41 protein-coding genes are annotated in these 57671 nt (G+C 64.2%); 20 read left to right on the top strand and 21 right to left on the bottom strand.

The annotated features are described in order from the left end of the window. Positions 1 to 326 precede the first annotated feature (326 nt). The gene (locus VWY60_RS01655) at positions 327 to 1118 is read left to right on the top strand and encodes a helix-turn-helix transcriptional regulator (protein WP_416539703.1); all 792 of its coding nucleotides are present in this window, start codon (positions 327 to 329) and stop codon (positions 1116 to 1118) included. A gap of 133 nt (positions 1119 to 1251) precedes the next feature. Beyond that, positions 1252 to 2454 carry a helix-turn-helix domain-containing protein gene (locus VWY60_RS01650; protein ID WP_416539702.1) on the top strand — a complete coding sequence of 401 codons (1203 nt, stop codon included), beginning with the start codon at positions 1252 to 1254 and terminating at the stop codon, positions 2452 to 2454. Between the two features lie 47 nt (positions 2455 to 2501). Here the strand turns inward: VWY60_RS01650 and VWY60_RS01645 are convergent, their stop codons facing one another. From VWY60_RS01645 to VWY60_RS01630, 4 genes are all read right to left on the bottom strand, one after another. After that, entirely contained in the window at positions 2502 to 5618 is a 3117-nt protein-coding gene (locus VWY60_RS01645; protein WP_416539701.1) for an efflux RND transporter permease subunit, read from the bottom strand. Then, on the bottom strand, positions 5615 to 6874 hold the full coding sequence (locus VWY60_RS01640) for an efflux RND transporter periplasmic adaptor subunit (protein WP_416539700.1): 1260 nt from the start codon (positions 6872 to 6874) through the stop codon (positions 5615 to 5617). Before VWY60_RS01640 ends, VWY60_RS01645 begins: the two co-directional genes overlap by 4 nt. Positions 6875 to 6877: 3 nt before the next feature. Further along, a complete protein-coding gene (locus VWY60_RS01635) occupies positions 6878 to 7630 on the bottom strand; it encodes a MipA/OmpV family protein (RefSeq protein WP_340547769.1) in 753 nt (250 codons plus the stop codon). A gap of 101 nt (positions 7631 to 7731) precedes the next feature. Further along, positions 7732 to 8298: a hypothetical protein gene (locus VWY60_RS01630; protein WP_340547770.1), complete on the bottom strand. Its 567-nt coding sequence runs from the start codon at positions 8296 to 8298 to the stop codon at positions 7732 to 7734. Between the two features lie 293 nt (positions 8299 to 8591). Here VWY60_RS01630 and VWY60_RS01625 point away from each other — a divergent pair, with 293 nt between their 5' ends. Together VWY60_RS01625 and VWY60_RS01620 are read left to right on the top strand one after the other, a co-directional pair. Further along, complete coding sequence (locus VWY60_RS01625; RefSeq protein ID WP_416537861.1) at positions 8592 to 8942, top strand: ArsR/SmtB family transcription factor; 351 nt, start codon at positions 8592 to 8594, stop codon at positions 8940 to 8942. Continuing rightward, positions 8939 to 9352 (top strand): SRPBCC family protein, encoded by a 414-nt coding sequence (locus VWY60_RS01620; RefSeq protein WP_416539699.1) that lies wholly within the window; start codon positions 8939 to 8941, stop codon positions 9350 to 9352. The genes VWY60_RS01625 and VWY60_RS01620 overlap by 4 nt, the downstream gene beginning before the upstream one ends. Before the next feature lie 43 nt (positions 9353 to 9395). Here the strand turns inward: VWY60_RS01620 and VWY60_RS01615 are convergent, their stop codons facing one another. The 4 genes from VWY60_RS01615 to VWY60_RS01600 form a co-directional block, all read right to left on the bottom strand. Then, positions 9396 to 10331, bottom strand: coding sequence for a hypothetical protein (locus tag VWY60_RS01615; RefSeq protein WP_416539698.1), 936 nt, complete (start codon positions 10329 to 10331; stop codon positions 9396 to 9398). 298 nt (positions 10332 to 10629) lie between these two features. After that, positions 10630 to 12645, bottom strand: a complete 2016-nt coding sequence (locus tag VWY60_RS01610) for an ATP-binding protein (RefSeq protein WP_416539697.1) — start codon at positions 12643 to 12645, stop codon at positions 10630 to 10632. 182 nt (positions 12646 to 12827) lie between these two features. Then, the gene (locus VWY60_RS01605; RefSeq protein WP_416539696.1) at positions 12828 to 13910 is read right to left on the bottom strand and encodes a ParB/RepB/Spo0J family partition protein; all 1083 of its coding nucleotides are present in this window, start codon (positions 13908 to 13910) and stop codon (positions 12828 to 12830) included. Between the two features lies 1 nt (position 13911). Next, a complete protein-coding gene (locus VWY60_RS01600; RefSeq protein WP_340547776.1) occupies positions 13912 to 15282 on the bottom strand; it encodes an AAA family ATPase in 1371 nt (456 codons plus the stop codon). Positions 15283 to 16075: 793 nt separating this feature from the next. Here VWY60_RS01600 and VWY60_RS01595 point away from each other — a divergent pair. Genes VWY60_RS01595 through VWY60_RS01585 form a run of 3 tightly spaced genes read left to right on the top strand, consistent with a single transcriptional unit; the run spans position 16076 to position 18511 of the window. Then, positions 16076 to 17353, top strand: coding sequence for a replication initiation protein (locus VWY60_RS01595; protein ID WP_416537900.1), 1278 nt, complete (start codon positions 16076 to 16078; stop codon positions 17351 to 17353). 57 nt (positions 17354 to 17410) lie between these two features. Then, positions 17411 to 17608, top strand: coding sequence for a hypothetical protein (locus tag VWY60_RS01590; protein ID WP_416535313.1), 198 nt, complete (start codon positions 17411 to 17413; stop codon positions 17606 to 17608). Positions 17609 to 17668: 60 nt separating this feature from the next. After that, positions 17669 to 18511, top strand: a complete 843-nt coding sequence (locus VWY60_RS01585) for a DUF1206 domain-containing protein (protein WP_416539695.1) — start codon at positions 17669 to 17671, stop codon at positions 18509 to 18511. 78 nt (positions 18512 to 18589) lie between these two features. Here the strand turns inward: VWY60_RS01585 and VWY60_RS01580 are convergent, their stop codons facing one another. Beyond that, entirely contained in the window at positions 18590 to 20047 is a 1458-nt protein-coding gene (locus VWY60_RS01580) for a multicopper oxidase family protein (protein ID WP_416539694.1), read from the bottom strand. A 97-nt stretch (positions 20048 to 20144) separates the two neighbouring features. Next, positions 20145 to 21080 (bottom strand): hydrogen peroxide-inducible genes activator, encoded by a 936-nt coding sequence (locus VWY60_RS01575; RefSeq protein WP_416539693.1) that lies wholly within the window; start codon positions 21078 to 21080, stop codon positions 20145 to 20147. 261 nt (positions 21081 to 21341) lie between these two features. Between VWY60_RS01575 and katG the strand changes: the two genes are divergently transcribed. Next, positions 21342 to 23510: a catalase/peroxidase HPI gene (gene katG, locus VWY60_RS01570; protein ID WP_416539692.1), complete on the top strand. Its 2169-nt coding sequence runs from the start codon at positions 21342 to 21344 to the stop codon at positions 23508 to 23510. A 73-nt stretch (positions 23511 to 23583) separates the two neighbouring features. Here the strand turns inward: katG and VWY60_RS01565 are convergent, their stop codons facing one another. Continuing rightward, positions 23584 to 24033 carry an RrF2 family transcriptional regulator gene (locus VWY60_RS01565; RefSeq protein WP_416539691.1) on the bottom strand — a complete coding sequence of 150 codons (450 nt, stop codon included), beginning with the start codon at positions 24031 to 24033 and terminating at the stop codon, positions 23584 to 23586. Between the two features lie 150 nt (positions 24034 to 24183). Between VWY60_RS01565 and hmpA the strand changes: the two genes are divergently transcribed. Continuing rightward, positions 24184 to 25374 carry an NO-inducible flavohemoprotein gene (gene hmpA, locus VWY60_RS01560; protein ID WP_416539690.1) on the top strand — a complete coding sequence of 397 codons (1191 nt, stop codon included), beginning with the start codon at positions 24184 to 24186 and terminating at the stop codon, positions 25372 to 25374. 108 nt (positions 25375 to 25482) lie between these two features. On the opposite strand, the gene VWY60_RS01555 is transcribed toward hmpA, so the two are convergent. Then, positions 25483 to 26328 carry a universal stress protein gene (locus VWY60_RS01555; protein WP_416539689.1) on the bottom strand — a complete coding sequence of 282 codons (846 nt, stop codon included), beginning with the start codon at positions 26326 to 26328 and terminating at the stop codon, positions 25483 to 25485. Positions 26329 to 26755: 427 nt separating this feature from the next. Between VWY60_RS01555 and VWY60_RS01550 the strand changes: the two genes are divergently transcribed. The 7 genes from VWY60_RS01550 (at position 26756) to VWY60_RS01520 (ending at position 35059) form a co-directional block, all read left to right on the top strand. Continuing rightward, the gene (locus tag VWY60_RS01550) at positions 26756 to 28000 is read left to right on the top strand and encodes an ATP-grasp domain-containing protein (RefSeq protein WP_416539688.1); all 1245 of its coding nucleotides are present in this window, start codon (positions 26756 to 26758) and stop codon (positions 27998 to 28000) included. Between the two features lie 47 nt (positions 28001 to 28047). Next, a complete protein-coding gene (locus tag VWY60_RS01545; RefSeq protein WP_416535319.1) occupies positions 28048 to 29469 on the top strand; it encodes an FAD/NAD(P)-binding protein in 1422 nt (473 codons plus the stop codon). After that, entirely contained in the window at positions 29469 to 30542 is a 1074-nt protein-coding gene (locus VWY60_RS01540; protein ID WP_416539687.1) for an AbrB family transcriptional regulator, read from the top strand. Before VWY60_RS01545 ends, VWY60_RS01540 begins: the two co-directional genes overlap by 1 nt. An 11-nt stretch (positions 30543 to 30553) precedes the next feature. Then, a complete protein-coding gene (locus VWY60_RS01535) occupies positions 30554 to 31741 on the top strand; it encodes an ATP-grasp domain-containing protein (protein ID WP_416539686.1) in 1188 nt (395 codons plus the stop codon). A gap of 82 nt (positions 31742 to 31823) precedes the next feature. After that, positions 31824 to 32852 (top strand): 4-hydroxy-2-oxovalerate aldolase, encoded by a 1029-nt coding sequence (gene dmpG, locus VWY60_RS01530; RefSeq protein WP_340547789.1) that lies wholly within the window; start codon positions 31824 to 31826, stop codon positions 32850 to 32852. Then, complete coding sequence (locus VWY60_RS01525) at positions 32849 to 33760, top strand: acetaldehyde dehydrogenase (acetylating) (protein WP_340547790.1); 912 nt, start codon at positions 32849 to 32851, stop codon at positions 33758 to 33760. Before dmpG ends, VWY60_RS01525 begins: the two co-directional genes overlap by 4 nt. Before the next feature lie 57 nt (positions 33761 to 33817). Then, the gene (locus VWY60_RS01520; protein WP_416539685.1) at positions 33818 to 35059 is read left to right on the top strand and encodes an aminotransferase class I/II-fold pyridoxal phosphate-dependent enzyme; all 1242 of its coding nucleotides are present in this window, start codon (positions 33818 to 33820) and stop codon (positions 35057 to 35059) included. 49 nt (positions 35060 to 35108) lie between these two features. Here the strand turns inward: VWY60_RS01520 and VWY60_RS01515 are convergent, their stop codons facing one another. The 3 genes from VWY60_RS01515 to VWY60_RS01505 all read right to left on the bottom strand — a co-directional run bounded on the left by VWY60_RS01515 (position 35109) and on the right by VWY60_RS01505 (position 38648). Further along, complete coding sequence (locus tag VWY60_RS01515; protein ID WP_416539684.1) at positions 35109 to 36326, bottom strand: MFS transporter; 1218 nt, start codon at positions 36324 to 36326, stop codon at positions 35109 to 35111. 78 nt (positions 36327 to 36404) lie between these two features. Then, positions 36405 to 37076: a response regulator transcription factor gene (locus VWY60_RS01510; protein WP_416539683.1), complete on the bottom strand. Its 672-nt coding sequence runs from the start codon at positions 37074 to 37076 to the stop codon at positions 36405 to 36407. 24 nt (positions 37077 to 37100) lie between these two features. Next, entirely contained in the window at positions 37101 to 38648 is a 1548-nt protein-coding gene (locus VWY60_RS01505; protein WP_416539682.1) for an ATP-binding protein, read from the bottom strand. 377 nt (positions 38649 to 39025) lie between these two features. On the opposite strand from VWY60_RS01505, the gene VWY60_RS01500 reads away from it, so the two are divergent. From VWY60_RS01500 to VWY60_RS01490, 3 genes are all read left to right on the top strand, one after another. Beyond that, entirely contained in the window at positions 39026 to 39880 is an 855-nt protein-coding gene (locus VWY60_RS01500; RefSeq protein WP_416535325.1) for a delta-class carbonic anhydrase, read from the top strand. A gap of 96 nt (positions 39881 to 39976) precedes the next feature. After that, positions 39977 to 42595 carry a cation-translocating P-type ATPase gene (locus tag VWY60_RS01495; RefSeq protein ID WP_416539681.1) on the top strand — a complete coding sequence of 873 codons (2619 nt, stop codon included), beginning with the start codon at positions 39977 to 39979 and terminating at the stop codon, positions 42593 to 42595. Between the two features lie 44 nt (positions 42596 to 42639). Then, positions 42640 to 43353, top strand: a complete 714-nt coding sequence (locus tag VWY60_RS01490; RefSeq protein WP_416539721.1) for a VIT1/CCC1 transporter family protein — start codon at positions 42640 to 42642, stop codon at positions 43351 to 43353. 54 nt (positions 43354 to 43407) lie between these two features. Here VWY60_RS01490 and VWY60_RS01485 read toward each other — a convergent pair whose 3' ends face one another. The 4 genes from VWY60_RS01485 to VWY60_RS01470 form a co-directional block, all read right to left on the bottom strand. Next, positions 43408 to 44214: a formate/nitrite transporter family protein gene (locus VWY60_RS01485; RefSeq protein WP_416539680.1), complete on the bottom strand. Its 807-nt coding sequence runs from the start codon at positions 44212 to 44214 to the stop codon at positions 43408 to 43410. Between the two features lie 120 nt (positions 44215 to 44334). Then, positions 44335 to 45459: an ABC transporter permease gene (locus tag VWY60_RS01480; protein ID WP_340547799.1), complete on the bottom strand. Its 1125-nt coding sequence runs from the start codon at positions 45457 to 45459 to the stop codon at positions 44335 to 44337. Further along, positions 45460 to 48150 carry a ribosome-associated ATPase/putative transporter RbbA gene (rbbA, locus tag VWY60_RS01475; protein ID WP_416539679.1) on the bottom strand — a complete coding sequence of 897 codons (2691 nt, stop codon included), beginning with the start codon at positions 48148 to 48150 and terminating at the stop codon, positions 45460 to 45462. After that, the gene (locus tag VWY60_RS01470; RefSeq protein ID WP_416539678.1) at positions 48147 to 49142 is read right to left on the bottom strand and encodes an HlyD family secretion protein; all 996 of its coding nucleotides are present in this window, start codon (positions 49140 to 49142) and stop codon (positions 48147 to 48149) included. Before VWY60_RS01470 ends, rbbA begins: the two co-directional genes overlap by 4 nt. Before the next feature lie 172 nt (positions 49143 to 49314). On the opposite strand from VWY60_RS01470, the gene VWY60_RS01465 reads away from it, so the two are divergent. After that, a complete protein-coding gene (locus tag VWY60_RS01465; RefSeq protein ID WP_416539677.1) occupies positions 49315 to 49719 on the top strand; it encodes a c-type cytochrome in 405 nt (134 codons plus the stop codon). A 138-nt stretch (positions 49720 to 49857) separates the two neighbouring features. Here the strand turns inward: VWY60_RS01465 and VWY60_RS01460 are convergent, their stop codons facing one another. Beyond that, positions 49858 to 50982, bottom strand: a complete 1125-nt coding sequence (locus VWY60_RS01460) for a Gfo/Idh/MocA family protein (protein WP_416539676.1) — start codon at positions 50980 to 50982, stop codon at positions 49858 to 49860. Between the two features lie 336 nt (positions 50983 to 51318). Next, positions 51319 to 57504 (bottom strand): DUF4347 domain-containing protein, encoded by a 6186-nt coding sequence (locus VWY60_RS01455; RefSeq protein ID WP_416539675.1) that lies wholly within the window; start codon positions 57502 to 57504, stop codon positions 51319 to 51321. Between the last annotated feature and the right edge of the window lie 167 nt (positions 57505 to 57671).

The following is a 57671-nucleotide window of genomic DNA, read 5'->3' as shown; positions in this document are numbered from 1 at the left end:
GCAAGCGATGCCACGGCCCCGGCAGCAGCGAGGATCGATCAATTCGGCCTCACCCTGCGCCTCCCCCGGCCAATACGACATGCGGTAATGCGACGTTCGGCCAGGCCCATCAGGCTATGCTGTCTTCGCCGCCCCGCATCGGCCTCACACCGGATCCGCGGCGGTCAAAAACACTCAGATGCCCCGCACTCACAACAGGCCACCAGCGCCGGACCACAGCCATGCCCAACATATCCGAGGAGAGACATGGCCGTATCCCCGGCGCCTCGGCCACGCTAGCAATGCGGCACCGCAGGTGTTATCCCTTAACATTAGGGGGTATCGTCGTGGATTGGACTGATATCGACAGTCTGGAACGCTGCACCAGCATCGCCGAGCTTTGGGCGCAGAGCTTGCAGGTCTTTGCTGCGATGGGATTTGACTACGCCATCTACCTGACCGTGGACGGCGACCGCAGTCATCCACATATCCAGACCAACCTGCCCGATATCTACCAGCAACTGCCCAGCCATCGGGATCCGTTTCTGGATCACTGCTGCAACAGCTACGAGCCGCAGTTCACCGGGGCGGAATTTCTGGCCGATCACCCCTATCTGGCCGCTGCGGAAACCGCCTTCATCCGCGACGCCTCGGTCAAGAGCGGGTTTCGCGCTGGCATTGCCATCCCGGTTCGGCTGCAAGGTTCCGACCGGTTCGGCGGTTTCAACATCGGCACCAGTCTGACCCGGGCCGATTTTCTCGCCCATGTCGCGGGCAAGACCGACAGCCTGCGCTTTCTCTGCATGATCATCCATCGCCGCATGGAGGAGCTGCGACAGCCCGCGGCGGCGGCCCCGGAACAGCCCCCCGCCGAGGCCCCGGCAGAGGCCGCGTTCAACCGGTCCCTGATCGCACCGCAATCGGAGGCGCTGACCCGGCTCAGCCCGCGCGAACGCGAGGTGCTCTATCTGTTCAGCCAGGGGCTGACCACCAAGGAATGCGCGGCAATCTGCAAGATTTCGCCCCATACGGTCTCGGAATACGCCAATTCGATCTACCGCAAACTGAACGTCCGCAACCGGGTCGAGGCGATCGGCGTGCTCGCCAGGATCCGGCCCTCCGCGAGGCCCGGCCCCTAGGGTCAAAAGCCGCCCCTGCCCCCTGTCCGGCGTTCTTCCCTGCTGGAAAGGACAGCCAGACCGCCCGCAGATCTGTCCATCAGCGCAGCCCACTGCTAAAGGCCAGATAGAGAATTTCAGGATCGGGCGCGTGATGGTGGACGATAAATACCTGCTGGCATTGTCGGCCTTTCACCTCGGCATGGCGCTGTTCTGCACCAATCAGCTGCTGCTGCACCAACGCCATCAGCGCGTCTATGTGCCGCTGGCGCTGTTCTTCATCACTCAATCCGTTACCGAAATGCTCGGCATCCTTGATCTGGTGGTCACCGATGACGCCTATGATTATCTTGTCGCGCGCTTCAACAGCCTGCATGTGCCCGCCGTGTTTGCCCAGCCGCTGCTGCTCTGGCTCTACGTGCGCGGTCTCACCTCCGAGGATGACGGCCCCCCGGTCACACAAAGGTTCTGGCACGCGGTGCCCATCCTGCTGGCGATCAGCATGGTGGTGTTGTTCTGGACCATCCCGAAATCCCTGTTCGCCCAGAATGATTTGGAGTTCGCGGACCTCAGCCAGTATATTCAGGCGATCCTGATCTACTTCCAGCTGGTCGAAGTGCTGTTTTACTGCCAGGTCGCCATCTACCTGGGGCTGATCATGCGGATGTTGTCGCGATATCGCACGCGCCTGAAGGATCTGTTTGCCACCACCGAGGACCGCGAGCTGACCTGGGTCTGGTGGATCACCACCACGGTCTCCGCCTATCTCCTGCTCAGTGTCGCCGAGATTCTGGCCGACCTCTTTGGTCTTGAGCTGTTCATCCTGTTCAGCGAAGCCTCCGACCTGACCAATGGCCTGTCCAGCCTCGCCATCACCTGGGTGATCGGCGTCTGGGGCGTGCGCCAGCAGCCGGGGCTGATGCCGAAACCGCGCGGCGACACGCAGCCGCCCGCCGAGCGGGAACTGGCCGCCGCAAAATACGAACGCTCCGCGCTCACCGACGATCACGCGGCCCGTATCGCGGCCAAGATCGAACGCGCCATGACCAAGGATATGCTCTACCGCGATCCCAACCTGTCGCTCTGGGATCTGGCCAAACATATCAGCGTCACCTCCAACTACGTCTCGCAGACGCTGAATATGACGCTTCAGTCGAATTTCTTTGATTACGTCAACAAATGGCGCATTCAGGATGCGGTGAAACAGCTGCATGACAGCGATGAGACCATTCTGGTGATCGCCCATGATGTCGGGTTCAATTCGCGTTCGTCCTTTTACAACGCCTTCAAGCGCGAGATGAACACCACCCCCTCTGCGCTGCGTGCCGCCCGCGGCAGCGCCGCCCCATCGACCTGACGCCGACGACGGGGCAGCAGCTGGCCGGTGGCCTGCCGCCACCGCTCTCAGCCACCCGTCGCCCGCTGACCCCGCCAGCTGCGGCCGCGCGCGCCCAGCACCAGCATCGCCGGGGTCACCAGCAGCGTCAGCAGCGTTGCCGCCACCAGCCCGCCCGCGATGGTTGTCGACAGCTCGGTCCACCACTGGCTGGACGGCGCGCCAAACACCATGCTGCCCGCCAGCAGATCCAGCTTCATCCCCAGGACCATCGGCATCAGCCCCAGCACCGTTGTCAGCGCCGTCAGCACCACCGGCCGCAGCCGCAGCGCCCCTGCGCGCAGCGCCGCCTCATGAGGCGACTGGCCGGCCTGCCGCTGCGCATTATAGGTGTCGATCAGCACGATATTGGTGTTGACCACGATACCCGCCAGCGCAATCACCCCGATGCCGCCCATCACCACACCAAACGGCCGCCCCGCCAACAGCAGCCCAAGGAGCACCCCGGCGATGGAAAAGACAATCGCCGACATCACCACCGCCGCCTGATAGAAACTGTTGAACTGCGCGATTAGGATCACCGCCATCAGCACAACCGCCGTCACAAAGGCAAGGATCAGGAACCGCATCGCCGCATCCTGCTCCTCTGCCTCGCCCTTGAACCGCCAACTGACACCATCGCGCAGATCCGCCACCACCATCGCCTGGCGCAGCCGTTCAATCTGCGCATCCGCCAGCAGCCCCGGCGCCACATTGGCCGAGAGCGTCAGCACCCGCGACTGGTCCCGCCGCTCGATCGCGCCGGAGCGCGGCACCGGTGCAAAGCGTGTGAAATTAGCAATCGGCACCAGCCCCGCGCTGGTCGGAACCTGAAGCTGCCGCAAACGGTCAAAGCTGCGATCCGCCGCCGGAAAACGCACCCGCACATCCACCGACTCCGCCACGTCATCGGGCCGGAATGTGGTCACGGTCACACCATGGGTCAGCAATTGCACCGCCTGCCCCACAAGGTTGAGGTCCGCGCCATAGCGCGCGGCCTCGGCGCGGTCGATCTCGATGCGCCATTCCACCCCCGGCAGGGCGCGGCTGTCGGCAACATCGGTGAACCCGCCAATCCCGCCCATGATCTCGCGGATCCGGGCCACCGCCGCCTCGGCCGCGGAGGGGTCCCGGGCGGTGACATGCAGATCCAGCGGCTTGGCCGCGCTTGGCCCGTCATCCTCGGTTTCCACCCGCACCTCGACCCCCGGCAGAGCCGCCACCTCGGCACGGATCCCGGCGCCAATCTCCGCTGCGGGCGGGCGCTGGTCCCAGGGATCCAGCTCCAGCTGAATGGTGCCGATAAGGTCCAGATCATCACCCCCGCCAAGCGAGGCCACCGCATAGACGCTGGCAATCCCATCGCGGCGCAGCAGCTGATCCTCCACCACCCGCACCAGCGCATCGCGTTCATGGATCGAAAAATTGTCCCGTGCACGCAGCTGAACCTGCATGAATTCAGGCTCTATCTTGGGGAAAAAGCTCAGCCCCGCGCCGAATGTCCCATATAGGCCAAAGGTCGCGATCAACAGCGCAAGGCTCAGCAGAACGGTGGTGCCCGGAAACAGCAGTGCGCGCGCCAGCATCCGCGCATATAGCCCCGCCGTCCCACGGCCAAGGCGCGGATCACCATATTCCGCCGCATGCAACGCCCGTTTCGCCGCCGCCGTCTGCGGCGACCGCCGCGCGATCACGCCCCCCAGAACCGGGATGAACACCAGCGCCATCAGCAGCGATGCCGCCAGAGTCACGATGACGGTGATCGGCAGGAATTTCATGAACTCACCGGTGGTGCCGGTCCAGAACAGCAGCGGCACAAACACGCTCAGCGTGGTCGCGGTCGAGGAGATCAGCGGCCCCGCCATCCGCCCCGCCGCCGCGCGATAGGCCTGCGCCGGGGTCGCGCCCTCCTGCAAATGGCGATCCGCCAGTTCAGTGGTGACAATGGCGCCGTCCACCAGCATTCCGACCACCAGGATCAGCGAGAACAGCACAACGATGTTCATCGTGATCCCCATCGCCCAGAGCAGCGCCACACCAGCCAGGAACGCGCCCGGTATCGACAGGCCAACCAGCAGCGCCGCGCGCAGCCCCAGCGCATAGATCACCACCAGCATCACCAGCACGATGGCCGCCACCACATTGGCCTCCAGATCGCCCAGCATGGTCTCCACCTCGCGGCTCTCATCCAGCAGATAGTCGATCTTGACGCTCTGCGGCCACTCCTGCCGCGCCGCTGCGATCACCGCCTTTGCCGCCGCCACCGTCTCGATGATATTGGCGCCGCTGCGTTTGGTGATATCCAGCGTCAGCGCCGGCTGGCCGTTGATCCGGGCAAAGCTGCGCGGATCCTCGAACCGCCGCCGCACCACCGCGATATCGCCAAGGGTCACCACCGCACCGCCCTGCACCTTCACCGGCATCTGCATCAGATCCTGCGCCCCATCGACCAGCCCCGGCACCTTCAGCACAAACCGCCCGGCGGCACCGTCGATGGTTCCGGCGGCAATCATCGCATTGTTGCGGTTGATCTGTCCCACCAGCGCCTCGAAGGACAGCCCATAGGTGGCAAAGGCAACCGGGTCGATCAGCACCTCCAGCAGATCCGAACGACCGCCGCCGATATCGACCTCCAATATGCCTGAAACCGCCTCCAGCCGTGCCTTCAGCTCGCGCGCCATGCGGTTCAGGCTGCGCTCCGGCACCGACCCGGACAGCACCGTGGTCAGCACCGGAAACAGCGCCGTGTTGATCTCGATCACAACCGGTTCGGTGGCGGCCTCCGGCAGGTCCGGGCGGACCTGATCCACCGCCACCCGCACCCGGTCCAGCGCCTCTGCCACATCAGCACCTGCCTCGAATTCCAGCGTCACGCTGGCATAGCCCTCATAGGCGTGACCCTTCATCTCCTTCAGATCCGCCAGCCCGCTCAGCGCGGTTTCCAGCGGCTTTACCAGCAGCCGCTCACTGTCACGCGGCGATATCCCCGACAGGCTGGTGCTGACATAGACAAAGGGGATCGGAATGTCGGGATTGCTCTCCTTGGGGATGCTGACATAGGCATAGGCCCCGGCGCAGAGCAGCGCCGCAAAGATCAGGATCACCGCGCGGCTGCGGGAAAAGATCACCGCCAATATGCCGTTCACGACGGATCCGCCGCGCCGTTGCCATCGCCGCCGGGCCGCACCCGTTCGCCTGCGCTGACAAAACCCTGTCCGACGGTGATCAGCCGCAGCTGATCCGGCAGGCCGCTGACCCAGACACCGGCGCCGTCGCGCGCTGACTGGACGATCTCCACCGGGGTAAAGACCACACGGTCGGTGTCATCGACAGATTTGACGCCCAGCCCCCCCGCCATATCCAGCGAGAGCAGCGCCGGTGACAGGAAATGCGCCTGGACCTGATCCAGCGGCACCTCGATCCGGGCGCTGACCCCGGCCGGGATCGCAGCGCTGCGCTCCGCCGGATTGGCCAGCGTCAGCTCGGCGGTGAAGCTGCGGGTCTCTGCCGCCGCACTCTGCCCCAGAAAACTCAGCCGCCCCTCGGCGCTGCGCCCGTCCAGAAACCGGACCTGCGCGATGGCCCCTTCGGTCAGGGAGGCGCGCTGGTGCTGGGGCACCTGAAACACCACCCGCAGCGGATCCAGCGCCACCACCCGCGCCACCTCGGCCCCCTCCTGCACATAGGCACCGGGGATGAGGTCCAAGGCTTCGAGATGCCCGGCAAAGGGCGCGGTCAGCTGCGTTTCCGCCAGAGATTGCCGGGCCGCGGCCAGATCCGCCTTGGCCACGGCCAGCGCCTCGCGCGCCTCGCTCAGCCGCTGATCGGTGGTCGATCCCCGCTGATGCAGCGCCGCCGCGCGCGTGTACTCGCGTTCGGCCCGCAATTGCGAGGCCTCCGCCCGCGCCAGCGCCGCCTGCCGGGGACCCGCCTGCAAGGTGGCGAGGATCTGCCCCTGCGCAACCCGTGCGCCCTTCGCCACCGCAACGGTGGCCACATGGCCCGACATCTCCGCCCGCAGGGTGACGTCCCGGTCAGCCCTGCTATGCCCCTCGGCGTGCAGCAGCCGTGTCACCGGCGCCGCCTGTGACAGCTGCACAGCGACAGAAACAGGCTCTGTTACGGAGGAATTCCCACCATCTGGCGGCGGCAGCGGGGCGGCGGGCCAGAACAGCCCGACCAGCATCCAGACCACCAGCCCCAGATAGATCGCCGCCGCCAGCAGTGGCGGCCATGTCGCCCTGGCATCGCTGACAAACACCAGCTCAACCGGCGCCGCTGGAGCGGCCCCGGTAACGGCAGAGAGCGGCGGCACGGCGGCAGCGGGGCCGGTTGGCGGCGCGGTCTTCCGCCGCGCCTCCCCTGCCCTGCCCCGCGGTTTCGAGTGAAGCGGAAACGCCATGGATCAGAAGCTGTAGATCAGGCCAAGCCCGACCGAATAGCTGTCCTTGGTATTGGTCAGCGGGCTGTCGTGAACCTTCTTGTCGATCAGCTGATAATTCACCGTCCCCAGCACCGACAACGTGTCGCTGATCGGGTAGACCATGGTCATATCCACAAACGGCTCGGTGGTGGAGCCAACATCATAGGCGGCCCGCTGCGCGTTCGCCTCGCTGGCGGACACCCCGTAAAGGAAGTTGTTCAGCTTGCCGTCGCGCATCCGCGCCCCGGCGCCAATATCGACACCCAGCTGGCCCATCTGGAACTCGGTCCCGAATTTGGCCTCCGCGTGATAGCCGTCATGCTCGTTGGAGACATCCACCATCGCGCTGCCCGCCACATAGAACCCGTCAAAACGATAGGTCATGTCAAATCCCGCCTCGATCGGTGTGCTGCGCTTCAGCCCGGCAAACAGCGGCTTGTTCTCCGGGTAATCCGGCTTTTCGCCCGCACCCACGCGCACCGAAACCTGCAGGTCCTCGCTGTTCAGAATATGATAGGCGACCCCGTCCCAGCCCAGATGCAGCCGGTCGCTGTCATAGGACACAAACGGCAGGGCGGCGGCTTCGGTGCTTTCGCCCTTGTAAAGGTCGGAGGAGGCAAACGCCCCCAGCCCGAGGGTAAACTGGCCGTTGGAAAACAGCCCCTCGGCGGCGGCGCCAGATGCGCCCGCCAGACTACACGCGGTCACAAGAGCGGCGCTGCGATAAAAATTCATGGTCTTATCCTTTTTCAGATCGTGTTTTAGGTCTTGGGTATGGGTTTCGGGACGCCCCGGCGCGCCCTCGTCAGGCGCGAGCGATGCTGACCAGCTGCGGATCAGCGCAGCCGGTGGGTGATATCGGCATGGACCACGCAAGGCTCGGCTGAACCGATCTGCCGGACCATGCGCGGCGGAAAGCTGATCGTGGCCACTGCCTTCTGATCAATCAGCCCCTCCGAAATCACCCGTGTCTGCAACTCGGTCACGGTGGTGACCTTGCCGAACAGGGTGCGCTCGACCTCGGTCATCACCCCTTCCCAGCGGTTGGGGCTGGTGCGGGTCCAGTTGATATCTACCTCCCAGGCCGCATTGAGCTGGTTCAGATCCAGTGGTTTGGAAAAATGCAGGGGCTTGGAATAAAGCACCTCATCCTTTGCATCGGACTCGATCTCGCGCCGCAGCGTCGCCGAACAGCCGCTGACCGACCGGAACTGCATCAGCGCCAGCCAATGCCCGTCGCGCGGCTGGATATCATCGCTGCCGGTTCCGGCGCTGGTCGCAGGGGTGGCCCCGATGGCAAACCCCAGTGCGATGCAGAACACCACCGGCAGCAGCGGCACGGCGCGCCGATACCGCCGCAGCGCAGAGGTCAGATAACGGGACTGAAACGAAGGTCTGAGCATGGCGGGGTCTCTCTCTGGTCAGATATTCCGGTTGCGCAACAGCAGGGCTGTAGAGGGCAGGCCATCCGCCGCCTCGCCCTGACCCTAGCCAGAGCCCCGCAGCCCCGTCGTCCAACCGGGCCGGAAAGGACGCCAGACTGCCCGTCCCGGCAGGACAGGACGCCGGACAGCACGGTTTTGCCCCCGATCAGCGGGGGTCCGGCGCGATGCCGCAGAATCAGGCTTGACGTGAAACCATAAGGTATCATATTAAAAGGATACCAAACGGTATCATATAAGGAGCAGATACCGCCATGTCACAGCAGACGCCGGACCAGCAGAACCACCAGCAGCCGGAGCAACTGGCCTTTCGCGCCCTGGCGGATCCGACACGCCGCCAGATCCTCCGGCTGCTGGCGCAGGACAGCCTCACCATCGCCGAGGTTGCGGAGAATTTTCAGATGACCCGCGCCGCAGTGAAGAAACATCTCACCATTCTGGACGAGGGCAATCTGATCTCGGTCCAGACCGAGGGCCGCGCCCGGCTCAATCACCTCAACCCGGATGGGCTGCGGCAGGTGTTCGACTGGTTCGGCTTCTTTGATGCCTTCTGGGACGACCGCCTTGCGACGCTCAAATCCGAAATCGAAAAGGACATCCAATGACCGATACGATCCTGCGCAAATCCATCTATCTGCGGGCCACCCCGGCCCAGGTCTGGGCCTATCTGACAGAGCCGGAGAAACTGGCGATCTGGTTCCACAAACCCCAGAACCCACTGGTCGAAGGCCCCTATGAGATGTTCGGCACCGAAAGCGGCAAGCGGCTGATGTGGGGCGAGGTGCTGCTGGCGGAGCCCTTCACCCGCCTTGACTACAGCTTCACCATCGCGCCGATGGGCGATGGCACCAGCACCGTCTCCTGGACGCTAGAGGAGGTGCCCGGCGGCACCAATCTGTCGCTGACCCACACCGGCCTGCCACAGGGGGTCGAGGCCTTTGACCTGTTGCTGGCGCTGGACAAGGGATGGGACGAACATCTGGGCCGGATGCGGGCCTCCGCCCACGACAGCTGAGCATCGCAGCGGGCCGGACCTGCCGTTCGCACAGGTCAAAGGCTCAGTCGATAACGGTCACGCCGGGCAGGCTGCGGATCAGATCGATATCCGCGAAATAGCGCTCTGTCATCTCATCGACGAATCCCTGCGACCAGCCCGGCAGGTCAATTTCCTCTTCCACCGCATCCTCCGCGTGGAAATAGGACAGGAACAGCTCGCGCACCTGATTGCGCTGCTGTTCCGACAGCTTCGGACGCTCGGCCAGATAGGCCTCCAGCCGCCGGGTGCCTTCCTCCGTCATCGCCTGACGCAGAATATCCGTCTCACCGGTGAACCGGTAGCCCGCGCCCAACCCGGTGACATGTCCCAGTACCTGCGGCCAGACCACCGGCGTTTCCTCATTGCACCAGACGGTGATCGCGCAATCGGGATTTGCGGTCAGGATATCGCCGACCACCTCTGACCAGCGCAGCTCCATCAGGTCGGTATCCCCGGCAAACCCGTACCAATCCTTCTGCGACTGCGCGGCAAACCCGGCCGGCACCAGCGTCGCCGGATTGCGCAGACCCAGGAAAAACTCGCAGCGATGATCGGCAAACACCGCCCGCAGCGCGGCGGTATTGGCACCGGCATTGCGGTAAAGCCGCCCATCATTCAGCATCCAGGCCGGCACGCCCAGAATCGCCGACATCGACAGCACCACCCGCGCCGGATCCGCGTCGCGCAGAACCCCCTCGAGAAAGTCTTCGCACGCCTCGTCGCTGACCCCCTCCTTTGCGGCGCGGCCCTTCAGATCGGTCAGGTCTTTCAGATAGGTTCCCGGTCGGCGCACCAGCACGCCATCCTGCAACAGCCGCGCCGAATCCCGGCGCAGCGACCAGATCAGCTGATCCTCATCGGTGAACGGTGCCCCGATATGCAGCGCAACCGTCAGATCTCCTGCCCCGCCTCCAGATGTGGAGCCGGGCACGCCAGAGATGGTCTGCGGTTCTGTCATCGTCAAACTCCGCCTTGGGGTCGCCGGATCACAACCCGCGGCCCATAACAGGCCGCCCCAGCCCCGATGTCACAATAAGGTTGCCCTTAAGACCATAATTAACGGGGTGTTTGTCTTTGTTTTGTCCCAATTTTGTCCTTAATGCAGCCGCCGCACGCAGGCCGGGCCGATCAGGTGTCAGCCCGTGTGTAGCCAGCCCGCGGAAGAAGAGTCAATGCAACCGCAGGGATTGGTCTGTAATGCCCTTGTTAGAGTCTGGATTTATGGATCCCAAGCGCGCAGCTGGCCCGGAACAGGTCTAGCCGACAAGCTGCTTCGGCGCGGCGTCACCCTTCGCGAGGGGGCGAGGAAAACTCACCTCAAAGACCGCACCACGAGGCTGGGCCGCCGAAACCTGCACGGTTCCGCCCCAGCTCTCCACGGTTTTCTTGATAAACGCCAGCCCCAGCCCGCTGCCTTCGGTCGAGGAGGACAGCCGGTGGAACGGGGCAAAGATCCGCTCGCGGTGTTCCTCCGGGATGCCCGGACCATCGTCGCGCACCGAGATCGTCACCGCATCGGGACCGGTTTTCGCGCTCAGCACCAGATGGCCGCGTTCCCGGTCGTGATGCTGAAAGGCGTTGGCGATCAGGTTGCGCATCACCATGTCAAAGGCGATCGGATTGACCTGTAGTTCCGGCATCCCCGCTTCGATGATCACCTCGAAACCGGCGCGCGGTCCGGCCAGTTCCAGCACCTCATGCAGGCGCTGCGATGGCTCGATCACCTCCGCCTGATGGCTCTCGCTATGGGTGGTGGAATAGACCAGCAGATCCTGCACCAGCTGCATCATCCGCTGCGACAGGCGTTCCATTTCAACCCAGTTGGAGCGGACGCCGTCGGGCAGATCTATCCCGGCTTCCTGCATGTCCTCGGCCACAAAATCAATCAGGTTGAGCAGGCTGAACAAAGGCGCCTTCAGATCATGTGCCGCAATGGCGGAGAAGGTGCGCAGATCCTCATTGACCACCTCCAGCGACCGGGCCTGCGCGGCAATCAGATCCTGCTGTTCCTGCAAGCGGGTCACATCCACCCGCAGGGAGGCAAAATGCCGGGGCCCCAGCTTGACATCACGGGCCTGAAACACCCGGCCATCCGTCGCGCGCACTGTCCGTGGCTCGGATCTTCCACGCTGCAGATCCTCAACAACCTGATCAACAAGGGATGCAATCTGCGCATCGGTGTAGGGGTTTTCGATGGTGCCATCCATATAGGATTTCACGATCATCTGCTGCATCGTCGCGCCCTTTTTCAGGGCCGCCACCATGCCGGGAAAGATCAGTTCAAACCCATGGTTCCAATGCACCGCCCGCAGGTTGTGATCATAGATCACGATGGCCGCAGCCACCTCATCCAGTGCCTCAACCAGCAGTTGGTCGCCAGCGCGATCTCTCAGCAACTGATTGGATTTGTTGCGATAATAATGGAACCAATAGCCCAGCGTCAGGATGACCGCCACCAGAACGGCACCGATCAGCAGGCCCCAGCGCACCAGAATATTGTCCCAGATCGTGCGTGACTGGCCAAACCATTTCTTGTCCAGATCGCGCAGCAAGTTGGCGTCAACACTTGCGGCGATGGCGGCGTCCAGCTCATCGCGCAGCGCCTCCTGCCCCGGCGCCACCAGGAACCCATAGGGGCTGCTGACCAGCGGCGGTGACAGCACCCGGACATGGTCGTCAACCTCAGCCATACGCAGCCGCCGCAGGAAACTGTTGTGGCCTGACACCACCACATCAATCTCACCGGTCAGAAACGGCAGTATCTGGGTGTCCATCGAGGCAAATTCGACCATCTCGGTGAAGGGGATCTGGCGGGCACCGTCAACGGCGAAACTGCCGCTGACCACGCCGATATCCATTCCAGCGAGATCATCCAGCTCGTAGAGCTGATCGCTCTTGCGGACAAAGGCCCGCATCTCAAACGATCCAAGCGTGCGCGTGGCCAGCCCGGCGCTCAACCGCTCCGGCGTCAGCGCCAGAAGCGATGTCACATCCGCCCGGCCCAGACGCAGCTCATCCAGCATACCGGCCGGGTTTGTGTTGGGCTGAAACACGACCTCCCGCCCCGCCGCGCTGGCGATATGGCGCATCAGGTCGATCGACACGCCCTTTGGATATCCGTCAATATCGGTAAAGGAATAGGGCGGGTATTCCTCATAGGTCATCCGGATCGGTTCGGCCTGCCCCATGCTGGCCAAAGTCGGAACACCGACGAGAGCGAAGAACAGCAATACCGCCAGGCGCCGTATCGTGAATGAAAATAGTACCTGCAAGTGCCGTCCCGCTGTGCATACCCCTCAAGCCACCCATCTGGCCAAAAATGTCTGAACCTATCGTTAAAACGGGACGGTACCTACAGTTTTACCCATTAATCCCCGTAAAAAGCACCCCAGCCGCCGAGGTCGACAGCTGGGGCGAACAGAACAGACGGGTGAGTGGCCATTCCGGGCAGCCCTCAGTCCAGGGTGTCCTCGATCAATGCCAGCAGGGCCTCCACCTGCGCGGGGTCGAGGCTGCGGCCCTTGAGGTCGATTCGCACCGCCGTCGGCGCCACCTCAGCCGACAGGTCCCCTCCCGATTGCAGCCGCCGCGCGGCCAGCCGGGTGACCTGCCGGGGGCGCCCGCCACGCGGCTTGGCCTCCGCCACCGGGTCCATATCCGACAGCGCGGTTTCCAGAAGCCGCCATTCGGCCCGCTCATCCGCCGGATCCGCCCCGGCCAGCGCGGCACGCAGGGCGCCCTGCCCGCCCGACCGCAGCGCCGCCGCCAGTTTCAGCCCGGCCTTCTCCGACAGCGCATTGGGATAGCGCAGCAGATCGCCCAGCCCCTCATGCACGGCGGCAAAGCTGCGCACCTTGGAGCGTTTCGCCTTTGACGCCGCCGCAAACAGCGCCTCAACCGCGGCCTCGACCGAGGCAAACACCCCCTGCCCCGCCACCAGCACCGCAATGCGCCCGCGTTCATAGGGCGTCAGATTGGCGCGCAGCTCGTTTTCCTCGATCATCGCCACATAGGCGCCCGCACTGTCCGCGCCCCGCCGCAGAAACGCGGGGATCTCGGCAAACCCGTCTTCGCTCCGGTTCAGCCGCGCATAGGCTTCCAGACGGCGAAAGCCCGACACCAGACCAAAGCCATCGTCCAGCGCGATCACCTCAACCGGGCTGCGCAGACCATGGGCGCGGATAGAACTGATCAGCTCGTCCAGCTCCTCCTCGTCGATCTGCATCCGGTCGCGGCGCAGATAGTCGCGGTCAATCTCGGTCAGCGGAATGCGCAGCACGGTTTCCCCGGCAGTCTCAGCCGCGCGCCAGCGTTCGGCGTCTGCCTTGTCGCGGGCCATCTCGACCCGGTCCGCCACCGCCGCCATCCCGCGCAGCTGTGCCGCCTCGGCCGAGACCTTGGCAATCGGCGGCGCGCTGGCCGGGACGCCACCGGGCGCCGGGTCAAAGGGGTTGATGCCGGGTTTCGCGGCGAAACCTTCCTCGATGGCTTCGATTTCGGATGCGTCGGGGGCGCTCAGCCGTCTGCGTTTTGCCATGTTACTCCGCCTCTTCCATCTGGGTGTCACGCCACCAGCTGCCGATGAGCAGCTCCTTGAACTCCGCATAGGTCCGATCAAAGGTTTCGCGACCGCGTACATAGGTATCGCGGTTGAAGTCGCGATAGTCTGCTTCGTAGATCCCATTCACCTGTTCTCCCGCCTGCCCAACAAGGGCGGTGACATCCTGACGGTAGGCGTTCATGAAATCTCCGAAATAGGCCTGGATCACATTCGCCATGTCCGTCTGCTGACTGGCGTCAAAGCGCGTGATCAGCGCCCTCACTACATCCCATTCAAATTTAATTTCCGGCAAACCCGCCGCGCGCTGTGCCATATTCTCGCCCTCCTCGATGGAGGCGAAGGTGGAATAGAGCATGTCGAAAAACCGCCCCGTCGAGTCAAACTCCAGAAACGATGCCCCCAGCGGCACCAGCAGGATATCCGCCGCCGCCAGCGCGTTGATGGTCAGATAGCCAAGCGCCGGGGGGGTGTCGAGGAAGACGATATCGTAATCGTCCAGAATGCCCTCCTGCTCGAGGAAGTTGCTCAGCGCATCCCACAGCGGCCAGCTGCGCAGCCCCATGCGCCAGACCGGAATCTGGAACTCTGCCCAATACAGGTTCAGCTGCGCGCCGATCAGATCAATATTCGACCAATGGGTTTTCTGGATGACGTTTCGCGACGAAACCCGCAGCGCCTCGTTCAATGTCTCATCCAGCGGCAGTTCCGGCTCTCCGGCGGCGGCGCGCACGGCGTTTTCCGCAACCACGGATTTGGCGTAATCCTTGGCGATCAGCGGAAAGACGGTGGACCATTCGTCCTCAACCTTGCCGCCAAGGATTGAGGTCATCGACCCCTGGCTGTCCAGATCAATGACCAGCACCTTGTAGCCATCCAGCGCAGCCGACATTGCCAGATGCGCCGCCGTCGAGGTCTTGCCAACGCCGCCTTTGAAATTGGCTACCGCCGTCACCTTGGCCGGCACGCCCTTGGGCCGGTAGGGCAGATATTCCTTTGTCGAGATCCCTTCGGAGGCAAAATGCCGCCGCAGCGCCAGCACCTCCTCCAGAGTGAACCATTTGGAGCCGCCTTCTCCCTCGCCCTGCGGCAGGTCGGGGTGGTTCTTCAACACCCGGCGCAGATGCTGTGGCGCGACCGGGATCAGATAGCGGGTGATCTCCCAGGTGGAGAATTTACGCAGCCGTTTTTCGCCGTCGGGCGCATAGCCGCGCCGGGCCAGATCCTCGCGCCCTTTGGTGCACATGGCGGCGGCCTTGGCGAACCGTGTGGTCTGGATCGGATCCGGCAGTTTGGCGGCGGCCTGTTTGGGATCCAGATTGAAATACGGGGGCAGGGGAGGCGATGTCATGTTGCGGCTCGATCTCGGTGCATGTGGATGCGTGTTATCGCGCGTGTTTTCTATTTGCGCTTATATGCCAGAGAATAGGGAACATCTTGCAGGCTGCCTAGGTCATATGGACCCGCAAGGGCAATTTTTGCAGGTGCTTCAATCCACCTCGGCCCGGTTTCGCCGCGAAACGTTCGGCTTTTCCTTGGAAAACTCAAAAATAGATGACAGCTAAACGTTTATATTTTTTAGAATCTTTAGAGTCTTTGGTTCCGGTTTAACATTCAATTACAGTCAGTTACCCCAGTTTGGGGACCCGCATCCGGTACAAGAGGCACCTGAACACGGGATGAAAGGGACCCGTATGCGGGATAACAGGCGCCTGAAAGCGGGGCAAAAGGCGCCGATTCTCAGGATGGCGCTGCACAGCGGTAGTCCGGTGTCAGAGGTGTTGCCAGCCCGATGCTAGACCGAATGACAGCCATAAAACAGAGCCTGTTGCGCCATTTTTGACACTGATTGGCGGAAATCCCTGTTGCGCCCCCAGCGCGCGCTCTGGGCCTCTGCGGCGCAACGGCGGGTCGGATCATGCGATCATGGGGCATCGCCGCGATTCGCAACAGGGCGTCATTTGCCACGATTGATCCCGTGAACGGGTCCCTTTCGGCGTGGCGGTGGCCGCTGCCCGGAACCGGTGCCAAAGACAAATGTCGGCCGACGTAATAACAAAGGAACCCATGTGCGGTTGTCGCATAGGTTCCTTTTGTGGCAGGGTATGGCGCAATTGAGGCCCATGATGACAGGCAGTGATTCCATGGCAGAGCCCGGCTTTGACACAGAGCGGCTGACCGGCGCGTTGACCCGCGAAACGGTCAAGAAGAATGTCGCCGCGATCCATATCAGCGGCAAGCTGACGCTGTTGCAGCGCAAGCTGTCGAATGTGCTGCTGCTCAATGCCTATGACACGCTGACCTCGGCGCGCAGCCATACCATCGACGCGCGCACTCTGGCGATGATGGTGGGGTATAATTCCAACGATATCGACAGTCTGCGCGCCAGCCTGCGGGCGCTGGCCGAAACCGTTGCCGAATGGGACATGCTGGACGAACAGGGCCATCAGGAATGGGGCGTCTCCTCGCTGCTCAGCTTTGCCAAGCTGAAGAATGGGATCTGCGAATATGCCTATTCGCCGGAGCTGGCCAAGAAACTGCACGACCCCAAGATCTTTGCCCTGATCAACGTCAAGATTCAGCGCAATTTCAGCTCCGGTCACGGGCTGGCGCTTTATGAAAACTGCTATCGTTTTGTGCGCACCGGATCGACCGGCTGGTGGGGGCTCGATATCTTTCGCAAGCTGATGGGGGTGGATGGCTCCGCCTATTACGAGAGTTTCAAACATCTCAACGCCAAGATCATCAAACCGGCGGTGGCCGAGGTCAATAAATCCTCCGATATCATCATCGAGCCGCAGACCCGCAAAAAAGGCCGCGCGGTCAGCGAAATCCGTTTCCTGATCCGTGAAAATCCGCAGATGGCGATGTTCCAGATCGACGACAGCGACGGGCTGCGCCAGCAACCGGTCTATAAGGCGCTGCGCGGGCAGGGCGTGTCAGACCGTCTGGCGCGGCAGTGGATCACCGAACACGGGCCGGATTACGTTCAGCAGAAACTGGATTACGTGGCCGGGCAGGGGGCGGTGAAATCGCGGCTTGGCTATCTGCGGGCGGCGATTGACGGCGATTACAGCGCGACAGCAGAGGCCGGAACCCCGCCGCCGATCACAGCCGAGGAGGAGGCCCGCATCCGCGAGGCCCGTCTGGCACGCGAGGCGGAGGCCGCCGCAGAGGCCGCCGCCTTTGACGCCCGCGCCGCAGCCCGCCGGGACCGGGCGCGGCATCTGGAAACTGTCGAGGCGCTGGTTTCGCGGCGAAACCCGACCCAGCGTGACGCAGACAAACGGCTGTTCCTGTCGCGGCTGGAGAGCGATCTGGACCGCGAGCATTTCCGTCAGCACGGCTGGCGCTCGGCGCTCAATGCTGCGGCCATCATCGCCTTCTGGCGTGAGCTGGAGCCGGAGGCCTTCGACAGCTAGCGCGGTCCCGGCAGGGGGCGCAAGGGAACCAACAGCGGTCTGCCGCGTTGGTCCGGCATGGTCTATTTTCTATTCAACCCCTTTGCGCTGAGCCTGCTGCGGACGCTGCTGGCGGTCCTGCTGTCGGGTCTTGCCGCCCTGATCCTGCTGTCGATGCTGACCCAACCGGCCCGCGCGGGCGGAGCGCAGGCGCTGGATCCTGCACCGGTCGGATCTGTCGCGCCATTTGCTCGACCCGCCGCACCGGGGTCGTGACCGCCCGCTGTCATTTTTCACCTGCCTATGCCGCAGGCACCATCGTCAGGAACCCTCGCCATGTCCGCAGACCGTACCGCCGATCATTCCGCCCGTGATTTCGCCTGGGCCTTGCCGATCATGCGGGCGGGCTACGCCGGGCGCGGGCTGGTCTACCTGCTGGTTGCGGGTCTGTCGCTCTGGTCGATCCTGAATGGCGGAGAGGCGGAGGGCACCGCCGAGACGATGCAGCGGTTTCGCAGCGGCTGGGGCATCGCGGTGCTGCTGGTGATCGCGCTGGCGATGCTGGCCTATGCCATCTGGAGGGCCGTGGACGGGATCTGGGATCTTGAAGATTATGGCAGCGACCTCAAAGGAGTGGTGGCAAGGGCCGGGATGATCATCACCGGTCTGGTGCATCTGGGGCTGGCCGCGCTTGCCATCATTGTTGCGGTTGGGGTCAGCCGGGGCGGTGGCGACACTGGCGTCGTACAGCAGCTGTTTGCCTCTCCGATGGGTCAGCTGGCGGCGGGGATCATCGGGGTGATCACCATCGCCGTCGGCTTCTACTATCTGCACAAGGCCTGGACGCAGGGCTACCTTGACCATCTACAGGGCAACCCGGTCACCCGCCATCTGAACATGGCGCTGCGCATCGGGCTGGCCGGGCAGGGGGTTGCAGTGGGCATCATCGGCCTGCTGATCGTACAGGCCGCCACCTATTCCTCCCGCAGCGAGGCGGGTGGTCTGGGGTCGGCCTTTGACTGGCTGCAATCCAAAGCCTATGGCCAGGCGCTGGTGATTGCCCTCTGCCTTGGTCTTCTGGGGTTTGGCCTGTTCTGCTTTGTCAACGCGCGCTACCGGATCGTGCCACGGGCCGATGCCTCCGGCACGCCGTCGCTGCGGCAATTGCTGAACGGCTAAGGCCGTTCCCTGACCAAGCGATCGGGCGACCGCGCCACACCGGCGCGTGCCTCTCGGCGCAGGGGCGGAGCCGGGAGGTCAGGCCAGCACGCGGATATAGCCCGCCAGCCCGGTTTTCTGATGTTCGATCACATGGCAGTGAAACGCCCAGTCGCCGGGATTGTCGGCCACCAGTGCCACCTCGATGATTTCATCCTTCAGCAGCAGCGCGGTATCGGTCCAGTTGGACGGCAGGCTGCGCCGGTTCGACCGCAGCGGGCGGAACACCAGACCGTGTAGGTGGATCGGATGGGCGTTGGGGCTTTCATTGCGCAGCCGCAGGATCACGCTTTCGCCGCGGTTGAGCACCAGCAGCGGGGCGGCGCCGGGGGTGTCGGGAGCGGCAGCGTCACCGGGCCAGGGTTTGCGGTTGATCGACCAGAAGCTATAGCCCAGCGAGCCGCAATAACCGTTCTCCTGCGCGCCGCCTTCGGGCGTCCAGCCAAAAACCAGATCCTCGGTGCGCGCTTTGGTCAGATCCGGCTCAGGCACGTCATTGGCGGGCAGCGGCGACAGCTCGGCCAGATCGCGGCCAAGGCTGGGACCGGTGGCGCGGATCCGGGCCAGACGGCGGGGTCCGCCGGGAAAGTCGGTCATCACATCGACATAGGCGCCTTCGATGCGGGGCATCTGCACCGCGATATCCAGACGTTGGCCGGGTGACAGCAGGGCAGGGGCCGTATCGGTGGGCCAGTCGATGGCCTCGCGCAGCGGGTGACCATCGGCGGCAATCACCTGACCGGAGGCACCCAGCACAAAGGGTTTGTAGATCCGCGTGGTATCGGTGGCCGCAAGCCGCAGCCGCGCCAGCCCGCCGGTGGGGGCCTCATAGGTCGGGTCGCTGTCCCAATTGGCGGTTATGATGGTGCCAAAGGTGCCCGCCCGCGCCGCCCCGCGCGCAGTCCACAGCTTCAGCCATTCGCCATTGGGGCGCAGTCGGAAATCGCGCAGGTTCAGGGCAATATCGGCGTCAAATCCGGGGTCTTCGGCCTCGTCCACCACCAGCACGCCGGTCAGCCCCATGGCCATCTGGTTCATCGTCATGCAATGCGGGTGATACCAATAGGTGCCGGCATCCATCGGGGTGAAGTGGTAGTCGAAACTCTCCCCCTCGCCGATGGGGAACTGCGTCAGATATGGCACCCCGTCCATGGCATTGTCCAGCCGGATGCCGTGCCAGTGCATCGCCGTGTAATCGGGCAGGGTATTGGTGACCCGCGCGGCAAAGGGCTGACCCTGTTTAATGCGGATGACCGGCGGCGGGCCGTCAGGTCGGGTCGAGATCAGATCATCAGTGGGCTGATCGGCGATGGTATAGCGGGCGCGCTGGATATGGATCGGCAGAGGCACCGCCGTGGGTTGGGCGCTGGCCCGCGCCCTGGCCGGGGTGGTGAGCTGTGCGCCCGCCAGCCCCAGTGGCGCCAGCATCCCGGCAGCCCCTGTCAATTGCAGCGCGCGGCGGCGGCTCAGGCGGGGCGAAGGTCTGTCTGCGGTCATGGTTCTACCGGTTGCGGGAGAGGCTGCGGGCAGGCTAGCGGGTTTGGCTGGCGGGTGTAAGATCCGGCGACAGGGCTGCGGCGGAATTACCCGCCCTCTATGTGCCGGTCAGCGAGCCGCGGGCCTGCCGCAGGACGGTGCCGATCTTGCGGAACAGATCGGCGCGCACGCTGGTTGGCCGCCAGCCGAGGGTCACCCGGCGCGGGCAGGCATCGGCAAGCGGCGTCATCACCACATCCTGTCCCGCCGCAACCCCGGCATCGACCGCGAGATCGGGCAGCAAGGTGATCCCCAGCCCCTCGCTCACCATGGAGATCAGGGTGGAGAGCGAGGTGGCAGCAAAACTGTCGTCGCGCTGGATATCGCGATCGGGAAAGGCGCTGAGCGCGTGATGATGCAGACAATGGCCCTGTTCGAGCAACAGCAGCTGTCGCCCGTCCAGATCGGCCCCGCGAAGGGTGGTGTCGGCCCCGGCGCTGAGGTCAGAGGCGGGCGGCGGTGCGGCAAGGTGATAGCCGTCGTCGAACAGATGCAGGGTTTCCAGCCCGGAGGCGGCATAGGGTTCGGCATAGATCACCAGATCCAGCCGCCCGCTGTGGACGCCTTCCAGCAGCTGGCCGGTCAGTTCCTCGCGCAGGTAGAGTTGCAGATCGGGAAAGCTGGATTTCAGCGCAGGCATGGCGCGGGGGATCAGGAAGGGGCCGATGGTGGGGATTGCGCCCATTCGCAGGGTGCCGCCCTCGGGTCTGGCCTGCGCGGCGGCAAGCTCCTCGATCTCGCGGCTGTCCTGCAGCAGCTTGCGGGCGCGTTCGGCAATCTGGGCGCCGACCGGGGTGAGGATGACCGAGCGTTTGGTACGCTCTGCCAGGGTGACGCCGAGCCGCTCTTCCAGCTCCCGCAGGCCGACGCTGAGCGTCGGCTGGCTGACAAAGCATCTGGCGGCGGCGCGGGAAAAGTTCAGCTCATCCGCAACCGCCACAAGGAAGCGCAGCTGTCGCAGGGTGAGGCTGGTGTTATAGGGGGCGTCTATCATCTTGCGGTTTTTAATCCGGTTTTACGAAGGCAGGCAAGCTGTGCCGATCAGGTTCTCGCCCCGACTCAGGTGGCATGTGCTAGGGTGGGCGACAGCAGGGGACGGGGAATTTCTGATAGCTATTTCCTATATAAGAAATCCTGATTTATCATTTCTTATAATCACGATCCACTGCTAGCCTTTGCCCGGAGAGGCCCGGTCCCGGCGTATTGTCAGGGAGGAATGCCGGCGCGTCATGACCCAAGACCCAGGAGAGACAACATGCAGCAAGGTGACGGAAACACAGGCGGAAAATGCCCGGTTCTGCACGGAAGCAACACCAACACCAGCGCCGGTGTGGCAGATTGGTGGCCCAATGCGCTGAACCTCGACATCCTGCACCAGCACGACCGCAAGACCGACCCGATGCCCGAGGGGTTCGACTACCGCGAGGCGGTGAAATCCCTGGATGTTGAGGCGCTGAAGGCGGATCTGACGGCGCTGATGACCGACAGCCAGAGCTGGTGGCCCGCCGATTGGGGCACCTATGCGGGTCTGATGGTGCGGATGGCCTGGCATTCGGCGGGCACCTACCGCGCGGCGGATGGCCGGGGTGGGGCGACCACCGGCAACCAGCGCTTTGCACCGCTGAACTCCTGGCCGGACAACGTCAATCTGGACAAGGCGCGCCGTCTGCTGTGGCCGATCAAACAGAAATACGGCAACAGCCTGTCCTGGGCCGATCTGATCGCACTGGCGGGCAATATTGCTTATGAGTCCGTTGGCTTGCCGACCTATGGTTTCTCCTTTGGCCGCGAGGATATCTGGTCGCCGGAAAAAGACGTCTACTGGGGCGCGGAAAAGGAATGGCTGGCCGCAGGGCGCTATGAGGATGGCGCGGATCGTGACTCGCTTGCCAATCCGCTGGCGGCCGTACAGATGGGCCTGATCTATGTGAACCCCGAAGGTGTCGGCGGCGAACCGGATCCGCTGCGCACGGCGCAGGATGTGCGGATCACCTTTGAACGTATGGCAATGAACGACGAGGAAACCGTGGCGCTGACCGCAGGGGGCCACACCATCGGCAAGGCGCATGGCAATGGCCGCGCCGATGCGATTGGCAATGATCCCGAAGGCGGCAGCCTGATCGAACAGGGTCTGGGCTGGAGCAACAGCAACGGCACCGGCCATGGGCGCGACACCATGTCCAGCGGCATCGAAGGCGCCTGGACCACCAACCCGACCAAATGGGACAACGGCTATTTCTACCTGCTGTTCACCTACGATTGGGAGCTGAAGAAAAGCCCGGCAGGCGCCTGGCAGTGGGAGCCGGTCAACATCAAGGAAGAGGACAAGCCGGTGGATGTGGAGGATCCCTCGATCCGTCACAACCCGATCATGACCGATGCGGATATGGCGATGATCAAGGACCCGGAATACCGCAAGATCTCCGAACGGTTCTACAAGGATCCGGCTTATTTCGCGGATGTCTTTGCCCGCGCCTGGTTCAAGCTGCTGCACCGCGATATGGGGCCGCGCAACCGGTATATCGGCCCGGAGGCCCCGCAGGAGGATCTGATCTGGCAGGACAATGTGCCCGCTGGCAGCACCGGCTATGATGTGGCCGCGACCAGGCAGCTGCTGCGCGATTGCGGCCTGTCGCAGGCCGATATGATCGCCACCGCCTGGGACAGCGCGCGGACCTTCCGTGGATCTGACCTGCGCGGCGGGGCCAATGGCGCCCGGATCCGTCTGGCGCCGCAGAAGGACTGGGTTGGCAATGAGCCGGAGCGTCTGGGTCGCGTGCTGGAAACCTATGAAGGGATTGCCGAAAAGAGCGGCGCGAGCCTGGCCGATGTGATCGTTCTGGGGGGAGCTGTGGCGATTGAGGCTGCGGCAGAGGCTGCCGGTTTCGCCACCGAGGTGCCCTTTGCCCCCGGTCGTGGCGATGCCAGCGCCGAGCAGACCGATGTTGCCTCTTTTGCGGTGCTGGAGCCGGTGCATGACGCCTTCCGCAACTGGTTGCAGGGTGATTTTGCCGCCTCTGCGGTGGAGATGATGCTGGACCGGGCCCATCTGATGGGGCTGACCGCCAAGGAAATGACGGTTCTGATCGGCGGCCTGCGGGTGCTGGGGGTCAACCATGGCGGCCGCAAGCATGGGGTCTTTACCGACCGCGAAGGCGTGCTGAGCACCGATTTCTTCGTCAATCTGCTGGACATGGGCAATGTCTGGCGCGCGGCGGGCGATGAGGTCTATGAGGTCGCGGATCGCCAGAGCGGCGATGTGAAATGGACCGCCACCAATGTGGATCTGGTGTTCGGCTCCAATTCCATCCTGCGCGCCTATGCCGAGGTCTATGCCCAGGATGACAACCGCGACAAATTCGTCAGAGATTTCGTCGCAGCCTGGACCAAGGTGATGAACGCCGACCGGTTCGATCTGCACTGACCCCATCCGATTTCACGGATGATGAGCTAAACGACCCCGTCCGGCAGCTGATGCCGGGGGGGGTTTTCATGGCTCAGGTCGGGGTGGAGCCGGCAGCGCCGCCTTCGGTTGCCAGCAGCGATGCAAGCACCGGGGCAGGGGCCTCGATCAGATCGCTGAGACGGTATTTCATCAGCACCTCGGCAAAGGCCTGGGCTGCCTCGCAGAGCACCCCTTTGAGGCGGCAGTTGCCGACCAGCAGGCAGCTGCTGCAATCGACGATCTCCATCGGTTCGCCCATCGCCTGCACCACATCGCCGAGGCGAATCTCTGCCGGATCCATGTCCATCTGCACCCCACCCGACCGGCCCCGAATGCTGCGGATATAGCCGTGGCGGACCAGTTCGCTGATGATCTTCATCACGGAACTGACCGGCAGCTGGTGCATGCGGCTCAATGTCTCAATCTCGAACATCTGCTCGGGCCGGCTGCCCAGCAAAATAAGGAGCCTCAGCGCGTAGTCGGTTTTCAGATTCAGCTTCATTGCGGGCTCCGGGTGGCGGCATCTGCGGTGTTTAATATTCATTTTGGTTGAATGTTTGTATAGCGGAAATATACATTCAGCTGAAATGAATGTTTTACCACGGCCACCCGGATATCCCGGTTCCGGCCAAAGCAGAGAAGGACCAGACCCATGGCACAGCCCCTGTCAGAGCAGACCAAGGCGATTGTGACCGCAACCGTTCCCGCGCTGGAGGCCCATGGCGGCGCCATCGTTGCGCAGATGTATGAGCGCCTGTTGGCGGATGCGGAAATCCGCGCCCTGTTCAACCAGTCACATCAGCAGAACGGGTCCAGCCAGCACGCGGCGCTGGCCAATGCGATCCTGGGCTACGCCCGTAATATCGACAATCTGGGCGCGCTGAGCGGCGTGGTGGAGCGCATCGTCAACAAACATGTCAGCCTGCAGATCAAGCCCGCGCATTACGCCCATGTGGCGACCGCGCTGCTGGGGGCGATCGAGGCGGTGCTGGGCGATGCGGCAACGCCGGAGGTGCTGGACGCCTGGGGGGCCGCCTATTGGTTCCTTGCCGATCTGCTGATCGCGGCGGAAAGCAGGATGTATAAGGAGATTGCCGCAGCGGAGGGCGGCTGGGAGGGCTGGCGCGATTTTGCCATCACCGGGATCCTGCGCGAGAGCGCTTCGGTCAAATCCTTTGTCCTGCGGCCGGTGGATGGCGGTGCGGTGCTGCGGCACAAGCCGGGGCAATATCTGTCCTTTGATTTCGATAGCCCCGAGACCGGCAAGGCGCGGCGGAACTATTCGATCTCCTGCGCGCCGAACGGGGAATACTACCGGATCTCGGTCAAGCAGGAGCCGGGTGGCGTGATCAGCGGCTGGCTGCATGAGGTCGCGGCGGAGGGCACCATCCTGCGCGTGGCGGCCCCGGCGGGGGATTTCTATCTGAAAGATCAGGCGGAGGCGGAGGTGGTGCTGCTGTCGGCCGGTGTCGGGCTGACGCCGATGGTTGCCATGCTGGAGAGCCTGGCCGCGAATGATCGCAGCGCCACCTATCTGCACGCGGCGGTCGATGGCGACAATCTGGCGATGGAGGGGCTGAGCAAATCACTGGCGAAACGCAGCGTGATCTTCCTCGAAACGCCGAGCGAGGCTGACCGCGCCGCCGCGCGTTATGACGTGGAAGGGCGGATCACCCCGGACTGGCTGGCGGCGAATACCAATACCGCCGTTTCGGACTATTACATCTGTGGGCCAAAGGGATTCATGGCGATGGCCATCGCGGGTCTGCGGGCGGCGAATGTCGATATGGAGCGGATCCATTATGAGTTCTTTGGTCCGGCGGAAGATCTGGGTGTCGCCTGACACCTGACGCCCGACATCTGAGGGCTTGACCGGACCCATGCTGTGATATGGCCGCGACGTTGAGCTGTCGCGGCCATATTGCGTGATGCCTGTCGCGTGATGCCCCTGTTAATGGGCGAGGAAGATCGGCAGCTCTGTCTGCTGGAGCATCGTGCGCGTGGTGCCGCCGAACATCGCCTGACGCATACGAGAGTGGCCATAAGCCCCCATCACCACCAGATCGGCGCCGATTTCGCGCGCCCGCGACTGGATGCTGGTGCCGATTTCCTGCCCGTTGCTGGCAAATTGCGACAGGGTGACGGCGCAGCCATGGTGGCTGAGCCAGGCGGCGATATCGGTGCCGGGATCCTCGCCATCGCGGCCATGGGACAGATCGGAGTCGATGCAGCCGATGATCACCTCGCTGGCCTTGCGCAGATAGGGCAGGGCGGCATGGGCGGCGCGCGCCGCTGACAGGCTGCTGTCCCAAGCGAGGAAAATGCGGTCGCGGTGGGCAAAGGGGCTGCCGTTCAGCATCAGCGGCACCGGGGACTGGAACAGGATGCCATAGGTGGCTTCGCGGAACACGGGGTCCGGGTCGGTCAGATCGTCGGCGATCTGGGCAATGTCGCAGGTCAGCGCCCGCCGTGCGGCGACCAGACCGATATCATTGCCCGACCAGACCGCGAACTGCACGTCGCCGGGGCAGTTGCTGCGGGTCAGCAGCGTCTCGATGTCGTCGACACGTTTCTTGGCGGCGGCCTTGTTCTGGCGCAGGCGTTCCAACGGACCGTCCGAGGCAATCAGAGCGGCGTAACCGGAGTGGCCAAAGGCGAAACTGGGCGGACCGGGCAGCGCCTCCAGCAACAGGCAGGCGAGATGCGCCTCCTGTTCGGCTGCGGCCTCGGCGGCGGCGGTGATGGTCTCGTCGCGGGTGTCTTTGCTGAGGATGAAGAGGGATGTTCTGCGTTGCATGGCGTGCCTCCTGACGGGATGCGGCGGGCGGATCTGCCCGCGGCTGACGTCATTAGATCATCTGTGACAGCGGCCGCCATGATCCTGATCAAGCCTCGGCCGGTTGTCGCGACCGGGAGCAATGAGGCACAGCACGGGCGCGTGACCTGCCGGGGCTGACAGGCGATTTTGCAGCTGCGGCATCACGTCCTCTTGCCGCAGTATACGATGGGATGCCGTCATGGGTTTGGACGGCGCGGCTATGTATTTCCAGAGAAATCACGGCAGGGCAAAGGCGGAAAATCGCTCACCTTAACGTTGTGTAAGTTTCATAAAACTGCCGCTTGACGGATACAAAACATACTGTAAGTTGCATTCAAACACGTAAAAGGCGAAGAAAATTCTGCGCCGAAACCTGTTGAAACTTTGTCGAAGGTCCCGTCGTGTCATGAATATCATTCTCTTTGCGCCGCCAAAAATCCTTTTACAGCATAGTGTTACCGATTGGGTTGAGGCGATTGGGCCAGCCAGCATCATCCTGACCTGCGCCAGTGCCAAAGCGGCGTTGATGGGCAGCTTTCCCGAGGGGCTGGATATCCGCTTCTTTCAGAATTTCAATGATAACGCGGAGGTGGAGCTGGCGGCGATTGACATTGCGCGCGGCCTTGCGGATCCGGTCTGTGTCGCGCTGGCGGAGATTGACGTGCTGCGCGCCGCGCGGGTGAATGACTACCTCGGCGTGTCGACGGATGCTGCGGTGCAGCTCGACGCCTATCGCGACAAATACGCGATGAAGACCCGCGCGCGGGAGGCAGGGCTGCCGGTCAGCGACATGGCGGTGGTGCGCAATGCGATGGATATCCGCCGATTTATCGACAGCTGGGGGTATCCGGTTGTTCTGAAGCCCCGCGACGGGCGCGGATCAAACGGGGTCTGCGTGATCCGCGGGGCCGACGATCTGGCGGGATGGCTGGCGCGGCAGGACAGTACGACGTTTTACAACACGATGATCGAGCGGTTTGTCGCCGGGGATCATTATATCGTCAACGGGCTCTATGTGGATGGGCGTCCTATTGTGATTTCGCCGGTGCGGGTCCTGACCTCGGCGCTGGATTTCCTCGGCGGGCGTTCACATGATCTGCATATGCTGGAGCCGACGACGCCGCTGCGCGATCGGCTGGTGGCCTATTCCCGCCATCTGGTCGAAGAGGTGATGCCCTCGCCGCCGACGCTGTTGTTCCATCTTGAGGTCTTTGTCAGCCCGGATGGCACCATTGTCCTGGGCGAGATCGCCTCGCGGCTGGGCGGGGTGTTCTTCAACCAGGAAATGACCGAGGCCTGGGGATTGGATCCGCGCATGACCTATCTGCGGGCGATGCGGGATCCGGGGTTTGAGAACACGGCACGGCCTGAGCCGATGCTGGAGCCCGTGCGGCTGGTTGGCCAGCTCTGCGTGCCGCCGCGCGACGGTGTGCTGCGCGCGGTGCCGGAGCGCTGCCCGTTCGAGTTCGTGCGTGCCTATCGGATGAGCGGCGTGGCGGGTCGGCAGTATGGTCAGATGGCCTATACCAATGCCGAGATCCTGAACGCCATCGTCGAGGGCGACAGCGAGGCGGAGCTGCGCGCGCGGCTGCGGCAGCTGGAGGATTGGTTCCACAGTGCCTGCCAATGGGAGACCAGCGCCGCGGCCTGATCCAGACCTGCCCCTGTTCGCCTGATGCCCAACAAAGGATCTACCACATGAAGATTGCTGTTCTCGGCGCGGGCTATGCCGGTGTCTCGGTCCTGGAGAATCTGGTCGCCACTCTGCCTGATCTGTCGGCGCTGTCGGTGGATGTTTTTGACAAGAGCCGCAGTTTTGGTCCCGGCGTGGCCTATCAGGAGGATGCCGAGACCAATCTGCTCAACCGGCCACTGAAGCTGATGTATCTGGCGCGCCGCAATGATTTCCGCGACTGGCTGCGCCAGACCGGGGCGACGGAGGCGGCAGCGGATGAGGATGGTTTCCTACAGCGCGCCCTGTTCGGGCGGTTCCTGCAAAGCCGGTTCGATGCGCTGAGCGGTCGGGTGCGCACCGCGGGGGGGCGGATCCGCATGATTGGCGCCGAGGTGGAGACGATTGCCCCCAGCCCGCGCGCCGATGCGCTCTACCGTCTGGGCTGGATGGGCAGCGTGTCCGATTATGATGCGGTTTACCTGTGTCTGGGCACCAATCTTGAGGCCGACCCCTATGGGCTGGGCGGCACGCCGGGCTATTTCCGCGCGCCCTATCCGGCGGCCCGCCTGAAGGCGCTGACCCGTTTGCGGGTGGGCATTCTGGGCTGTCGGCTGACCGCCTATGATGTGGCGCTTGGGGTGAATGGCCGGCGGATGCTGATGACCTCGCGCCGGGCGGGGCTGCCCAAGGCGGTGACGGCCTATCGCCCGGTGACGCTGCACCATCTGACGCCGGCCGGTCTGGCGGCGCTGCGCAACGGCCCGGATGGCGGGCGGATTTCGCTGTCGGCGGTGATGGAGCTGTTTGAGGCCGAGATGCAGCATCAGGGGGTGGATGTCAGCTTTGCTGATCTGCTGCGCGGCGTCGACAGTGCCGACAATGATCTGGTGTCCAGCATTCTGGCCGAAACCAATATGCTGATCCCGCAGCTCTGGGCCAGTCTTTCGGATCGCGCCAAGGCGGCGTTCCTGCGCCATTTCCACCGGCTCTGGTCGAATATGCGGGTGCCGATCTCGCGCACCAATGCCGACCGTATCGCGATGTTGCAGGCCAGTGGCGCGCTCAGCCATCGCAGCGGGCTGCGCAATGTCAGCTTTCGCAATGGCCGCTATCGCATGGAGTTTGCCGATGGCATCGCCGAGGTGGATGCAGTGATCAATGCAACCGGCCTGCAGCGCGGGCTGGACGAAAGCAACCCGCTGATCCGCAGCCTGCTGGCGCAGGGCTTTGCCGAGCGGGACGCAACCGGCGGGATCAAGGTGCAGCTGGAGGATTGCCGGGTTTTGACCCGCGACGGGCGGCCATCGCCGGGCCTGTTTGCGCTGGGGCAGCTGACCTGCGGCACCTTCTATATGGTCAACAACATTGACGTGATCCACCATCAGGCACGCATTGCCACCGCATCGGCGCTGGCGCCGGCGGATATTCTGCGGAGCGTCGGCTGATGCTGCGGAATTTTGCGATCACCCTGCTGCTGGCCTGTGCCGGATCGGCGCTGGGATATCTGAGCGGGCTGCCGCTGGGGCAGCTTCTGGGGGCGGCGGGTCTGGTGCTGCTGGCCTGTCGATTTGGTCTGGCGCTGGCGACACCGCCGGCGGCCATTGTGGTGATCCAGCTGATCCTGGGCGCCAGCGTCGGGGCGCTGCTGAATGCCGAGATGCTGGAGGGCATGGCCGATCTGACCGTGCTTGCGGGGCTTCTGATCTGCATGTCGGCGCAGCTGGCGGCCGGGTTCACCTGGCTGTACCGGGTGGAAAAATGGACCCGCGCCGAGAGCCTCCTTGGGGCGGTGCCCGGCGCCATGGCGGCGGTGATGACCCTGACCGGCGAGGAGGGCAAGACCTCGGCCAAGATGGTCTTTGCCCATATGGTGCGGATGATCGCGCTGCTGGTTGCGGTGTTTCTGATCGCCGGTCCGCAGGAGGGATCGCAGGAGATCGCCGCATTGCCCGACGAGGCCGCCACAGGGGCGGGCACGCTGGCGGGCTACGCGATCTTTCTGCTGCTGGCGGCGGCGGCCTATGCGGCGGGGCGGGTGCTGGAGCGCTTGGCCATGCCGGCGCCCTATATGGTCACCGGTCTGATCCTGGCGGCGGGCACCAACCTCTGGCGCGGCAGCGATCCGATCGTGGTGCCGGAACCGCTGGTGTTGTTTGCCATGGCGCTGCTGGGCGGGCTGATCGGCATCCGGCTGAAGGATATCACCCGCAGCGATATCGCAAGCTACCTGCGCGCCGGGCTGATCGTCACCTCGATCACCTTTGGGATCACGGTTGCCATGGCCTCGCTGTTCAGCCTGCTGACCGGTCAGCCGTTCCTGGTGCTGTTCATGTCCTGGGTGCCGGGTGGGGTCGAGGTGATGGTGGCCACCGCGCTGGCGCTGGGGCTGGAGCCCGCCTTTGTGATGCTGAACCATGTGCTGCGCATGTCGGTGCTGCATATCGCGCCGATGTTCATGAACCGCGAGATGTTCCGGTCCGCGCCTGATCCAATCCAACCGATGACAGATGACAGATGACGGGGAACGCCATGTCTGAACCGCAACGCAATATCCTGATGATTGGCGGTCGCGATCACACCTTTGTCCGTATCGGCGAGATGGGGCTGCGCTACAGCGCGCTTCAGATCCGGTCCCATCTGACCGAGCTGCTGCTTGACCAGGCCGAAACCGTGGTGGTGACCGATTACGAGGATGTGAAAACCAGCGTCGCGCTGGCCCGCGCTCTGCATCGCAAGACGCCGTTTGATGCGGTGTTCTCCTTTGCCGAATATGGGTTTCTGACCGCCGCGCATATCGCCGAAGCGCTGGATCTGCCGAGCAATTGCCAGGTGCCGACGGTCCGGCTGACGCGCAACAAACGACGGATGCGCGAGACGCTGCGGGCGGCGGGTATCGAGGATGTGCCCTTTGCCCGCGTGCGCACGGTGGCGGAGATCGCCGAGTTTGTGGCGCGCCATGGCGACAGCATCGTCAAACCGGCCGAGGGCGGCGGCAGCGAGGGGGTTCATTTCGTCGATGACTCCACCGATATTCAGACCGCATTGTCCCATGCGTTGCAGGTGGGCCGCGAGGAGCTGATCGCCGAGGCGTTTATTCCCGGGCCGGAATACAGTGTCGAAACCATGTCGGTTGGCGGTCGTCACCGGGTGCTTCAGATCACCGAGAAGACCACCAGCGGCGCGCCCTATTTCATCGAGAGCGGCCATGTGCAGCCCGCCGCCCTGAGTGCCGCGGATGAGGCCAGAATTGCCGAGCGGGTTCAGGCGCTGCTGGAGGCGGTCGGTTACCGGACCGGCCCGGCCCATACCGAGGTAAAGCTGCACGACGGGGCGGTCTATATCATCGAGACCCAGACCCGCAACGGCGGTGACCAGATCTGGGAGCTGACCCTGGAAACCACCGGTGCCGATGTGTTCAAGGAGACCTTTGCCGCGGTGCTCGGGCTTGCCTATGATGCGCCGCCGCCCTCCACCGCGGCGATGGCGATCCGCTACATGCTGGCGCAGGACCGCACATTGGATGCGATCACCGGGCTGGACTGCGCCGCCAGTTCCGAAGGTGTGGCGCGGGTGCATTCCTCTGCCAAACCGGGCACCCGCTATGATGCGGTGCTGTCTGCGGCCTCTCGGGTTGCCTATGTGCTGGCGCGCGGTGACAGCCGCGAGCAGGCGCTGGCCCATGCCGAGGCCGCCGTGGCCCGGATCGCGCTGAGGTAATGCGGCACCGGCCTGCGGCCCCCTGATCATCGCCTCAAATCAACGTCCCATGAAATCAAGTCCCATGACAAGGAGCCAGACCATGGCCATTGCCATTCACGACCCTACCCTGCGCGACGGCAATCATGCCATCGCCCATGCGCTGAGCCTTGACGATATTGCCGCCTATTGCCGGACCGTGGATGGCTGCGGCCTGGCGGTGGTCGAGGTCGGCCATGGCAACGGGCTGGGGGCCTCCTCGTTGCAGCTGGGCATGGCGCGCCATGCCGATATCGAGATGCTGGAAACCGCCCGCGCCAATCTCAGCCAGACCAAGCTGGGCATTCATGCGATCCCCGGTTTTGCCAAGATCTCGGACATCAAATCGGCCATCGGCGCCGGGGTGGATGTGTTCCGCATCGCCTCGCATTGCACCGAAGGCGATCTGACCCAGAGCTACATCGAATATGCCCGCAGCCAGGACAAATATGTTCAGGGTGTGCTGATGATGACCCATATGGCGCCTGCGGATGTGCTGCTGGCGCAGGCGCGGCGGCAGGTGTCCTATGGCGCCAATGCCATTGTCCTGATGGATTCCGCAGGCAATTACGACCCCCGCGACACAAGCGAGAAGATCGGCGTTCTGGCGGCTGAGCTGGAGGTGCCGGTGGGGTTCCACGCGCATAACAATCTGGGACTGGCGATTGCCAATTCTATTGCCGCCGCCGAAGCGGGCGCAACCATTCTGGATGGCACCATGCGCGGGTTTGGTGCCGGGGCCGGCAATACCCAGCTGGAGGTGCTCTGTGCGGTGCTGGAGCGCTACGGGTTTGAGACCGGAACCGATGTCTTTGCGCTCTGCGAGGCGGTGGAAGCGCTGCCCGAGCTGCCGCCGGTGCAGCGGCGCACCATCGTGGGCACCTCTAACCTGATCAGCGGCATCTACGGCGTCTGTGCCGGTTTTGAAAAACATGTGACCCGCGCGGCGCAGGATTTCGGCGTTGCACCACGGTTCATCTACGAAGAGCTGTCGCGCTGCAACGCCGTGGCCGGGCAGGAGGATCTGATCATCTCGGCGGCGGCACGGCTGGCCCGGACGGCGGCACCCGCATTGGAAGGAGTGGACGCATGAAACTGAGAACCGCCATCATAGGCAGCGGCAATATCGGCTGTGACGTGCTGTGCAAGGTGCAGCGTTCCGCGCTGCTGGAGTGCACCCTGTTTGCCGGGCGCAATGCGGCATCGCCGGGGCTGGCGCTGGCCCGGAGCCGTGGCATCCCGGTGACCGATCGCGGGGCGGAGGGGCTGTTTGCCGCGCTCGACAGTTTTGATCTGGTGTTCGACGCCACCTCCTCGGCGGCGCATCAGGCCCATGCCCCGGCTTTGCAGGCGGCGGGCAAGGTGCTGATCAACCTGACCCCGGCTCCCAATGGTGCGCTCTGCGTGCCGTCGCTGAACGGCGATGCGCTGCTGGCGGCGGGCAATATCAACATGATCACCTGCGGCGGGCAGGCCTCGATCCCGATTGCCCAGGCGATGACGGCGGCGAACCCGGCGATCCACTATCTGGAGGTGGTGTCCTCGATCAGTGCCGAAAGCGCGGGGCCGGCCACGCGGCTGAACCTCAATCACTATATCGAAACCACCGAAGACGCGCTGCGGCAGTTCACCGGCTGCAACCGGGTGAAGGCGATCCTGAACATCAACCCGGCAAAGCCGAACGTCTATATGCAGACCGCAATCTCCGCGCTGGCAGAGCAGCATGATCTGGAGGCCACCCGGAGCGCTATCGCCGGGGCGGTGGCGCGGTTGCGCGCGGCGGTGCCGGGCTATGACGTGATCGTTGAGCCGCATGTTACCGGGGATCGGCTGTTCACCATGGTGCGGGTCACCGGGGCCGGAGATTATCTGGATCCGTCGGCGGGCAATCTGGATATCATCACCGCCGCCGCCACGCGGATGGCCGAGGCCATTGCCCGTGACCGCACCGCGCGGGACAGCCACCCGCCGGTGGCGCAGCCGATGGAAAGCGTGGCCTGATGCGCATGTCGGAGTTCCGGCGCTGTGGCGCCGCCATCGCAGGCCGGGGAGGTTGCCATGCCTGATCTGCCCGCGCTTCACCGCGACACGCCCTTCTGTCCGATTCTGGCGCTGGCCGGACGGATCCAGAGCCGCCCTGATCCGGTGGTCGATTTCTCTATCGGGGTGCCCAATTTCACACCGCCGCAGCGGGTTTACGAGGCGGCGATTGCCGCGATCCGTGCCGATCGCTGCCGCTATGGACCGAGCCGGGGCGAGGCCGGGCTGATCGAGGCCTATCTGCACTATCTGGCTCAGCTGGGGCTGGATCAGTTCGGCGCGGATAATATTGCCGTGGGACAGGGCGGCAAGCACCTGCTTTATGCGCTGTTTCAGGTGCTGTTCCAGCCCGGCGATACCGTGGTCATCCCGGCGCCCTGCTGGCCGACCTATTTCGACATTGCCCGGCTCAGCGGGGTTGAGGTGCGCACGCCCTATTGCGGGCTGCATCAGGGGTACAAGCTGGACCCCGCGACGCTGGAGGCGGCCTTGGGTGGGCGGCCTCGGGGGCTGGTGCTGAACAACCCGTCCAACCCCACCGGCGCGGTCTACAGCAGATCGGAGCTGGCGGCGCTGGCCGAGGTGCTGCGGCGCCATGATGTGTGGATCATCAGCGACGATGTCTACCAGCGCTTTGTCTATGCCGACGAGCCGTGCCCGCATCTGCTGGAGATCGCGCCCGATCTGGCGTCGCGGATCATCAAGGTGGACAGTATTTCAAAGCTATACGGGATGCCGGGATGGCGCGCGGGTCTGCTGGCTGCGCCAACGGAGGTGGCGGCGGCGGTTGCCACGCTCAACAGCAACTCGATCTCCAATATGCCGCCGGTGGTGGCCGCTGCCGCGGCGGAGGCGCTGGCTGGCGATCAGGGGTTCTCGCAGCGGATGACCGAGGGCTACCGGATGCGGCGGGATCTTCTGCTCACGGCGTTTGACAGCGCACCGCAGATCCGCTGCGCCCGCCCCGGCGGGGCATTCTACCTGTTCCCCGATATCTCGCGGGTCTTTGGCACCCTGCACCGGGGGCGGATGATCAGCACCGATGAGGATCTCTGCAATCTGCTGCTGGAAGAATATGGCGTGGCTGCTGTTCCCGGTCGTCATTTTGGCGCGCCGGACAATATCCGGCTGTCCTATGCCATCGACGCGGATCAGGTTCGGCTGGGCGCCAGTCAGATCCTGCGGTGTCTGGCAGAGCTGGAGGACACAGCGGCAGCGCGGCACACCGCCCGGCCGCCGGTGATGGAAGTCGTTTCCTGATCTGGCCGGAGTGGGCTGGCCGTCGCAGGTCAGCCTACCCCCGCGGGCATCAGGCCAGCCGCAGCCGGAGCGCGGCATAGACCAGCAGGAGGCCGCAGCAGCTGGCGGAGATCAGGAAAGGCGCGCGCAGGGCGAGGTCGCGGCCAAGCTCCGGTTCCAGCAGCGCCACGACGGCACCGCCCGTCAGCGCGCCAAGCGGCATCGAGCCCCAGCCAAAGCAGCGGTAGATGCTGTTCACCCGGCCCAGCAGTTCGGAGGGGATGCGGCGCTGGCGCCAGGAGACGGTGATCACGTTCCAGACCATCGCCGCCGCCATCACGCCAAACATCGCCAGCGCCATGATGATGCCGCTGCTGCTGACACCGATCAGCGCATAGCCAACCGCCCAGCCCGCAATCGACAGGTAAAGGCAGGGCTGCACCCCGATCAGGCGGCTGAGGCGCGGCGCAATCAGGCTGCCGGTCACAGCACCAAGGGCGGCAACCGATAGGACAAACCCGTATTCGGTAGGGCCGAGGCCAAGCACCTCCTGCGCGAAAAGCACCTCTACGGTGATGGTTGCGGTGGCGAGGAAATTGGCGATGCCAAGCACGACCGCCAGCCGCAGCAGCAGCCCATCGCCGCGCATGAAGGTGATGCCCTGCATCAGCGCCTTGCCAAAGCTCTGCTGAACCGGCGCGCGCGGCGACAGGCTGATCAGCCAGACAAAACCGGCCGCCAGCACCAGCACGACCACATCCAGTCCAAAGGGAATAGCGATGCCGGCCGCGATCAGCAGGCCGGCGAGCGGCGGCCCGATGAACTGGCCGGTGAGCTGTTCGGCGGTCCACATCTGGCCATTTGCCGCCTCAAGATCGGAGCTGGCAACGATATCGGGCAGGATGGTCTGGGCGGCATTGTCGCGGATCACCTCCGCCGCGCCAAGGAGGAAGGCCAGGCCGGCCAGCGCCCAGATGGCCCCGGCCGCCGGCGCGCTGAGCGCGAGCATGAGGATGGCGAGCACGATCACGGCGCGCAGCAGGTCGGCGCGGGCTATCAGCTTGCGCCGGTCAGTCATATCCGCGATCACCCCGGCGGGCAGCGCAAAGAACAGCCAGGGCAGGCGACCGGCTGCGGCCACGGCGGCAATCGCCACCGGATCGCGGGTCATCAGCGTTGCCAGCCAGGGCAGCGCCAGCAGGATGAACCCATCGCCGAGGTTGGTCAGCGCCCCGGCTGTGAACAGCAGCCGGTAATTGCGGTTACGAAGCAGGAGCGGGGAGGCCATGGTGGGGATGCCCTGAGGTTGTTCCGGTCCGGCGATACTAGCGCGCAGGGGCCGCGCTGTCACGACTGCCGGTGCCGCTCAATCGAGCCGATACCCGGCGCCGCGCAGCGTCACGATGGCGTCACCTTCGGGGCCGAATTTCTTGCGCAGGCGGCCGATATAGACATCAACGATATTGGTCATCGGGTCCGACTGCGTGCCCCAGACCGCATTCAGAATGCGTTCCCGGCTGAGGGCGCGGCCAATGTTCTTGATCAGCAGCACGGCCAGCTCGCGCTCCTTGCTGGAGAGCGCGACCGGGCGGCCGTCGACGTAGAATTCCAGCGCGCGGGGATCAAAGGAGAGGCCGCGATGGGTGATCACCTCATCGTCGGGTGTGCTCCCATAGCCGACCCGGCTGCGATGCAGCGCCTCCAACCTTGCGACCAGCTCCTCAAAATCGAAGGGTTTGGGCAGGTAGTCGTCGGCACCGATGCGCAGGCCCGCGACCCGTTCGTCGGTTGAATCCAGCGCGGTGAGCATCAGAACAGGGGTGGTATTGGCGCGGGCGCGCATCCGCTGGCAGACCTCGATGCCGGAGATCCCCGGCAGCATCAGGTCGAGGATCACCACATCAAAGTCGCGTGTTTGCAGGAACCCCAGCGCCAGTTCGCCATCCACCACGTGCTCGACGCTGAAGCCCTCAGCCTTCAGCCCCCGGCGTATGAAATCGGCTACGCGCTCTTCATCCTCTACAAGCAGAATATTCATCAGCTGTTCTCTGGCGTCCTGTGACTATGGGTCGGCATCCGTGGAGATCGTCAGCACAACCGTTGTGCCCCCCGTTGGGCGATCAAAGATCCGCGCCGAGCCGCCGTGGGCCTCGGCGATGGAGCGCACGATCGGCAGACCAAGGCCCAGCCCTTCGATATAGCGGCCGCTGGCGTTGGAGCCGCGAAAGAAACGCTCGAAGGCCAGTTCCTTTTCCGCGTTATCCACGCCCGGCCCGTCATCGGACACCGCAATCTCAACGATATCGCCATGGGTCTGAAGGGTGACGGCGATCATGTCGCCGCCGTGGTATTTGGCATTTTCCAGCAGGGCGAGCACGGCCTGACGGATCCGCTGGCCATCGGCGATGACGATCACCTTGTCGCGCTGCGGCTCAAAGCCCACCTCGGCCCCGCAGAGTGCGATCACCTCGTGGATCAGCCTGATCAGATCGACGGGTTTCCTGACCAGTTCAAGCGAGCCGGATTCCTTGCGCGCGATGAACAGAAGGTCGCTGATCAGATTGGCGGTGTGATTGGCGGCCAGCCGGGTCTTGGTCAGGGCGTCCTTGTATTCCTCGACGGTTTTGTCGGCGCCGCGCAGCGCCACGTCACTTTCGCCCTGAATGACGGTCAGCGGGGTGCGCAGCTCATGGCTGACATCTGCCAGCAGCTGGCGGCGGTTCTGTTCGGATTTTCGCGCCTCGGTCAGCAGTTTTTCCAGCGTTTCGGTACGCTGGCGGACGGCCTGTTCCAGTTCCTCGTTCTGGGTGGTCAGGTTTTTGGTGCGGGCCGAGACCACTGCGGACATTTCATCCAGAACGCCGGCGATTTCCGACAGTTCGCTGCGCCCCGGCAGGGCGATCCGGCTGGAAAAATCCCCGGCCGCAAATTGCCGCACACCACCCAGAAGCTGCCTTAACGGGCGGGTGAATTCGCGGCGAAAGACAATCAGCGCGATGGCGGTGATGCAGAGAAAGGCCACCGCCAACCCAAAGGAGATCATGCGCACCAGCGCCATCTTTGCGCTGGCTTCGGCCTCGGCTCTTGAGACTTCCTCCTGCTCTTCGGTGAGCGCCGTTGAGATCAGCGTTCGGAAATCTTCCTTGATGTCTTCGTTGAGGGCCAGCGACACCTGGCGCCAGTCGCCACCGATGCCATCTGCGGCCTCGCGCGACTGCGCCCGCCGGTAAAGGTCGAGGATGTCGTCAATGATCTCCTCAATCTTGTCCAGCAGCATCAGCTCTGCCAGCTCCTCGTCGCCGACCAGCTCGATTTCCTGCTCAATGGCGGCGCGAATATTGGTGATATGGGTCTGGAGGCGGTTGGAAATATCGGTGATATCCGCCACCTGCCCGGTGTCGTCGGCCAGCAGCAGATCGCCAAAACGCTTGAACAGAAGATAGGTGTCTGCCGCCAGTTTCAGATGGTGTTCAAAGGAGGTGTGAGCCAGCGAAATGCGGTAATTGTGCAGATCGCTTTGTCTGGCGGCCCAGACCGCAACTGACACACTGGCAGCGGCTGCCAGCAGTACCACGGCCGCGAAAATATTGACAATATGCACTATTTTCATTGGTCGAGGTGGTCCCGTCGTTGTGGGTCGGACTGCCAATTGCGAGGTCAGCCGGTGCGGGGTTTGGGTTGGCTACGCACCGGCTGACCATAACCCTGTCAGGGCCGCCAGTGGTAGAGTTAGTTTGCAGCAATGACAGCGTCCTGTCGAAATCATGAACAACAGATGAACGAATGCGCCGCCAAGGGCTGCCGACCGGCCATGGTGCGTTCATCTCCCGTTCATATGCGGTCTTGGCTCCGTTCACAGTCCAGACAGTCACCTGTTGCCTGCCATGGTTAAAAAGGCATCGGGTGCCTTTTTTCCTTCCCGTTGTGACCGGGACGCGATTGCGGCGGATGAACCCGGCACCGGCCCGGCAGAGGAAAGGACACGGGATGACCATTCAGAGAGTACTGGCGGCCGCCGCCGGGGCAGCGCTGACTGTCGCGACACTGGCCCATGCGGCGGATCAGGTCGGTGCCAGCGTGATCGACGCGCAGCGGCGGGCGCTGGCAGAGGCGGTTGCGGATCAGGGATTTGGCCCGCAGTCGCCGCGTGATCTCAGCTCGGCGGTGGGATCAAACAAGCGCGATTTTGCATTTGCGCCACCCGCCAGCCGGATGAACCTCTGCAACATCCATTTCCACGAAAGCGCAGAGCACAAGGGTGGTGAATTCACCAAATATGCCGGACATGGCGATGGTCAGGGCTATGGCACCGGGTATCTTTATTCAGGCGAGCTGACAGCGGCCGAGGTGGCCCCCTATGCCCGTCCGGTTGGTAGCACCGACCATGGCGCACTGGCGCCCGGTGACACGATCGAGGTGCATTATGTCTACAGCACGGCGCAGGTGGGACCGGGTCCGACGCTGGGATCCTGTCTGGATGTCGCCACGCTGAACCCGCAGCTGCGGGTTGAAACTCAGGTGATGGTGCTGGTCAATGACCCTGCCGCGCTGGATTTCGTGAGGCTGACCAAACATGAGTTTGTTGATGGCTATCATCAGGCAATCCATATTCCGCAGGATATGGGTACGCCGGTGCAATATACCGGATCGACGACCGGTCCGGCCTATAATGAGACCGGCTCTCCCGTGCAGGTCACCTGGAGCATTCGCCCCAAGGTGGCCAAGGTGAGCATTGCCTCGGTGGAGGCATGGTTGGGCGACAATGCCTTTGACGAAGATCATGCCCATGGCGTGCGCACCCTCGTGGTCAATCCCGATCTGCTGTCGCCGATGTCCCGCTAGGAGCTGGACCTGCGGCACCACAGCAGTTGCCCGAAGGGTGCGGAGTGCGGCAGGCTGGGGCACAGCAGCCTGTGGCGGCTGCGGAGGGCAGAGCGGATGGAACACCCGGTTCAGGACAACGGTGGCGAGCGGCTCGGCGGGCTGACGCGGCAGCAGGCGGAGACGGCGCGGCGTCAATACGGATGGAATGAGCTGCCGCAGGGCAAACGCACCGGGCCTTTGCGGGTGTTCCTGCGCCAGTTCAGCAATTTCCTGGTGCTGATCCTGATTGCTGCCGGGATCATCGCCTTTGCCCTTGGCGAATATGCCGACACGCTGGCGATCGGGCTGGTGATCGGGTTGAACGGGATCCTGGGCTTTGTGCAGGAGTGGCGGGCGGAGACCGCGCTGGAAAGCCTGCGCAGCCTGCTGTCGCCGCAGGCGCTGGCGGTGCGTGATGGGCGCGAGCAGGTGATTGCGGCGCGCGAGCTGGTGCCGGGCGATCTGATCATTCTGGAGGCCGGCGCCCGGGTGCCTGCCGATGCGCGCCTGCACGAAGCTGCCGGACTATCTTTGGATGAGAGCGCGCTGACAGGGGAATCGGTTCCGGTGGACAAGGCGCCCGGCACAGAGACGGCAGAGGTGTTTGCCGGCACGGTGGTGGCGGCGGGCCGCGCGCTGGCGGTGGTCACCGCGACCGGCGCGCGCACCGCCTTTGGCGAGATCGCATCGCTGACCGGATCGGTGGGGCTGAAGAAGACAAACCTGCAGGTGCAGCTGGGCCGTCTGGCGCAGCAGCTGGGGTTTGCGGCGCTGGGTGTTTCCGCCGCTATTCTGGCGCTGGGGCTTTATATGGGGCGGGACGCGGCGGAGATGTTCATGACCGGCCTGTCGCTGTCGGTGGCGATGGTGCCCGAAGGCCTGCCCGCGGTGGTCACCATCACCCTGGCGCTGGGGGCGGCGGCGATGGTGCGGCAGAAAGCCTTGGCGCGGCGGTTGCAGGCGGTGGAGACGCTGGGTGCGGCCTCGGTCATCTGCACGGACAAGACCGGCACCCTGACGGAAAACAAGATGACCGTGACCCGGGTCTGGACGCTGGACCGCAGCTATCAGGTGACCGGCACCGGCTATGATCCGGCAGGCCATATTGCCCATGGCGGCACGGTCACCGGCGCGCGGGAGGATGCGGTGCTGGCCGAGCTGCTGGCGGCGGGGCTGACCTGCACCCATGCCAGCCTGCACCGCGAGGGGGATCATTGGCAGATGACCGGCGCCCCGACCGAGGGTGCGCTGGTGACCCTCGGCTACAAGGGCTGGGCAGAGCTGCCGCCGCCGGATGCGGTGGTGGCGGAAATCCCCTTTAGCAGCGAGCGCAAGCGGATGAGCGTGCTGGCGCGCAGCGGCGGCGGCGGAAAGGTCCTGACCAAGGGCGCGCCGGAGCAGGTTCTGGGCCTCTGCACAGAAGTGCTGACGCAGGATGGCCCGCGGAAGCTGGGCGCAGGGGAGGCGGCCGCCATCACCGACGCCTATGAGGCGATGGCGGCAGAAGGGCTGCGGGTGATCGGGCTGGCATCTGGCGCGGCGCAGGGCGGAGAAATCCGCGAGGAGGACATGACCTTCCTCGGGCTGGCGGGGCTGATCGACCCGCCGCGGCCCGAAGTGCGGGACGCCATCGGCGCGGCGCGGGCGGCGGGTATCCGGGTGATCATGATCACTGGCGACAGCCCGCTGACTGCCAAGGCGATTGCGGCCCAGCTGGGGCTGCCTGCCGGAAAGACCCTGACCGGCGATGCGCTGGAGGCGCTGGAGGATGCGGAGCTGGACCGGCTGTTGCAGCAGGATGTGCTGTTTGCCCGCACAAGGCCCGCCCACAAGATGCGGATCGTCTCGGCCCTGCAGGGGCAGCATCAGATCGTGGCGATGACCGGCGACGGGGTGAACGATGCGCCGGCCCTGAAGCAGGCCGACATCGGGGTTTCAATGGGGGTGCGGGGCACGGATGTGGCCAAAGATGCCTCTGACCTGGTGCTGCTGGACGATAATTTTGCCACCATCGTGCGGGCCATCGGCGAGGGGCGGCGGCAGTTCGCCAATGTGCGCAAATTCGTGCGCTACCTCTTGTCCTCCAACGCGGGCGAGGTGATTGCGCTGTTGATCAATATCCTGATCGGCGGGCCGCTGATCTTTCTGGCGACGCAGATCCTGTGGATGAACCTTGTGACCGACGGGGTCACGGCGGTGGCGCTGGGGCTGGAGAAGGGTGAGCCGGACCAGATGGCGCATCCGCCGCGCCAGAAAGACACGCCGATCCTGGGCAAGGCCGGGCTGCTGAGCATTCTGGCGCTGGGGCTTTATACCGGGCTGGCCAGCCTGTGGCTGTTCCTGCATCTCTTGGACGGCAACGAGGATCTGGCCCGCACCGCCGCCTTTACCGCCATGGTGGTTTTTGAGAAGGCGAGCGTCTTTGCCTTCCGCTCCTTGCATCTGCCGTGCTGGCGGATCGGGGTGTTCAGCAATCCGCTGCTGCTGGCGGCGCTGGTGGTGACCATCGGAGCGCAGGTGGCGGCGGTCTACTGGCCGCCCTTGCAGGTGATGCTGCACACGGTGCCGCTGCAAGGGGAGCACTGGGGGCTGATCGCGCTGCTGGTGCTGCCCATCCTGCTGGTGCCGGAGGTGTTGAAAACCCTGCGTTATCTCAGTGGTCAACGCCAGCGGAGGGCAGTGGCGGCAGCTTGACCTCCGTCAAGGCGGCGGGGGCCACTCCGGGGCATCCTGCGGGCATGGAGAAGGATCACGGTCACAGCAAGGACGACATCGCGCGGCGGCTGGCGGGCAGCAATGGCACCGGGCGGCTCAGGGATGCGGTTTATGGTGGCATTGACGGCGCGGTCACCACCTTTGCGATTGCTGCGGGGGTCGAGGGCGCGGGGTTTTCCCCTGCGGTGATCATCGCCCTTGGCATTGCCAATGTGCTGGCGGACGGGTTTTCCATGGCTGCGGCCAATTATCTGGGGACCAAGGCGGATCTGGACGACCGGCGGCGTCTCTACGAGGTGGAAAAGCGTCATATCCGCCAGTACCCGGAGGGCGAGCGCGAGGAGCTGCGCCAGATCTTTCAGGAGCTGGGGCTGAGCGGCGACGTGCTGGAGGGCGCGGTGGCATCGGTGACCGCCAAGCCGGAGAAATGGATCGCGCTGATGCTGACCAGCGAATATGGGCTGGCGCCGACAGAACCCAACCCGGTGGCGGCGGCGCTGACGACTTTTGCGGCGTTCATGGCGGCGGGCATCGTGCCGCTTCTGCCGTTCATTCTTGGGCTGCCCGATCCGTTCCTGACCGCCGCGCTGGCCACCGGGGCGGTGTTTTTCGGCATTGGCGCCAGCAAGAGCGTCTGGTCGCTGGCGCCCTGGTGGAAATCCGGGCTGGAGACATTGGCAATCGGTTCCTGCGCCGCTGCTGTCGCCTATCTGGCAGGCAGCCTGTTCCGGGTCTGACCCGCAGCAACGGGGCGGCGGCGCGCGCGCTATGGCTTTCAGGGTGCTGAGGCTTCAGCGGCTTTGCACGGGTGGCTTCTGCGTGGTGCCCCCGAGGAAGGCGAACCAATAGGCCAGAGCGACGCCGCCCGCGCCGCCCACGATATTGCCCAGCGTGACCCAAAGCAGGTTGGCGGCCGCTGCGACAAGCGGGACATTGGCCCCTGCGGCCCAGCCTTGCGGGAAGAAATACATATTGGCGATGGAGTGTTCGAGCCCCAGCAGCACAAAGGCGGTGATCGGCCAGAGGATGGCCAGAACCTTGCCCGCAGCGGTGCGGGCGGCAAAGGACAGCCAGACGGCTAGGCAGACCAGCGCATTGCACAGCGCGCCGCGCATAAGGGCCTCAAGCGGGGTCAGCCCGGCCTTCGCCTCGGCGATGCCGACGGCGGTTGTGCCCATCGCACCATCCAGCAGCCCGGTCACGGCAAAGGCGGCCGCGAGCCCGGCCGCGCCCGCCAGATTGCCGAGATAGACCACGCCCCAGCTGCGCAACAGCAGGCGCAGCGGGATCCTGCGGTCCACCGCGGCGATCACCATCAGCACGTTGCCGGTGAACAGCTCCGCCCCGGCAATCACCACAAGGATCAGCCCAAGCGAGAACACCGCGCCACCCAGCACGCGGAGCGGTCCGGTCACAGGGGCCGCACCTGCGAGGGTCATCGTATAGGCCGCCGCCCCAAATCCGATAAAGGCGCCCGCCAGCATCGCCAGCACGAACATCTGGGGCAGCGGCAGCCGCGCCTTGGCGGTGCCGGCGGTTTCCACCAATGCGGCGATTTCGGCGGGTTTATAGGCGTCAAAAGTGGGCGTTTTGGTCATCTGTCGGCTCCGGCAGTTATGGGGGCATGGGCGGGGCAGCGGCCGCACCAGTAGATCATTCCCGCTGGCCGCTGCCATGATCCCGATCAAGGTGCCACAACGGGCAGGCAACCGGGCGCGCTAACGGTCCTGCGCCACCGAGCGGCGGAACAGCAGCAGGCTGGTGGCCAGCAGCGCGGCGCCCAGCAGCGCCATCCACAGGAACTCCGGCCAGACGGTTTCAACCCCTGCGCCCTTGAACACGATGGCCTGGCTCGCGGCCATGTAATGGCGCGAGGGCAGCAGGGTGGTGATGGCCTGCAACCAGTCCGGCTGGCTTTCCACCGGGGTTTCGCCGCCCGACAGCATCAGCATCGGCAGGATCGTGAGCATCACCAAGAGCGCAAACTGCGCCATCGAACGCGCGACCGTGGCCAGAAACACCCCCAGCGCGGTGGCGGTGAACAAAAACAGCGCCGTGCCGCAGAGGAAGAGAATCTTTGACCCGGCAATGGTGATGCCCAGCACCCCCTGCATCACAAAACCCAGCGACAGCGCCCCCGCAACCAGTACCACGGCGGCGTTGGCCCAGATCTTCGCCACCGCGATGTCAAAGGGCGACAGCGGCATCGCCAGCAGGTGCTCAATGGTGCCGTGCTCGCGTTCGCGGATCATTGCCGCGCCGGTCAGGATCGTGGTCAGCCACATGATCTGGCCGATCAGCGCGTTGATGCCGGCAAAGCGCATGGTGTCGCGATTGGGGTTGAAGGCGCTGCGGATGATGATGCCAAGGGGCTGCGGCTGGGCCAGATCGGCGCCGATGGCAAAGCGGCGGATCTCGGCGCTGAGAATACTGGTGATGTAATGGACGCCAATGCCCGCCTGTTCCATCGCGGTGGCGTCGATCAGCACCTGGATTTCCGGCACCCGGGCGGCGCGCAGGTCCTTCTCAAAGCCGGGCGGCACCGCCACCACAAACAGAAAATCGCCCGCATCCATCCGGGCGGCGCCGGTGCCGGGTTCGATCTGCACCACCGGCTGGAATTCGGGCGGAAAGAACGCCTCCGCCAGGGTGCGCGACAGGGGCGAGTTGTCCTCATCCGCAAAGGCGATCGAGGCGTTGTTGACCGAGGTTGCCACGCCCGTTGCCTCCATCACCGGCGACAGGGTGAAGGACCAGACCAGAAGCGCCATCATCACCCAGTCGCGGCGCAGGCTCATCATCTCCTTGAGGCCGAGCCAAACTATGCGGGACAGGCGCTGCATCTACTTCTCCTGCGCCCTGAGCGCCAGCGCGGCCAGCAGGGTGAACACCGGACCGAAGCAGGCGAGTGCCAGAATGTCGGGCAGCAGCGCCTCCCAGCCCAGCCCCTTGGTGAAGGCGCCGACGTTCAGGTGCAGGAAATAGGACGACGGCCATAGTGAGCCGATGACCTGGGCGCCGCCCTCCAGCGTCGAGACCGGCTGCAACAGGCCGGAGAACTGGATCGTCGGCACCACCGAGGCGATGGTGGTTGCAAAAGTGGCTGCCACCTGGCTGGAGGTCATGGTGGCGATCAGCAGCCCGTAGGAAGTCGCAGCCCAGACATAGAGCAGCGCGCCAAGGGCCAAGGGCAGCGGATCGCCCTTGAGCGGCACCCCGAAGACCGCGATGGTCATTGCCGTCAGCAGCAGGAAGTTCAGATAGGCAATCACGATATAGGGGATCTGCTTGCCGATCAGGAACTCAAACCGGGTGGTCGGGGTGACGTAGAAATTGGTGATCGAGCCCAGTTCCTTTTCCCGCGCGACGCTGACCGCCATCAGCACGGCGGGCAGCATGATCAGCAGGATCGCGGGCATGGCCGGGGCCATTGCGGCGATGCTCTCAAAGCTCTGGTTGTAGCGGAATCGCGGCTCTATCCGGGCGATTTCGGGCTGGCGGGTGCCGCTGGCGGCGGCCTGTGCACTGAGGAAGGACTGATGCAGCCCGGCGGCGTAGCCCTCCACCGTTTCGCCCTTGAAGGGGATGGCGCCATCGACGATGGCGAGCACCTCTGTCGGCTCATTTGTGCGCAGCTTGCGGCCAAAGTCAGGCGGCAGTTCGATCACCAGCGAGACCTCGCCCGAGGCCAGCCGACTGCGGCCCTCGGCAGCGCTGGACAGCGGCGGGGTGGGGCGGAAGTAGCGGGAGCCGGAAATCTCCGCCAGATAGGCGCGGCTTTCGGGGCTTTGCGACAGGTCGAGCGCGGCATAGTCCAGCTCATCTATGTCGAGCGAAATGCCGAAGCAGAACACCAGCATCAGGATCAGCGAGCCAAGGAAGGCAAAGGCGAGGCGCACCGGGTCGCGCAGCACCTCAACCGTTTCGCGCCGGGCATAGGCCAGCGCGCGGGTGGGGCCGCCTGCGGCGCTGCCCGTTGTCTGAACCGCTGTTTGCGGAGCGGAGACCGGGGGCGGCGGATCAGCGGCCTTGAGGATGGAGATGAACGCCTCCTCCAGGCTGTCGGCCGCCTCGGCGGCCATCAGGTCTTCGGGGGTGCCTTCGGCCAGAACCTTGCCCGCGTGCATGAAGGATACCCGGTCGCAGCGTTCCGCCTCGCCCATGAAATGGGTGGAGACGAAGATCGTCACGCCCTCGTTGCGCGACAGCTCGACCAGCAATGCCCAGAACATGTCGCGCGCTTCCGGATCGACGCCGGAGGTCGGCTCGTCCAGGATCAGCACGCGTGGGCGGTGGATCACCGCAACCGCCAGCGACAGGCGCTGCTTGATGCCCAGCGGCAGGGCGGCAGCAAGGGAGGAACGATGCGCCGCAAGGCCGAAGCGCTGCGTCAGCTCCGCAATCCGGGCCGCGCGGTCCGCAATCGCAAAAATGCGGGCGTGAAGTTGCAGGTTCTGCTCGACGGTCAGTTCGCCGTAGAGCGAAAACGCCTGGCTCATATAGCCGATCTCGCGGCGCATGGCGCGGTTCCTGGCATCCACCGGCCTGCCGAACAGCTGCGCCGCGCCGGAGCTGATGGGCAGGAGGCCGGTCAGCATCTTCATGGTGGTCGACTTGCCGCAACCGTTGGAGCCGAGAAAGCCGAAGATCTCACCGCGCCTTATGCTGAAATCGACGCTGTCCACCGCCACGAAATCGCCAAAGCGGCGGGTGAGACCGCGCGCGGTAATCACCGGCTCGCCGCTATGTGCTGCTGGTGTTGGGTGTGGAACCGGCGGCGGGCTGCCCTTTGCCCGCAGCTGGCGGTAGGCGGTTTCCAGATCACCGGTCCGGCCCTTCAGCTTATCCGGCGAGCCCTGGAACAGCACGCGGCCTGCATCCATGGCGACAATCCAGTCAAAGCTCTGCGCCTCCTCCATATAGGCGGTGGACACCAGCACGGTGAGGCCGGGGCTGGTGTCCCGGATGGCACCGATCAGCGCCCAGAACTGGCGGCGCGACAAGGGATCAACGCCGGTGGTCGGTTCATCGAGCACCAAGAGTTTCGGGTCATGGATCAGGGCGCAGCAGAGGCCCAGCTTCTGCTTCATACCGCCCGACAGCTTGCCCATCAGCCGGTCTGCAAAGGGTGCGAGCCCGGTGGCAGACAGCAGCGATGCAATCCGCGCCTCCCGCTCTGCCGCCCGCTGCCCGAACAGGCGTGAGAAAAATTCGAGGTTTTCGCGCACGGAGAGTTCGGGGTACAGATTGCGACCCAGCCCCTGCGGCATGAAGGCAATGGCCGAGCAGATGCGGCGCCGGTGGGCGGCGTTAGCGATCGGGCCGCCCAGCACGTCTATCGACCCGGCCTGCAATTTCTTGGCACCGGTGATCAGGCCCAGAAGGGTGGATTTGCCGACGCCATCCGGCCCGATGAAGCCCACCAGCTGACCGGGCGGCAGATCCAAGGTGATGTCATCCAGCGCGATATGCCTGCGGTAGCGATGAGAGACCTTGGCGATGCGGATGCCGGGGGTGCCTGCGGCGGAGATCATTCGAACAGCTCAGCCGGGATGCGCCGGTCCAGCGCTTCGGGCCATTCCATCGCGGGGTCGAGCCGGATCACCGCGACGCCGCGCAGACCGGTTTTCACATGTTCGATCCGCGCCGCCACCAGATCCTGCGGGATGCGGACGCGGACGCGGAACACCAGCTGCTCCCGCTCGCTGAGGGTCTCTACCTGTTTTGGGGTGAACTGCGCCTCTGGCGAGACAAAGGTGACAGTGGCGGGAATGGCGTAATCGGGCAGAGCGTCCAGCACGATGCGGGTCTCGGCTCCGATCGGCAGAAGCCCGGCCTCGCGGGCGGGCAGGAACACCTCCATATAGATGTTTTCCAGACTGAGAAGCGTCAGGATCGGCCCGCCGGCGCCAACCACCTCGCCCGGTTCCGCCAGCCGGTAAAGCACCCGGCCCGGCATCGGCGCGATCAGCGTGCTGTCCTCGATCTGGGCGGCGATCCGGCGGACCTCGGCCTCTGCCGCCGCGATCCCGGCCTCGGCGGTGGCGACCCGCGCCTCTGCCGCGCCCAGCACCGCCTCGGCCACCGAATGGATGGTGTCGCGCTCCTCATGGAGGGTTTCGGAGATATTGCGCCCGGCCAAGAGCGCGGTGGCGCGCTCCAGCTCATGCTCGGCGCGGCGGTGCTCGCTCTGGCGTTGCACCACCAGCGCCTCTGCCTCGGCCCTGGTCTGGCGCGCCAGCGCGACTTCGGCGCGGGCCCGGTCATGCGTCGCCGCCAGCTCATCGGTGTCCATCACCACCAGCACATCGCCCGCCGCAACCAGACTGCCCTCAGCCGTCAGTACCTTGGCCACCCGACCCGCCCTTGCCGGGGCAATCTCCACCTGTTCGGCCTCGATCCGGCCATTGCCCTGCACGAAACCCTCCGGCAGCTCTGCGCCGTTTTCCGAAACAAACAGATACGCCGCAGCCGCCAGCAGCAGCGCGGCGGCGGCAGTCAGAAAAACACCCGTTGTTCTGGTCATGGCACAGCACCCCGATCCCGTTGCGTCCTTTGCGGAGCCTAGATGATCTGGGCATCGGCCACCTTGCGCTGGGTCAATCCGGCGGCGCGGGAATGCTGCTATGATCGGACGGCGGCCACCGGACAGACCCGGGACATGCGCCGCGGCAGGTTTGACACAAAGGAGAACAGCCATGCTGATGCGGCTCGCAGTGATACTGGCGATTGCGGCAGGACCGGTCTGGGCACAGGAGGCCGACAGCGATGAGGGTAGGGACTTGTTTCTGTATTTCTGTGCGGAGTGCCACGGAAAGGATGCTGCCAGCCTTGGCCCCATGGCCGAGATGATGGCGCTGCGCCCGCCGGATCTGACCCAGCTGGCGACGCGAAACGGCGGCGATTTTCCGGTTGAAGCCGTGGCCAGGCAGATCGACGGACGGCAACCGATTGCCGCCCATGGCGATATGCCGATGTTCGGCCCGACGCTGGACGAGGACAAATATGTCGCCCTTGCGCTGCCCAGCGGCCAGCCGATGATGGTGTCCCGGTCGCTCAGCAGTCTGATTGCCTATCTGCAAACGGTGCAGGACAAGCGCTGAGCAGCCGACTGACGGGCAGCGTCCAATTTCAACATAACACAGATTATATGCTTTGATGCTGCGGCTCAGGAGGCGCAACGCCCCGCCTCGGCAAGTTCGCTGCCGGGGGGCATTGCATTGATGGCGCGCTGATTGGGATTACCGGGCGACCCAGGAGCCGCCGTCGGCGGAGGACGCCTGAGCTGCGGAGATGAACCACATCCCATCCAGCCCTGCCTGAAGACCCGGCAGCATCGGATTGTCGGTGCGGCTTTCTATCACCTCGGCAATATCGGTGTAAAGCGTTGCAAACCCTTCCAGATACCCCTCTGGATGACCGGGCGGAACGCGGGTCCAGTCGGGTCCGATGCCGGCCCCGCCACGGGTCAGGATCTGCTTTGGTTCTCCAAAACGGGTGAAACTCATCTGATTGGGGTCCTCATGCCCCCATTCAAGACCACCCTTATCGCCGAAGATCCGCAGGCGCAGGCTGTTTTCGCAGCCAACGGCGATCTGGCTGGCCCAGATCATGCCACGCGCGCCGCCGTCGTAGCGCAGCAGGATATGGGCGTTGTCATCGACCCGGCGTCCCGGCCCGAAGCTGTGCAGCTCTGCCGAGAGCGCCTCCGGGGTCAGACCGCTGACAAAGCAGGCAATGTTAAAGGCATGGGTGCCGATATCGCCAATGGCGCCTGCGCCGGACTGTGAGGGATCGGTGCGCCAGGCGGCCTGTTTGTGGCCGTCCTGTTCAATCGGATCGGTCAGCCAGTCCTGGGCATATTCCGCCTGCACCAGCCGGATCCGACCAAGATCGCCGCGCGCGATCATGGCGCGGGCCTGTCGCAGCAGCGGATAGCCGGTATAATTATGGGTCAGAAAAAACCGGGCGCTGCTGGCCTCCGCCGCCTGTCTGATCGCCTCGGCCTCGGCTGCGCTGGCGGCCAGCGGTTTGTCGCAGATCACATGAATGCCCGCGTTGAGAAAGGCGATGCTGGGGCCTGCGTGCAGATGGTTGGGTGTCACAATGGCAACCGCATCGATGCCATCGTCGCGCCCGGCCTCGGCGCGGGCCATCTCGTCATAGCTGGCGTAGCTGCGATCCGCGGCGATCCCCAGCTCTGCGGCGCTGGCCATCGCGCGTTCCGGGTCTGATGATAGCGCGCCGGCAACCAGCTCAAACCGGTCGTCCATCCGGGCAGCAATCCGGTGCACCGCACCGATAAAGGCACCCTGCCCGCCCCCGACCATCCCCAGTCTGAGGCGCGTCCTGCGATCCGTCGTCATAGTCCCAGCATCTCCCGAATTGTCTTCCTGTCGCGTTCGCCGTCAGCACAAGCTCAAAGGCCGTGTCGGTGCCCTCGATCAGATGGCGCGTGATAACGGGTGCGCCTTTTGGCAACCCGCTACTGTCGGCAATTTCAGCCAGCACTCCGATACGAGCGCTGCCCAGCTGTCATAGCCCTATTGCCACCGTTTGGGAAATACTCCCGTAAAATCAACCGGCCTCTAGCACGGCCCTGTAGCACGGAGCGCGAAAGCGGCAGGCGCCGCTGACGGCCGAAGCGGCGCCGCCTGATGCGGTGGTCCGCCGGTCTGGCGGCGGCAGGGCGGTCCGGTTGCTCAGAACAGGAGGTCGGCGGTCTCCAGTTCGGCCCGCGTGACATCTATCAGGGTCAGGGTGCTGCCATCTGCAAAGGTAAAGACGAAATCATCCCCCGATTGCGCCCCGAAAGACAGCGCCTGGTCCCGGCTGGTGAAACCAAATTCGCGCAGGGTCAACTGGTCCTCCTGCGCGTCGAAATCGGCGATACGATCATTGCCGCGACCGCCGACAAAGATGAAGACGTCACTGCCCGCACCGCCGCGCAGCATATCGTCGCCCATACCGCCGTTCAGCGTGTCCCGACCCTCGCCGCCAGCAAGGCTGTCATTGCCGCTGCCGCCAAAGGCGCGGTCGTCCTGGGAGCCCATTGCGATCTGGTCGTTGCCGCCCCCGCCGTTCACGCGGTCGGCGCCGCCGCCAGCAAAGACGATATCATCGCCACGTCCCGTTCCGATCGTGTCGTTCCCGAGGCCGCCATAAACAGTATCGTCTCCAACGCCCCCCCGCAGCGTATCCTCACCCGTGCCACCGTGCATGAAGTCATTGCCGCTGCCGCCGTTCAAACGGTCATTGCCGTCGCCGGCGACCCCCCGGTCGTTCCCGGACCCTAGGAAGAGCTGGTCGTCCCCGTCGCCTCCGCGCAGCGTGTCCACACCGCTGCCGCCGCTCAGAAGGTCCTCGCCCCGGTTGCCGGTGATGCGATCATTGCCGCCGCCGCCGTTGATGGTGTCATTGAAGTTGGTGCCGCCGATGGAGTCATCGTCGTCGCCAGCCGACATATCCAGCGGCCTGCCGCCTGTTGATCCGCCTCCCGGCGCTGGCGCCGGGTTAACGTTGATCGTGACTACGGCCATATCTGACAAGGCATTGTCGGTACCGCCAGCAATCTGCACGCCGATCTGACGGTTGCCGTCGGTTGGCGCGCCGGCTGCGGCATTGTCATATTGAAGGGCCCGCAGCAGGGTCTGGATCGTCGCGGGTGTTGCACCCGAGGTGAGTGTGATGACCAGATCTTCGCCCGCGCCGCCGGTGCCGGTTGCCACGATGGTTCCGACCGGCACACCGCCGACGGAGACCACCGAGCCGTTGGCCTGACCGGCAGAGAGCGACACGGTGCCGCTGACATCGATGAGGAGCCGATCTTCGGCCTGCATCCCGCTCTCGAAGGAGACGGTCAGCGTGCCGGTATCAAAATTGGCGCTATCCGCGTCGCTGACAGTCAGGTCCCCCGCCACATCAAGAGCTGTGGCGCTGTCACCCTCGGTAAAAGTGAAACTGTCGCCGTCGAGATTGCCGATCACCGGAGGGGTGCCGGTCGCATTCAGGAGGAAGTTGACGCTGCTATCCTGATCGCCACCGTTGGCAGTGCCATCGGCATCATTCAGCGTCAGGGTGAAATCCCGCGCGCCGACCGTGGACGGGGCCTCATAGGTGATAGACCGGATCAGGGTCTGGATCGCCGCGTTGGTCGCATCGGCGGTGCTGAAGTTGATGGTCAGATCCGAACCGCCCTGCCCGTCATTGGTGATATCCACCGTGCCAATGGTCACGCCGTTGACCAGAACAGTCTCTCCTGCGGAAAGGCTGGCATCGCCTCCGGCAGTGACAATCGTGCCGTCAACGCCCCAATTGCCATTTGTGGTGCCTGAATTCTGCGAAATTGTCAGCTGGCCGCCGTTGTAATCGCTGGAATCGAGGTTGGACACCGTCACCGCGGACAAACCGCCAAGGCTCTGGGCGCCGGTTCCGACAACAACCTGGCTCGTCGCATGGTAGTGGGCATTGCCGATCACCGGGGCATCGTTCACAGGCAGCACGTTTACCGACGACGACAGCGTCAGCGGGGCGCTGTTGGCGTTGCTGCCGGTTGCACTGCCGCTGTCGGTCAGGCCGGTGATGGTGACAACACGGCTGCCCCCTGTCGGGGTTTCGGATGTGTTGCGATAGGTGATGGTGTCAACCAGCGTCTCGGCCGCGGCGGCGCTCAGCGTGCCGCCGGTCAGGGTGACGGTTGCGGTATTGCCCAAGACGGATACCGTCGCAGTCAGGCCGTTGCTCGCGGTGGTCAGCGTGTTGGCATCCGTCAGCGCCAAGACACTGCCGTCGATCGTCAGCACCTCCGCCGCGCCGTCGGCGATATTTGTGACCGTCAGGCTGAGAGTGGTCAGCGTCTGCCCCGCCTCGACGGTGTCGGCGCTGACAGTGTTGAACAGATCCGCTGCCGGGTCGCCTTCCACAAAATTCGGATTGCTGCCGGTTGCGACCAGCGTCGGCGCATCATCCGTGGCCGCGACGGTCACGGTCAGCGTCGCAGTGTCGGAGCTGATGCTGGTGCCGTCGGTGATGGTGAGACCCAGCGTCCGGTCATGGGTCGCCGGGTCATCGCTGCTGTTGTCGTAGGAGAGCGCGCCGACCAGCGTCTGCACCCGGGAGGGGGTCGCATTGGCGTTGAAATTGATGCCTAGGGTTTCATTGGCGCCACCGGTCGCACCGTTGGCCAAGGTGCCGATCACCACGCCGCCCACGCTGACGGAGGAGGCCGCTGTCTGCCCGGCAGACAGTGTGACGGAACCGCTGGTGTCGATCAGCAGGCGATCATTGGCGGTCTGTCCGCTTTGGAAGGCAAGGCTCAGTGTGCCGCTGCCGAGATTATTATCGGCATCGCTGATCGTGACATTGCCGCCGGTATCCAGCGCCACCGCGCCGAGGTTCTCGACAAAGGCGACGGTATCGCCGGCCAGATTGGCAACCACGGGTTTGTTGCCAAGGATCATCGAAAAATCGACCGAGGTGGACTGCGCGCCGCCATTGGCCGTGCCGTCGTTGTCATCCAGGCTGAGGGTGAAGGTCTGCGCACCGGTCCCGGCCGAGGCGCCCCAGGCGAGATTGCGGATCAATGTCTGGATTCGGGCATCGTCCGCATTGGCGGTGAGGTTGATTGCAAGCGTGTTGCCGCCCTGCCCGTCCTCGGTTGCATCGACGGTGCCAATGGTCACGCCACCAATCTGAATGGTTTCATTGGCCGCAATGCCCCCGTCACCGCCCGATGTCACCGTTGTGCCGTCGACGGAGAAGCTGCCGCTTGCGGTGTTGTTGCTGTCCTTGTCGACAATCCGCAGGACGCCGCCGCTGTAATCGGGCGAATCTGCATTGGCGAGAGTGGCGTCGGCGCCAGCATCGATCAGCGCAGATGCGCCAGGTGTCAGGACGCCCTGATCCCCCGTCAGATTTGCCAGCACGGGAGCGTCGTTGACGGCGGTCACCGTGACCGTGCTTGTCACGGCCAGGGCGGCGGTGTCATCGCCGTTGTTTGCCGTGCCGCCGCTATCGACAAGTTCGGTCACGGTGACCACGCGATTGGCGGTTGTTGTGGGATTATCTGATGTATTCCGGTAGGTTATACCATCTACGAGTGTTTGAAGCGCCGCAGGGCTGAGGGTGCCCCCGGTGGCGGTGATGGTGGCGGTGCTGCCGGTTACGGAGACGCTCACCGACAGGGAGTTGGCGGCACTGACAAGAGCGGTGCCATTTGTCAGGGCCACGTCGGTGCCGTCAAACACCAGTATTTCATCCGCGCCGTCGGCGATATTGGTGATGGTCAGGGTCAGGCCCGTGATCGTCTGTCCGGTTTCAACCGTGCCGGAGGTAACGCTGTTGAACAGGTCAACCGCCGCGCCGCCCTCAACATGGGTTGGGTTGCCGCCGGTAGCAGTCAGCGTTGGTTCGTCGTTGACGCCGGTATTGCTCACCGTGACCGAGCCGGTAGCGGAGGCGATCCCGCCGCTGCCCTGGCTGCCCACATTGCCGTCCGAGAAGGTCCAGTCCAACTGGACCGAGGCATCCGGGTCATTGCTGGTGTTGCTGTAGGTCACCCGCTGCAACACGTCGTTCACCAGAGCGGTTGTCGCCGGGGTGGCGAGGGAGGTGAAACTGATCGTCAGCGTACCGCCCACCTCGGCAAATGTCGCAAAGCTCTGCCCGCCGCTTTGCAGCATATTGCCGCTGACCGTGAACAGAGCCCCGGTCACATCAAAGCCGAAATCATCCTCGAGATCGGTGCCGCCGTTGCGGGCGATGGTCAGCGAGGCACCGCCGAAATCGCCATTGCCGCCATTCAGGTTGGCCAGTTCGGTGTCGGCAATGGTGGCGGTGCTGTCCAGAACAACGGCGCTGCCGCCTTCGACAAAGGTCGGCGTAGCATCCAGACCGGCAAAGACCGGGGCGTCGTTGACGCTGGTGACAGTAATACTGGCGGTGTCGCTGATGGCTGAAAACGCGCTTGTACCGCCGGTCACGCTGGCGTCCGCGACGCCGCCGGCAGAGCCGGTGGAGCGATCCCAGGCGCGGATGGTGATGGTGGCGGTGCCGGAATAATCCGCATTTGGCACAAAGCGGATCAGATGGGTAGCCGCGCCCGCCAGCGACCCGTCCAGCAGGCGCGCAGCGCTTGTTAGATCGACCGATGTGCCGGTGGTGGCGGTGAAATTCGTCCAGCTGGTTCCGTTGTCGAGGGAATATTGCCAGATCCCGTTGGTGTTATCGACCGCAGTCACCGCAATCGCTTCGACCGGGCTGCCATCGACATCGGTCACGCTGCCATCGGACACGATGCTGGCAACGCTGTCACCTGTGTTATTGGCGTTGTTGCTGGCGTCGTCGTCGCCATCAGCGGAGGAGCCATCGTCATCGCCTGCGTCCTCGGCAATGGTGCTGAGCATGGGCGACGCCGCGGCGTCGAGCACCGGCGCGTCATTCACCGCCGAAATGGTGATACTGACCGTATCGGCGCTGCCATTTGTGGTGCCGTCGTTGGGGGTGACGGTCAGAACCGCAGTAGTGGTGTCATTGCTGGCGGTGGTGTAGCGAAGTTTTGACGTGTCGTTCAGATAGGTATTGAGATCAGCGGCCGACCCCTGCAACGTCATCGACCCGGTGCCGGAATTTGCCACGGTCACACCGGCGGTTGTTCCGTTGCCATCGGTCGTGGCGATGGTGCCGCGATCCACGGCCAGGGTCAGGGTTATGGTATCGCCGTCGGCGTCAGATATATTGTAGGCCGACAGGTCAATCGCCGTCGCAACATCCTCTGTCGCAGTGTCATCTGGCGGTGTCCCGCCCAGCAGCGGGGCGTTATTGGCTGAAACCACGGCCGTGTCGACGGTCATGGTCAGGACCGCGAATTCCTGGAAACTGGGTTCATTGGTGTAATCGACCGCAATGCGTCGCACCGATCCCCAGGCTGCATCCGCGTCCCAGTCGCCGCTGCCGATGCTGTATGACACCAGTGCATTGGAACCGGCCGCAGCCCAGGTCAGCGTATCTGAGACGATTTCTGTCCCGCTGCTGTCAAAGCCACGGATGGTGAAAGTCTGTGAGGTGATGCTCTGCGCCCGGCCGAGCACCCGAAACCCCTCGAAACTGAAATCGCCATCACCGGCCAGCTGAAATCCGTTGCTGTCATCGTTGTAGAAGGCACCGTCCATTGCGCCGATGGTCCCGCCCTCGACAGCGCCCACCGCCAGGTTTTGCGCGCCGCGCATGTTCAGATTGGTGAAGGTGCTTGAACCCTCGCTGCCGTCACCAAAATCAAGCGTCAGCGTCAGCCCGGGGAAATCCGCGATCCCGTCGCTGCCATCGGCCCAGGCGTCCTTGTTGTTGCCGCCATTTGTATAGTTGCCGTAGTTCAATACAGTGGACAGAACTGCCGGATAGGCCGCCTGCGCCACTGCCGAAATCCCGATCGGGGTTGAGATCGCGCCGATCTGCATCTCCAGATCCCAGTCGCCGCCCAGCTCGGCAGCGCCGGTCAATGTCCGCGATGCGGCAACATTCGCGCCGGTCGCCTCGGCCAGGGCAGCAACGAAGGCTTCGCCTTTGGCAGTTGCCGCCACCTCGCAGCCATAAAGCAGGATATCACCACCGGGATGCAGCGCCCGGCGCAGGACCTCCATCACCTCAGGGTACCGGGCGAGCGTGGCCTCGGTCACGGTTTCGTCACCGATTAACAGCGCGCCGTCTTCGCCGTGGGACATGATATGCAGCGCCGACAGACCGCGCACTGCGCTGAGGGCCTCTGCGATCTGACGCAGGCCGGACCCGTTGCGGGTCAGATAGATGACGGTTGCGTCATCCGGCAGATCGAGATGCAGGGTCTGACAGTGGTCGACGGCGGAATCAAAAACGAAATACTGGGTATCAATCATCTGAGCGCTCTGAGATTAAAGCTTACAATCCAAAGGTATGATCAGTCGTCTTGCTCAACCTATAGGATATCGAGGTTAATCAATCGGTAATGGCCAAATTATGTGGCGGGCTTATTAAAGATTTCTTGCATCCAATATGCCAATCGTGGGGGGCGATGACTTTTTTT

Source organism: Phaeobacter sp. JH20_26, assembly GCF_048056275.1.
In the GTDB taxonomy this organism is placed as follows: Bacteria; Pseudomonadota; Alphaproteobacteria; order Rhodobacterales; family Rhodobacteraceae; genus Phaeobacter; species Phaeobacter bryozoorum.
Note: the sequence above shows the minus strand (reverse complement) of the source record. Positions and strands in the feature narration are given on the sequence as shown.

Bases quoted from the DNA above. Each gene is read 5' to 3' on its own strand.
- VWY60_RS01540 (WP_416539687.1), top strand. From the start codon at position 29,469: ATGCTGCGGAATTTTGCGATCACCCTGCTGCTGGCCTGTGCCGGATCG.
- VWY60_RS01505 (WP_416539682.1), bottom strand. From the start codon at position 38,648: ATGAAAATAGTGCATATTGTCAATATTTTCGCGGCCGTGGTACTGCTG.
- VWY60_RS01480 (WP_340547799.1), bottom strand. From the start codon at position 45,459: ATGCAGCGCCTGTCCCGCATAGTTTGGCTCGGCCTCAAGGAGATGATG.
- VWY60_RS01460 (WP_416539676.1), bottom strand. From the start codon at position 50,982: ATGACGACGGATCGCAGGACGCGCCTCAGACTGGGGATGGTCGGGGGC.
- VWY60_RS01515 (WP_416539684.1), bottom strand. From the start codon at position 36,326: ATGGCCTCCCCGCTCCTGCTTCGTAACCGCAATTACCGGCTGCTGTTC.
- VWY60_RS01550 (WP_416539688.1), top strand. From the start codon at position 26,756: ATGAATATCATTCTCTTTGCGCCGCCAAAAATCCTTTTACAGCATAGT.
- VWY60_RS01600 (WP_340547776.1), bottom strand. From the start codon at position 15,282: ATGACATCGCCTCCCCTGCCCCCGTATTTCAATCTGGATCCCAAACAG.
- VWY60_RS01630 (WP_340547770.1), bottom strand. From the start codon at position 8,298: ATGCTCAGACCTTCGTTTCAGTCCCGTTATCTGACCTCTGCGCTGCGG.
- VWY60_RS01510 (WP_416539683.1), bottom strand. From the start codon at position 37,076: ATGAATATTCTGCTTGTAGAGGATGAAGAGCGCGTAGCCGATTTCATA.
- katG (WP_416539692.1), top strand. From the start codon at position 21,342: ATGCAGCAAGGTGACGGAAACACAGGCGGAAAATGCCCGGTTCTGCAC.
- VWY60_RS01535 (WP_416539686.1), top strand. From the start codon at position 30,554: ATGTCTGAACCGCAACGCAATATCCTGATGATTGGCGGTCGCGATCAC.
- dmpG (WP_340547789.1), top strand. From the start codon at position 31,824: ATGGCCATTGCCATTCACGACCCTACCCTGCGCGACGGCAATCATGCC.
- VWY60_RS01485 (WP_416539680.1), bottom strand. From the start codon at position 44,214: ATGACCAAAACGCCCACTTTTGACGCCTATAAACCCGCCGAAATCGCC.
- VWY60_RS01640 (WP_416539700.1), bottom strand. From the start codon at position 6,874: ATGGCGTTTCCGCTTCACTCGAAACCGCGGGGCAGGGCAGGGGAGGCG.
- VWY60_RS01545 (WP_416535319.1), top strand. From the start codon at position 28,048: ATGAAGATTGCTGTTCTCGGCGCGGGCTATGCCGGTGTCTCGGTCCTG.
- VWY60_RS01625 (WP_416537861.1), top strand. From the start codon at position 8,592: ATGTCACAGCAGACGCCGGACCAGCAGAACCACCAGCAGCCGGAGCAA.
- VWY60_RS01455 (WP_416539675.1), bottom strand. From the start codon at position 57,504: ATGATTGATACCCAGTATTTCGTTTTTGATTCCGCCGTCGACCACTGT.
- VWY60_RS01620 (WP_416539699.1), top strand. From the start codon at position 8,939: ATGACCGATACGATCCTGCGCAAATCCATCTATCTGCGGGCCACCCCG.
- VWY60_RS01525 (WP_340547790.1), top strand. From the start codon at position 32,849: ATGAAACTGAGAACCGCCATCATAGGCAGCGGCAATATCGGCTGTGAC.
- VWY60_RS01555 (WP_416539689.1), bottom strand. From the start codon at position 26,328: ATGCAACGCAGAACATCCCTCTTCATCCTCAGCAAAGACACCCGCGAC.
- VWY60_RS01495 (WP_416539681.1), top strand. From the start codon at position 39,977: ATGGAACACCCGGTTCAGGACAACGGTGGCGAGCGGCTCGGCGGGCTG.
- rbbA (WP_416539679.1), bottom strand. From the start codon at position 48,150: ATGATCTCCGCCGCAGGCACCCCCGGCATCCGCATCGCCAAGGTCTCT.
- VWY60_RS01585 (WP_416539695.1), top strand. From the start codon at position 17,669: ATGTCCGCAGACCGTACCGCCGATCATTCCGCCCGTGATTTCGCCTGG.
- VWY60_RS01465 (WP_416539677.1), top strand. From the start codon at position 49,315: ATGCTGATGCGGCTCGCAGTGATACTGGCGATTGCGGCAGGACCGGTC.
- VWY60_RS01615 (WP_416539698.1), bottom strand. From the start codon at position 10,331: ATGACAGAACCGCAGACCATCTCTGGCGTGCCCGGCTCCACATCTGGA.
- VWY60_RS01520 (WP_416539685.1), top strand. From the start codon at position 33,818: ATGCCTGATCTGCCCGCGCTTCACCGCGACACGCCCTTCTGTCCGATT.
- VWY60_RS01635 (WP_340547769.1), bottom strand. From the start codon at position 7,630: ATGAATTTTTATCGCAGCGCCGCTCTTGTGACCGCGTGTAGTCTGGCG.
- VWY60_RS01500 (WP_416535325.1), top strand. From the start codon at position 39,026: ATGACCATTCAGAGAGTACTGGCGGCCGCCGCCGGGGCAGCGCTGACT.
- VWY60_RS01580 (WP_416539694.1), bottom strand. From the start codon at position 20,047: ATGACCGCAGACAGACCTTCGCCCCGCCTGAGCCGCCGCCGCGCGCTG.
- VWY60_RS01595 (WP_416537900.1), top strand. From the start codon at position 16,076: ATGGCAGAGCCCGGCTTTGACACAGAGCGGCTGACCGGCGCGTTGACC.
- VWY60_RS01605 (WP_416539696.1), bottom strand. From the start codon at position 13,910: ATGGCAAAACGCAGACGGCTGAGCGCCCCCGACGCATCCGAAATCGAA.
- VWY60_RS01470 (WP_416539678.1), bottom strand. From the start codon at position 49,142: ATGACCAGAACAACGGGTGTTTTTCTGACTGCCGCCGCCGCGCTGCTG.
- hmpA (WP_416539690.1), top strand. From the start codon at position 24,184: ATGGCACAGCCCCTGTCAGAGCAGACCAAGGCGATTGTGACCGCAACC.
- VWY60_RS01565 (WP_416539691.1), bottom strand. From the start codon at position 24,033: ATGAAGCTGAATCTGAAAACCGACTACGCGCTGAGGCTCCTTATTTTG.
- VWY60_RS01490 (WP_416539721.1), top strand. From the start codon at position 42,640: ATGGAGAAGGATCACGGTCACAGCAAGGACGACATCGCGCGGCGGCTG.
- VWY60_RS01575 (WP_416539693.1), bottom strand. From the start codon at position 21,080: ATGATAGACGCCCCCTATAACACCAGCCTCACCCTGCGACAGCTGCGC.
- VWY60_RS01650 (WP_416539702.1), top strand. From the start codon at position 1,252: ATGGTGGACGATAAATACCTGCTGGCATTGTCGGCCTTTCACCTCGGC.
- VWY60_RS01590 (WP_416535313.1), top strand. From the start codon at position 17,411: ATGGTCTATTTTCTATTCAACCCCTTTGCGCTGAGCCTGCTGCGGACG.